This is a genomic window from Mobiluncus sp., from assembly GCF_034180645.1.
Classification (GTDB): domain Bacteria; phylum Actinomycetota; class Actinomycetes; order Actinomycetales; family Actinomycetaceae; genus Mobiluncus.
Genome location: NZ_JAXFNY010000021.1, coordinates 115,343 through 173,013 on the forward strand (window position 1 = coordinate 115,343; position 57,671 = coordinate 173,013).

Annotated in this window: 52 protein-coding genes, 3 tRNA genes and 1 pseudogene (2 of these 56 running past the window's edge); 24 read left to right on the plus strand and 32 right to left on the minus strand. The window is 56.1% G+C overall.

The features are described from left to right. Nucleotides 1-1,506, minus strand: partial view of an ABC transporter ATP-binding protein gene (locus SPI05_RS08530; RefSeq protein WP_321077690.1) — the 5' portion only. Its footprint begins 240 nt before the window's first position; the window shows 1,506 of its 1,746 coding nt (coding positions 1-1,506); the start codon lies at nt 1,504-1,506; its stop codon lies beyond the left edge, outside the window. Between the two features lie 198 nt (nt 1,507-1,704). Here SPI05_RS08530 and SPI05_RS08535 point away from each other — a divergent pair, with 198 nt between their 5' ends. The 3 genes from SPI05_RS08535 (at nt 1,705) to SPI05_RS08545 (ending at nt 3,873) form a co-directional block, all read left to right on the plus strand. Continuing rightward, on the plus strand, nt 1,705-2,112 hold the full coding sequence (locus SPI05_RS08535; protein WP_321077691.1) for an ACT domain-containing protein: 408 nt from the start codon (nt 1,705-1,707) through the stop codon (nt 2,110-2,112). Between the two features lie 34 nt (nt 2,113-2,146). Further along, nucleotides 2,147-3,478 carry a DUF4921 family protein gene (locus tag SPI05_RS08540; protein ID WP_321077692.1) on the plus strand — a complete coding sequence of 444 codons (1,332 nt, stop codon included), beginning with the start codon at nt 2,147-2,149 and terminating at the stop codon, nt 3,476-3,478. Between the two features lie 131 nt (nt 3,479-3,609). Then, a complete protein-coding gene (locus SPI05_RS08545; protein ID WP_321077693.1) occupies nt 3,610-3,873 on the plus strand; it encodes a DUF4235 domain-containing protein in 264 nt (87 codons plus the stop codon). A 24-nt stretch (nt 3,874-3,897) separates the two neighbouring features. On the opposite strand, the gene SPI05_RS08550 is transcribed toward SPI05_RS08545, so the two are convergent. The 3 genes from SPI05_RS08550 to SPI05_RS08560 form a co-directional block, all read right to left on the minus strand. Continuing rightward, nucleotides 3,898-4,935, minus strand: coding sequence for a hypothetical protein (locus SPI05_RS08550; protein ID WP_321077694.1), 1,038 nt, complete (start codon nt 4,933-4,935; stop codon nt 3,898-3,900). Between the two features lie 141 nt (nt 4,936-5,076). Next, a complete protein-coding gene (gene dcd, locus SPI05_RS08555) occupies nt 5,077-5,697 on the minus strand; it encodes a dCTP deaminase (RefSeq protein WP_295026222.1) in 621 nt (206 codons plus the stop codon). A gap of 18 nt (nt 5,698-5,715) precedes the next feature. Further along, nucleotides 5,716-6,297: an FKBP-type peptidyl-prolyl cis-trans isomerase gene (locus SPI05_RS08560; RefSeq protein WP_321077695.1), complete on the minus strand. Its 582-nt coding sequence runs from the start codon at nt 6,295-6,297 to the stop codon at nt 5,716-5,718. A 185-nt stretch (nt 6,298-6,482) separates the two neighbouring features. Here SPI05_RS08560 and deoD point away from each other — a divergent pair, with 185 nt between their 5' ends. After that, nucleotides 6,483-7,205, plus strand: a complete 723-nt coding sequence (gene deoD, locus SPI05_RS08565; protein WP_297345885.1) for a purine-nucleoside phosphorylase — start codon at nt 6,483-6,485, stop codon at nt 7,203-7,205. A 60-nt stretch (nt 7,206-7,265) separates the two neighbouring features. Here deoD and SPI05_RS08570 read toward each other — a convergent pair whose 3' ends face one another. The 6 genes from SPI05_RS08570 to SPI05_RS08595 all read right to left on the minus strand — a co-directional run bounded on the left by SPI05_RS08570 (nt 7,266) and on the right by SPI05_RS08595 (nt 14,247). Beyond that, on the minus strand, nt 7,266-8,552 hold the full coding sequence (locus tag SPI05_RS08570; protein WP_321077696.1) for a thymidine phosphorylase: 1,287 nt from the start codon (nt 8,550-8,552) through the stop codon (nt 7,266-7,268). A gap of 19 nt (nt 8,553-8,571) precedes the next feature. Next, nucleotides 8,572-8,976 carry a cytidine deaminase gene (locus tag SPI05_RS08575; protein WP_321077697.1) on the minus strand — a complete coding sequence of 135 codons (405 nt, stop codon included), beginning with the start codon at nt 8,974-8,976 and terminating at the stop codon, nt 8,572-8,574. A gap of 35 nt (nt 8,977-9,011) precedes the next feature. After that, nucleotides 9,012-10,310 (minus strand): ABC transporter permease, encoded by a 1,299-nt coding sequence (locus tag SPI05_RS08580; protein ID WP_321077698.1) that lies wholly within the window; start codon nt 10,308-10,310, stop codon nt 9,012-9,014. Continuing rightward, nucleotides 10,307-11,611: an ABC transporter permease gene (locus SPI05_RS08585; RefSeq protein WP_321077699.1), complete on the minus strand. Its 1,305-nt coding sequence runs from the start codon at nt 11,609-11,611 to the stop codon at nt 10,307-10,309. The genes SPI05_RS08580 and SPI05_RS08585 overlap by 4 nt, the downstream gene beginning before the upstream one ends. After that, a complete protein-coding gene (locus SPI05_RS08590) occupies nt 11,608-13,128 on the minus strand; it encodes an ABC transporter ATP-binding protein (protein ID WP_321077700.1) in 1,521 nt (506 codons plus the stop codon). The genes SPI05_RS08585 and SPI05_RS08590 overlap by 4 nt, the downstream gene beginning before the upstream one ends. An 84-nt stretch (nt 13,129-13,212) precedes the next feature. Then, nucleotides 13,213-14,247, minus strand: coding sequence for a BMP family lipoprotein (locus tag SPI05_RS08595; RefSeq protein ID WP_414601988.1), 1,035 nt, complete (start codon nt 14,245-14,247; stop codon nt 13,213-13,215). A 267-nt stretch (nt 14,248-14,514) separates the two neighbouring features. Here SPI05_RS08595 and SPI05_RS08600 point away from each other — a divergent pair, with 267 nt between their 5' ends. Continuing rightward, the gene (locus SPI05_RS08600; protein ID WP_321077702.1) at nt 14,515-16,233 is read left to right on the plus strand and encodes a phospho-sugar mutase; all 1,719 of its coding nucleotides are present in this window, start codon (nt 14,515-14,517) and stop codon (nt 16,231-16,233) included. A gap of 52 nt (nt 16,234-16,285) precedes the next feature. On the opposite strand, the gene deoC is transcribed toward SPI05_RS08600, so the two are convergent. Both deoC and SPI05_RS08610 read right to left on the minus strand, forming a co-directional pair. Continuing rightward, complete coding sequence (gene deoC / locus SPI05_RS08605; RefSeq protein WP_321077703.1) at nt 16,286-16,933, minus strand: deoxyribose-phosphate aldolase; 648 nt, start codon at nt 16,931-16,933, stop codon at nt 16,286-16,288. A 99-nt stretch (nt 16,934-17,032) separates the two neighbouring features. After that, on the minus strand, nt 17,033-17,944 hold the full coding sequence (locus tag SPI05_RS08610; RefSeq protein ID WP_321077752.1) for a Fic family protein: 912 nt from the start codon (nt 17,942-17,944) through the stop codon (nt 17,033-17,035). A 170-nt stretch (nt 17,945-18,114) separates the two neighbouring features. Here SPI05_RS08610 and SPI05_RS08615 point away from each other — a divergent pair, with 170 nt between their 5' ends. Together SPI05_RS08615 and SPI05_RS08620 are read left to right on the plus strand one after the other, a co-directional pair. Further along, complete coding sequence (locus tag SPI05_RS08615) at nt 18,115-18,543, plus strand: hypothetical protein (protein ID WP_321077704.1); 429 nt, start codon at nt 18,115-18,117, stop codon at nt 18,541-18,543. Nucleotides 18,544-18,663: 120 nt separating this feature from the next. Then, complete coding sequence (locus SPI05_RS08620; RefSeq protein WP_321077705.1) at nt 18,664-20,283, plus strand: ABC-F family ATP-binding cassette domain-containing protein; 1,620 nt, start codon at nt 18,664-18,666, stop codon at nt 20,281-20,283. Here the strand turns inward: SPI05_RS08620 and SPI05_RS08625 are convergent. Next, nucleotides 20,269-20,400 (minus strand): annotated as a pseudogene (locus tag SPI05_RS08625) (ClbS/DfsB family four-helix bundle protein); the annotation flags it as partial. The gene SPI05_RS08620 and the pseudogene SPI05_RS08625 sit on opposite strands and share 15 nt — an antisense overlap. A gap of 186 nt (nt 20,401-20,586) precedes the next feature. Here SPI05_RS08625 and SPI05_RS08630 point away from each other — a divergent pair. After that, on the plus strand, nt 20,587-21,807 hold the full coding sequence (locus SPI05_RS08630) for a hypothetical protein (RefSeq protein ID WP_321077706.1): 1,221 nt from the start codon (nt 20,587-20,589) through the stop codon (nt 21,805-21,807). 542 nt (nt 21,808-22,349) lie between these two features. Here SPI05_RS08630 and SPI05_RS08635 read toward each other — a convergent pair. The 5 genes from SPI05_RS08635 to SPI05_RS08655 form a co-directional block, all read right to left on the minus strand. Continuing rightward, nucleotides 22,350-22,423 (minus strand) — tRNA-Gly (locus tag SPI05_RS08635). A gap of 188 nt (nt 22,424-22,611) precedes the next feature. Continuing rightward, complete coding sequence (locus tag SPI05_RS08640) at nt 22,612-23,424, minus strand: alpha/beta hydrolase (protein ID WP_321077707.1); 813 nt, start codon at nt 23,422-23,424, stop codon at nt 22,612-22,614. Between the two features lie 58 nt (nt 23,425-23,482). Further along, a complete protein-coding gene (locus tag SPI05_RS08645; protein ID WP_321077708.1) occupies nt 23,483-24,136 on the minus strand; it encodes an HAD family phosphatase in 654 nt (217 codons plus the stop codon). Beyond that, entirely contained in the window at nt 24,133-24,774 is a 642-nt protein-coding gene (locus SPI05_RS08650; protein ID WP_321077709.1) for a deoxyribonuclease, read from the minus strand. The genes SPI05_RS08645 and SPI05_RS08650 overlap by 4 nt, the downstream gene beginning before the upstream one ends. An 18-nt stretch (nt 24,775-24,792) precedes the next feature. Next, nucleotides 24,793-25,587 carry a thiamine diphosphokinase gene (locus SPI05_RS08655; RefSeq protein WP_321077710.1) on the minus strand — a complete coding sequence of 265 codons (795 nt, stop codon included), beginning with the start codon at nt 25,585-25,587 and terminating at the stop codon, nt 24,793-24,795. A gap of 112 nt (nt 25,588-25,699) precedes the next feature. Between SPI05_RS08655 and SPI05_RS08660 the strand changes: the two genes are divergently transcribed. The 4 genes from SPI05_RS08660 to SPI05_RS08675 are packed head-to-tail and all read left to right on the plus strand — an operon-like array spanning nt 25,700 to nt 29,201. Then, nucleotides 25,700-26,611 (plus strand): ABC transporter ATP-binding protein, encoded by a 912-nt coding sequence (locus SPI05_RS08660; RefSeq protein ID WP_321077711.1) that lies wholly within the window; start codon nt 25,700-25,702, stop codon nt 26,609-26,611. Nucleotides 26,612-26,623: 12 nt separating this feature from the next. Beyond that, nucleotides 26,624-27,388 carry an ABC transporter permease gene (locus SPI05_RS08665; RefSeq protein WP_321077712.1) on the plus strand — a complete coding sequence of 255 codons (765 nt, stop codon included), beginning with the start codon at nt 26,624-26,626 and terminating at the stop codon, nt 27,386-27,388. After that, nucleotides 27,385-28,599, plus strand: a complete 1,215-nt coding sequence (locus SPI05_RS08670) for a sensor histidine kinase (protein WP_321077713.1) — start codon at nt 27,385-27,387, stop codon at nt 28,597-28,599. The genes SPI05_RS08665 and SPI05_RS08670 overlap by 4 nt, the downstream gene beginning before the upstream one ends. Further along, on the plus strand, nt 28,596-29,201 hold the full coding sequence (locus SPI05_RS08675; RefSeq protein ID WP_321077714.1) for a response regulator transcription factor: 606 nt from the start codon (nt 28,596-28,598) through the stop codon (nt 29,199-29,201). The genes SPI05_RS08670 and SPI05_RS08675 overlap by 4 nt, the downstream gene beginning before the upstream one ends. A gap of 25 nt (nt 29,202-29,226) precedes the next feature. On the opposite strand, the gene SPI05_RS08680 is transcribed toward SPI05_RS08675, so the two are convergent. The 6 genes from SPI05_RS08680 to SPI05_RS08705 form a co-directional block, all read right to left on the minus strand. Continuing rightward, nucleotides 29,227-30,204, minus strand: coding sequence for an SPFH domain-containing protein (locus SPI05_RS08680; RefSeq protein ID WP_321077715.1), 978 nt, complete (start codon nt 30,202-30,204; stop codon nt 29,227-29,229). A 53-nt stretch (nt 30,205-30,257) separates the two neighbouring features. Next, complete coding sequence (locus SPI05_RS08685) at nt 30,258-31,697, minus strand: MFS transporter (protein ID WP_321077716.1); 1,440 nt, start codon at nt 31,695-31,697, stop codon at nt 30,258-30,260. A 72-nt stretch (nt 31,698-31,769) separates the two neighbouring features. After that, nucleotides 31,770-32,831, minus strand: a complete 1,062-nt coding sequence (locus SPI05_RS08690; protein ID WP_321077717.1) for an esterase/lipase family protein — start codon at nt 32,829-32,831, stop codon at nt 31,770-31,772. Between the two features lie 225 nt (nt 32,832-33,056). Further along, complete coding sequence (locus SPI05_RS08695) at nt 33,057-33,869, minus strand: hypothetical protein (protein WP_321077718.1); 813 nt, start codon at nt 33,867-33,869, stop codon at nt 33,057-33,059. Between the two features lie 160 nt (nt 33,870-34,029). Continuing rightward, nucleotides 34,030-34,635, minus strand: coding sequence for a LytR C-terminal domain-containing protein (locus SPI05_RS08700; protein WP_321077719.1), 606 nt, complete (start codon nt 34,633-34,635; stop codon nt 34,030-34,032). After that, nucleotides 34,622-36,046 carry a uracil-xanthine permease family protein gene (locus SPI05_RS08705; protein WP_321077720.1) on the minus strand — a complete coding sequence of 475 codons (1,425 nt, stop codon included), beginning with the start codon at nt 36,044-36,046 and terminating at the stop codon, nt 34,622-34,624. Before SPI05_RS08705 ends, SPI05_RS08700 begins: the two co-directional genes overlap by 14 nt. A gap of 95 nt (nt 36,047-36,141) precedes the next feature. On the opposite strand from SPI05_RS08705, the gene SPI05_RS08710 reads away from it, so the two are divergent. After that, nucleotides 36,142-36,498, plus strand: coding sequence for a hypothetical protein (locus tag SPI05_RS08710; RefSeq protein WP_321077721.1), 357 nt, complete (start codon nt 36,142-36,144; stop codon nt 36,496-36,498). A gap of 61 nt (nt 36,499-36,559) precedes the next feature. Here SPI05_RS08710 and SPI05_RS08715 read toward each other — a convergent pair whose 3' ends face one another. Next, the gene (locus SPI05_RS08715; RefSeq protein ID WP_321077722.1) at nt 36,560-38,029 is read right to left on the minus strand and encodes a hypothetical protein; all 1,470 of its coding nucleotides are present in this window, start codon (nt 38,027-38,029) and stop codon (nt 36,560-36,562) included. 333 nt (nt 38,030-38,362) lie between these two features. Between SPI05_RS08715 and SPI05_RS08720 the strand changes: the two genes are divergently transcribed. Together SPI05_RS08720 and SPI05_RS08725 are read left to right on the plus strand one after the other, a co-directional pair. Further along, a tRNA-Leu gene (locus SPI05_RS08720) sits at nt 38,363-38,446 on the plus strand. A 126-nt stretch (nt 38,447-38,572) separates the two neighbouring features. Beyond that, nucleotides 38,573-39,403 carry a MetQ/NlpA family ABC transporter substrate-binding protein gene (locus SPI05_RS08725; protein ID WP_321077723.1) on the plus strand — a complete coding sequence of 277 codons (831 nt, stop codon included), beginning with the start codon at nt 38,573-38,575 and terminating at the stop codon, nt 39,401-39,403. A gap of 69 nt (nt 39,404-39,472) precedes the next feature. Here the strand turns inward: SPI05_RS08725 and upp are convergent, their stop codons facing one another. Beyond that, entirely contained in the window at nt 39,473-40,108 is a 636-nt protein-coding gene (gene upp, locus SPI05_RS08730) for a uracil phosphoribosyltransferase (protein ID WP_282922350.1), read from the minus strand. 67 nt (nt 40,109-40,175) lie between these two features. On the opposite strand from upp, the gene SPI05_RS08735 reads away from it, so the two are divergent. Next, nucleotides 40,176-40,718 (plus strand): nucleoside deaminase, encoded by a 543-nt coding sequence (locus SPI05_RS08735; RefSeq protein WP_295026299.1) that lies wholly within the window; start codon nt 40,176-40,178, stop codon nt 40,716-40,718. 18 nt (nt 40,719-40,736) lie between these two features. On the opposite strand, the gene SPI05_RS08740 is transcribed toward SPI05_RS08735, so the two are convergent. Both SPI05_RS08740 and SPI05_RS08745 read right to left on the minus strand, forming a co-directional pair. Then, nucleotides 40,737-42,212, minus strand: coding sequence for a four-carbon acid sugar kinase family protein (locus SPI05_RS08740; RefSeq protein ID WP_321077724.1), 1,476 nt, complete (start codon nt 42,210-42,212; stop codon nt 40,737-40,739). Nucleotides 42,213-42,229: 17 nt separating this feature from the next. Further along, nucleotides 42,230-42,314, minus strand: a tRNA-Ser gene (locus SPI05_RS08745). A gap of 304 nt (nt 42,315-42,618) precedes the next feature. On the opposite strand from SPI05_RS08745, the gene mtnN reads away from it, so the two are divergent. After that, nucleotides 42,619-43,383, plus strand: coding sequence for a 5'-methylthioadenosine/S-adenosylhomocysteine nucleosidase (gene mtnN, locus SPI05_RS08750; protein WP_321077725.1), 765 nt, complete (start codon nt 42,619-42,621; stop codon nt 43,381-43,383). Nucleotides 43,384-43,416: 33 nt separating this feature from the next. Here the strand turns inward: mtnN and SPI05_RS08755 are convergent, their stop codons facing one another. Next, nucleotides 43,417-43,884 (minus strand): S-ribosylhomocysteine lyase, encoded by a 468-nt coding sequence (locus SPI05_RS08755; RefSeq protein WP_321077753.1) that lies wholly within the window; start codon nt 43,882-43,884, stop codon nt 43,417-43,419. 367 nt (nt 43,885-44,251) lie between these two features. Between SPI05_RS08755 and nrdH the strand changes: the two genes are divergently transcribed. From nrdH to nrdE, 3 genes are all read left to right on the plus strand, one after another. Beyond that, on the plus strand, nt 44,252-44,500 hold the full coding sequence (gene nrdH / locus SPI05_RS08760) for a glutaredoxin-like protein NrdH (protein WP_298633642.1): 249 nt from the start codon (nt 44,252-44,254) through the stop codon (nt 44,498-44,500). A gap of 134 nt (nt 44,501-44,634) precedes the next feature. Beyond that, the gene (gene nrdI, locus SPI05_RS08765; protein ID WP_321077726.1) at nt 44,635-45,081 is read left to right on the plus strand and encodes a class Ib ribonucleoside-diphosphate reductase assembly flavoprotein NrdI; all 447 of its coding nucleotides are present in this window, start codon (nt 44,635-44,637) and stop codon (nt 45,079-45,081) included. Then, complete coding sequence (gene nrdE / locus SPI05_RS08770; protein ID WP_321077754.1) at nt 45,078-47,222, plus strand: class 1b ribonucleoside-diphosphate reductase subunit alpha; 2,145 nt, start codon at nt 45,078-45,080, stop codon at nt 47,220-47,222. The genes nrdI and nrdE overlap by 4 nt, the downstream gene beginning before the upstream one ends. Before the next feature lie 94 nt (nt 47,223-47,316). Here the strand turns inward: nrdE and SPI05_RS08775 are convergent, their stop codons facing one another. Beyond that, nucleotides 47,317-48,222: a hypothetical protein gene (locus SPI05_RS08775; protein WP_321077727.1), complete on the minus strand. Its 906-nt coding sequence runs from the start codon at nt 48,220-48,222 to the stop codon at nt 47,317-47,319. A 209-nt stretch (nt 48,223-48,431) separates the two neighbouring features. Here SPI05_RS08775 and nrdF point away from each other — a divergent pair, with 209 nt between their 5' ends. The 3 genes from nrdF to SPI05_RS08790 all read left to right on the plus strand — a co-directional run bounded on the left by nrdF (nt 48,432) and on the right by SPI05_RS08790 (nt 52,319). Beyond that, nucleotides 48,432-49,400, plus strand: a complete 969-nt coding sequence (gene nrdF, locus SPI05_RS08780) for a class 1b ribonucleoside-diphosphate reductase subunit beta (RefSeq protein WP_282922359.1) — start codon at nt 48,432-48,434, stop codon at nt 49,398-49,400. A gap of 189 nt (nt 49,401-49,589) precedes the next feature. Continuing rightward, nucleotides 49,590-50,339 (plus strand): multidrug transporter, encoded by a 750-nt coding sequence (locus SPI05_RS08785; protein ID WP_321077728.1) that lies wholly within the window; start codon nt 49,590-49,592, stop codon nt 50,337-50,339. A gap of 66 nt (nt 50,340-50,405) precedes the next feature. Beyond that, on the plus strand, nt 50,406-52,319 hold the full coding sequence (locus tag SPI05_RS08790) for a cell wall-binding repeat-containing protein (RefSeq protein ID WP_321077729.1): 1,914 nt from the start codon (nt 50,406-50,408) through the stop codon (nt 52,317-52,319). A gap of 32 nt (nt 52,320-52,351) precedes the next feature. Here the strand turns inward: SPI05_RS08790 and SPI05_RS08795 are convergent, their stop codons facing one another. Next, on the minus strand, nt 52,352-53,020 hold the full coding sequence (locus SPI05_RS08795) for an AAA family ATPase (protein WP_321077730.1): 669 nt from the start codon (nt 53,018-53,020) through the stop codon (nt 52,352-52,354). Between the two features lie 217 nt (nt 53,021-53,237). On the opposite strand from SPI05_RS08795, the gene SPI05_RS08800 reads away from it, so the two are divergent. Continuing rightward, complete coding sequence (locus SPI05_RS08800; RefSeq protein ID WP_321077731.1) at nt 53,238-54,041, plus strand: hemagglutinin; 804 nt, start codon at nt 53,238-53,240, stop codon at nt 54,039-54,041. Nucleotides 54,042-54,124: 83 nt separating this feature from the next. On the opposite strand, the gene hrpA is transcribed toward SPI05_RS08800, so the two are convergent. Then, nucleotides 54,125-57,671, minus strand: partial view of an ATP-dependent RNA helicase HrpA gene (gene hrpA / locus SPI05_RS08805; protein WP_321077732.1) — the 3' portion only. It continues 287 nt past the right edge of the window; only the last 3,547 of its 3,834 coding nucleotides appear in the window; the start codon falls outside the window, past its right edge; it ends in the stop codon at nt 54,125-54,127.

A 57,671-nucleotide genomic window follows, 5' to 3' on the forward strand; every position in this document is an offset into this window, starting at 1 on the left:
CGGATCATCGAGAAACACCAACGCAGAGCCCCGGAACAGGGCTCGTGCCACCGAAAGCCGCTGACGCTGCCCCCCGGAAAAATTCTTGCCCCCCGCACTGACCTCGGCGTCCAGGCCGCCGTCCAAGGCAGACACAAAGTCCCCGGCTTGTGCCCGACGCAACGCCACCCAGACCTTCTCACGTATTTCATCCGTGATTTGCGTTGTCTCCATCCCGGAAACGGTGGAGGCAATAGTGCCCGAGAACAGGTAACTGTTTTGGGGAACGTAAGCGATGTGGCGATGCCACTGGTCAAGGTCGAGGTCTCGCAAGTCCACTCCGTTGACCGTAATCTGTCCGGCGGTAGGATCCAAGGACCGCATCATCAAGCGCAAAAGGGAGGTTTTGCCGCTGCCGGTGGATCCGATGATGGCGGTGCTCTGGCCCGGTTTGATACGGAAGTTCAGGTCCTGCAGCAAAGGCCGGCTGGCTCCCGCAAAACCCACCGAAACTCCCTCGAAAGCCAAGGTAAACGGCTCTGCGGGGAAAGCCGCAGGAGTGTGGGGTGTGCTGATTTCGGGAAGGGTCGAGATGACTTCAGTCAGACGTTTGGCACACACCTCGGCACGAGGCACCATCACGAACATGAACGAAGCCATCATGACCGCTCCGAGCAGCTGCATCAGGTAGGTCAGGAAAGCGACAATATCCCCGATTTCCATTTGACCCGAAGAGTAGCGGCCCGCCCCGAACCAGATGACCCCAATCGAGGAGAGCATGACGATGAGCTGCACCGCGGGAATCATCAGCGCGAACAGGTTACCCAGGCGCAAAGCGACATCACGCAAATCCCGATTAGTGGTATCAAAACGTTCGTTCATGAACGTTTTGCGGCCAAAAGCACGCACGATACGCACCCCGGAAAGCGCCTCGCGGATACGCGCCGCCACCGCGTCGATACGTTCCTGCTGAACTTTGAACAAAGGCGACATGAAGTGCATCAAGATGCCCACCACCAGTAGCAGCACCGGCACCGCCACCAGGAACAGCAAGGACAGCGGGGCGTCTAGGGACACCGCCATGATGACCGCGCCCACGCCCATTATGGGGGCTTGAATCATGACGATGAAAGTCATCAGAATCACGCTTTGCACCTGGTTGATGTCGTTGGTGGCACGGGTAATCAGCGAGGCGGAACCGAAGCGGTGCATTTGGGACGAGCTGAAAGTCAATACCTGGTCATAGACCTTTTGGCGCACATCGCGACCAATCCACATGGCAATCCGACCGCTGAAATAGGCCGAGACGACCATGCCGAGGGTCTGTATGACGGTCGCTACCAGCATGATGCCGCCGAGTTTCCAAATCAGGGCGAGGCTTTGGCCGACGATTCCATCGTTGATGATGTCCGCGTTCAGAGTCGGCAGCCACAGGCTGGCTAAACATTGCACGACCTGGGCAATAATCACAATCACCAGGAAGGCCCAACGCCGCGGCATGTGCTCTCGCCACAGCTTTAACAGCATCAGGACCTCCGGGAATAGTTAAATATTTTAAAAACCAGTAGTCAGTTTGGCACAAATTCACGGGAGACGCACAACTTCGCTTTTTCGCTGAAACTGGCATACATTTCCCGAGGCTTCGGGCAAGAGCTCCCCAGGGCGGTTAGAATGAAAAGGTCACGTCACCGGGAAAGACCCCGAGAAGCGATTGAATAGGATTTTATGAGCGAGAACGCCACATACGAACAAATGCTGGCCCAGATTGACCCCAGAATCGGGGTGGAGTACGTGTTCGCCAGCGTCACCGAGCTGCCACCGGACGTGGAGCCGGTCGCGTTGATTCGCGAGCCGGAAGGCATCACTATCGGGGTGACTTTGGAAGAAGCCGCCCGCGCCGGTCTCAGCACTGACGATCCCTACACGATTATTACCCTGTCAGCACCGGGATCCTTGGACGTGGTGGGGTTAAACTCGGGGATTGCTCAAGTGTTGTCCTCCCGCTCCATCCCGGCAAACATTTTTTCAGGCATCTATCACACCCATATTTTTGTGCCGTCCAAGCTGGCGGCCGAGGCCAAAGTCGTACTCGAAGACGTGTCCGGCCAAGCCAAAGCCTGGCTCAATATGTAAGCCAGGCACCAACCCCAAAGGAACACTGTTCATAATGAAGGATAAAAACCCTCTCCTACTGAATCCTGACCCGATGGATCGGATGGCAGACGGCACCATCAAACAGCGCAATCCCTTGACCGGGACCCAAGTGTGGACCGTGACGAGCCGCGGGAAACGACCCCACTCCCACCGTCGCGTTCTGCTCGACCGGCCACGGCTGCTGCTTCCCTCCGAGTTCACCAACGCCTGCGCCTTTTGCGCGGACCGCTACTTCGACACCCCGCCGGAAAAATCCCGTTTGGTCAAAGGCTTGGACTCCAAGTTCCACATCATTGAAGGCCTACCCGCCTCCTCCATGCACGACATGGTGGCAGAGTTTCGGCGGATTCCCAACCTTTTTGAGATTGTTTCCTACGACTACTGGCACGAAAACCACAACCACTACCCCACCGAGGCCCAGAATCGGCGCATGGCTGACTACCTGGCTTCTGCCGCGGGGTATGACCACGTTTTGCACGTGGTGAAAATGCGCCTAGAGGCTTCCGGTGAGGACCACCTGGAAACTATCCCCGATGATGCTTTGCTGCAATACGCCAACGGTTTGTTTGCTGGAGGGCACGACGTTATCGTGGCACGGCGTCACTACGTGGACGGGGCGACCCGGACAGATCAAAACGCTTCAGCCGGGACCTTGAGCGTTGCGGAACACCGTGCCTACATCGGCTACACCATCGCCGCCCTGAAAGATTTATACAACTTGAATCCCGCCGTGAAATACGTCACCGCTTTCCAAAATTGGTTGAAGCCAGCCGGAGCGTCCTTTGACCACCTGCATAAACAACTGGTGGCAGTGGACGAATACGGGGTCCAGATTGAAGCCGAAGCGGCGCGCGTGGCAGAAAACCCAGCCATCTACCGGCAAATCCTGCACTATGTGGCCCACCGGCAAATGATGATTCTGGGCAACGACTACGCGGTAGGGTTCGCTGACTTCGGTCACCGCTATCAGACCATCGCGGTCTGGCCGTTGGGACCGGCGCTGCTGCCGTGGGAATACACTCGCGAACAGGTTGATGGTATTTCTGACGTGTTGCACGCGCTGCACTGTGCGGTCGGGCCCGCGGTGCCCACCAACGAAGAATGGTATCACCGACCTGTTGACCTCGATGTCCCCATGCGGTTCCGCATCCTGTTAAAGCAGCGCACCTCGACCCTGGCGGGCTTTGAAGGCTCCACCCGGATTTACCTCAACTCGGTCGACCCGTGGACGTTGCGTGACGAAATGGTGGAACTGCTTGAGAAAAAGCGCGATCAAGGTCTCATCGCGCCCTCGCTGCGGCTGGGCAACGATTATCGTCTGCCAAAAAATCCCTTGGGGGAATAGCCCGTTCCACCCCGCGCGACCGCATCGGCAAAACCCGCGGCGGTACTCTCGACCGAACCGAAGCTTGACCCGATAACATGGAGGGGACGCTGTTGTTTGGCGTAAACCTGACAAGGATTTAAGGAGAAAACGTGGACATCGGACAAAAAGTTGTGAATGTGGCGGCTGTGGCCGCGGCCGGTCTGGTCAGCGACAGCATCGTCAGGTTGGGATGGAGGATGGCCACCGGAGCCAATCCCCCCAAGGACGATGACATCGAGGTCGGATTGGCTCAAGCCATCGTTTTCGCGGTTCTTTCCGGGGTTTTGTTAGCCATTATCAGGCGTTTCACCGTGCGTACCGCCAGTCAGTGGTGGATTAATAAACACGGCGAGGCCGGCATCGAACGCGTCTAGGGGCGCCAAAGTTCGGGTTCGGACTCAGAGGGAAACGACAAAATCGTCCTGGTCAATGACGACCCCGTTAGTCGCTTCGGCCAGCTCCCTGGCTACAGCTTCGATGGCGTCAATGACTGTCAGCCGGTCCAGGCGCATCGCCCGTTTCAATTTACTTTCCTCAGTGATGGTGATTTCCGGGGCCATCCAGGAGATGGCGTAGCTCACGCAACCGTCTTCGGCATGTCCCAAGGCCGGAGGGATAGCGGTTTCTCCCTGCACCACTACGTGAACAGATGATTTCTGGGTCACGTCAGCAGCAATCGCGTAAGCGTCGACCATCATGGGCATGGACATAGCGGCCTCATCGTAGGCTTCCGCTTCCGCGTGTAGCCACGCCCGTTCGTCCGGGCTGACTCCGGATTGAATGCGGGAGCGCAATCCGTCGGGATCGTAGTTGGCGCGCTCCTCGGGGGTGGTCAGTCGAGGTGCTTTAGGCCCCGAGCGGCGCTGTGTCTGTTCAGTTTCATTTCCCATCAGCAGGGTTGCGATAGGCAAAGCTCGCTGCACCACCTGGAGGCAAGCCGCGGGTTCCAACCAAATTCCGGACAAAACCCGCAGATTCACCGCGGAATCCGGATCCGGGACAATGATGGGACCAGTCGAGAACCGCAAGGCGCCAGCCAAACGCCGCGCTATACGCCGTAGCCCTTGCAAAACTTCCAGTTCCAGCCCTTCCGGGCCGCCTTCGCGAAACGCATCCCACAAGGGGTCACTGCCCTGTAGCCACTGCGGCACCGGTTTCCCACGCAAGGCGGGAACCCCCGCCAAATACGCGAACTTCAGGCGGCTGGGCAGCCCCAAACCCACAATCGCCTCAGGCGTCAAATCCCAAGGACCGGTCAGATACGCCTCTTTTTTCAGCTCTAAAAGCCCTGGCCCCAGGCGCGAACACTCGGTCCAGATTTGGCCTGCCAGAATGTCGATTTCTTCGGGCTGTACGTCATCGGCTACCGCCAGCAAGTGAAAAGGCTCGGCGTCTGACAAATCCAAAGAATCGTGGCGATTGGCCGGTGACAACATGGTTTTCTTCCTTCCAAAGACTGGTCTGCGGGGTCGTTACCGGGCAGCGCTACCGGGGCGACACATCTGGGTCGCGGAGGGGGCAAGCACGGTGGTGTTTCGTGGCGTTTGTTCACCGCGCCCGCAACGGGGAAAAACGATTCACAGTTCCGTGTCGGGATGTGGTACAGCCACAATCCCGCGCCCTTCCGGGACCTCTACCTGGCTGAAATTCAGGTATGAACGTGAGGCGGTAGGGCCGCGCTGGCCCTGGTAGCGAGAGCCCTTCGCGCCGGAGCCGTAGGGAGCCTCGGCCGGGGAGGACATCTGGAAGAAACACAGCTGACCGATTTTCATCCCCGGGTACAGGGCAATCGGCATAGTCGCCGTGTTGGACAGCTCTAGGGTGATATGGCCGGTAAAGCCCGGATCGATGAACCCCGCGGTCGAGTGAGTCAGCAATCCCAGACGTCCCAGCGAGGATTTCCCTTCCAATCGCGCCGCGACATCCTCGGGCAAGGTCACGTGTTCAAAAGTGGAACCCAACACGAACTCTCCCGGGTGTAAGATAAGCGGTTTGTCACCAGTATCCACCAGGCGGGTCAGCTCAGTTTGCTCTTTCGACGGATCAATCAAGCCATATTTGTGGTTATCGAACAGGCGAAAGTACCGGTCCAGACGAATGTCCACCGAAGCAGGCTGGACGGCATCAGGATCCCAAGGATCCAGCACGACTTTGCCTTGGGCTACCAGAGCGCGTATATCACGGTCAGAAATCAGCATGACACCATGCTATCGCCTCTAAGAAGCGGGTTGGGCGTCAACGATTTCCACATAAAAAGCCAAAGGCGAGTTTGGCGGAATCACCGGCGGACGACCTTCCTGACCGTAAGCCATTTCGGAAGGGATACCGAGGATAACTTTCGCCCCGACCTTTTGCCCGGATAGCCCCTGAGTCCAGCCGGGAATGACCTGCTGCAAGCTGAAAGATGCGGCTTCCCCGCGGGCAAAGGAAGAATCGAAGATGTCCCCCTGGCCCCATACTTGACCCACGTAGTTAGCGGTGACGGTGTCGGTTTCACTGACCACAGCACCAGTCCCCTCTTGGACGACCCACGCCGTGTTCTGGTCCGGGGCGGGCATATCCTTGGGGAACCCTACCGCGGTGTCAGCCCCGGAACCGACCACCTGGGGACGGTCGCCCTCGACGACAGCAGCAGGGGTGGACTTGGGTTCTTCAGGAGTGGAGGTGGCAGAGTTGGACGCAGCCGGGCTCTGGCTGGCAGCCTGTTCTTTGGCCTGAGTGGAGCAGGCGCTCAAGCTCAGAGTCAACGCCGCGGCGCCAGTGAGGAGGAACAGTTTAGGAACAATTTTCAAAGTCATGGTTACACCCTAGCGGAAAAATCATTTGTCAACCCGCGTAAACCACCTCGGGCGAAGCCACCGGTGGCAGGGTATCTCTAAGTCTCACCCACTGATTAGTTCCCACTATTTCAAACCGCCCTAATGAAAAGGGCAAAGCCATTACAATGATTTGACCGCATATTGATACCCAACCAGGAGGTTATATGTCTACCCCTCATATTGCTGCCGAACCCGGGGATTTCGCTCCCGCCGTATTGATGCCCGGCGACCCGAAACGAGCCGAAAAAATCGCCCACACTCTGATGAGTGACGCCAAAATGGTCACCGACGTGCGTTCCATGCTGGGCTTTACCGGTACCTATCAAGGCAAACCGCTGTCGGTCATGGGGTCGGGCATGGGTCAGCCCTCCCTAACTATCTACGCCACAGAACTGTTCAAGTTCTTTGGTGTTGAGCGCATTATTCGGGTAGGTACCTGCGGTTCTATCTCTCCCCTGGCGGGAGTCGGGGACACGGTGGTGGCCATGGGCGCCCACACTGACTCTCACATCAACGTGGCACGTTTCCCCGAGATTACCTTTGCTCCGTGTGCCTCGTGGTCCTTGCTTTCGGCCGCCATGAAAGCGGTTGACGAACTGCCCGAGGCCGACCGCAACCGAGTTCACGTCGGGACCGTGTTTTCTGAGGATCATTTCTATTTCAAGGTTCCGGGTTTGCTGGAACGCTTGCGCGCCTATGGCACCCTCGCCCTAGAGATGGAAACCGCTGCTCTCTACGGAGTTGCTGCCGAATTCGGTCGTGAGGCTCTGACGGTGCTGACCGTATCGGATAGTTTGCTAGACCATTCCCAGGACATGACTCCGGAGCAACGCGAAACGAAGTTTGCCAACACGCTGGCTCTGGCCACCGCGGCCGCCCTGTGCTAAAGACCCGCCGCACTGACGTCCTTCTGAACTGGCGGAACTTCCTAAAACTAACGGAACGCCCTAGTCAATCCGGTCAATAATCAAAGGCCCTGCACCGGCAAAGGTGTCCGAGATTTCCCAACCGCCTTCCAGCGCCGCCAGCGCCCGCTCAAAGCGCTGCGGCTCGTCAGCGTGCAGGGTAAACAGGGTTTGACCTGCCTGTACCCGGTCGCCCGGCTTGGCGTGTAGGGTTATTCCTGCGCCCAAGGACACTGCCTCACCCGGACGGGCTCGTCCGGCACCGGTACGCCACGAAGCAACCCCGACTGCCAGAGCGTCCAGGCGGCTGAGCACACCGCTGCGCTCCGCCTTCACTTCGCAATGTTCCCGCGCCGAAGCTAGGGGCGCGTCGGGGTCTCCGCCTTGGGACCGAATCATTTCCCGCCAGGTGTCCATCGCGGCTCCCGAAGCCAAAGCCGCGCCCGGATCGGCATCGGGCTGACCCGCGGCCGTCAACATTTCCCTTGCCAAAGCGACCGTGAGTTCGACCACGTCGGCGGGACCTCCGCCTGCCAACACTTCCACCGCTTCGGTGACTTCCCCCGCATTGCCTACTTCCCGACCTAGTGGGGTCGACATATCGGTGAGCAGGGCCACCGTGTGAGTGCCGGCATCTTTACCCAAAGTCACCATGGTTTGCGCCAACTCGCGGGCTTGAGACAGCTCTTTCATGAACGCCCCGGAACCGACCTTGACATCCAATACCAGGGCGGCGGAGCCTTCCGCAATCTTCTTTGACATAATCGAGGAAGCAATCAGCGGGACACAATCAACTGTGCTGGTCACATCCCGCAGGGCATAGAGTTTCCGGTCCGCCGGAGCCAACCCCGCCCCGGCCGCACATACGACCGCCCCGCAGCCGGTTCCCAGAATCTCGGTAATCCGCTCATTGCTCAACTCAGCCTGCCAACCGGGGATGGCCTCCAGCTTGTCCAAGGTGCCGCCCGTGTGTCCCAAGCCACGCCCGGAAAGCTGCGGTACGGCCACCCCGAAACTCGCCACCAGCGGCGCGAGCGGCAAGGTGATTTTGTCCCCCACCCCGCCGGTGGAATGTTTATCCGCGGTGGGCCGCGGCAGGGAGCCAAAATCCAGGCGTTGCCCGGAGTCAATCATCGCCTGGGTCCAGTCGAAAATCTCGCGCTGATTCATGCCCTTGAGGAACACCGCCATCGCCAAGGCGGCCATCTGTTCACTGGTGACCCAGTCGCGGGTGTAGGCATCGATGACCCACTGAATCTGAGTGGTAGATAGCTCCTGACCATCGCGTTTGGTTCGAATCACATCGACAGTGTCAAAAGGTTCTAACATGATTATTCCTTTCCGAGGTTTAGCTCAAAAATTCCGGCCCGAATGATTCCGGGAGGATTTCCTGAAACGGCCGGCGTCCGGCGGGGGTTTCAACGACCAGTTCTGGGCTGGCATGTTCACGCAACAGCTGGCGACACCGCCCGCAAGGGACAGTGAGAACGGGAGTTTGCCCTTCAGGGTTGCCATAGCACAGAAAAGCCACTAACTTGCCCCCGCCACTGAGGGTGAGCTGGGAGATCAGGCCGCATTCCGCGCACAGACCCAATCCGTAGCTGGCGTTTTCGCTGTTGCATCCCGTGACGATGCGACCATCCTCGGTCAGCGCCGCCGCTCCCACCCGGTAGTGCGAGTAGGGGCAATAGGCATGGGTTTGGGCCTCCCGTGCGGCGACATGGAGACGTTCCCAGTCAGTTTCGCTCAACATTATTTCCTCTTTCCACAGTTTTGCCGGTGTGTGGGTTAGAGCGGATACGGTTTGCCTTCCATCGCTGGAGGACGTACCCGCCCTACGAATCCCGCGACCGCCAGAATTGTGACTATGTAAGGAATCATCAACAGGAAATCGGTCGGGATGGGTGAGTTCACGGACTGCATCACATAACCCAAAGCAGTGGCGAAACCGAACAGGAGCGAAGCCGCTACGGCGCCCTTCGGATTCCACTTGCCCAAAATCATCGCTGCCAGGGCGATAAAACCGTTGCCTGCGGCCATATCCTTTGAAAAAGCCAAACCCGCACCGACAGTGAAGTAGGCGCCGCCCAGACCAGCCAAAGCTCCACCCAGCAACACATTGCGCCAGCGGTACAGATTCACGTTGATACCCACGGTGTCCGCAGCCTTCGGATGCTCCCCGCACGCCCGTGAACGCAGCCCCCACCGGGAGCGGAACAGGGCGAAATTCAGCACAATTACTGCCAAGTACATGAGATAGACCAGCAGGGATTGTTTGAACAGGACCGGCCCGATAATGGGGATGTCCGACAGTACCGGAATAGCCAGGGATTTCAATGACATCGGACGGTTCAAAGTGTTTTCGTTGAACTTTAACCAGGTCGAATACAGGAACGAGGTCAAACCCACCACCAGCATATTCAACACGACACCGACGATAATGTGGTCCACCCGGTATTTGACGGTGAACAAGGCGAGGAGCACCGCCACCAAGGCCCCGGCGATAGAGGCGCCCACCAGCCCCAGGTAGGGCGAGGAAGTAGCCGAGGCGACAACTGCAGCCAGGAAAGCCCCTAACAAGAGCTGGCCTTCAATAGCGATGTTGATTACGCCGGTGTGTTCGCAAACCAAACCGGAGAGGGAACCAAAAACGAGGGGGATGGCCAGGGCGAGGGTCGACTGCAGCAGCGAGACTAGGGGCATTACAGAGCCTTCGCGTCCCGCTACGACAAACAGCAGCAGGGCCATGAGAAAGAACATCCCGCTCAGACCGGCAATCCACCCCGGAGCTTTCCCGTGACGCAGCGTCAGCCAAGTCGCCGCCACCGAGCCCGCCACACACGCAACGGTCAGAATCAGAATCGTTGGCTGTGCCGGAAGATCAACATTGCCAGTCGGGAACCATGTCGTCGCATTCTGGAAAGACACTACCGACACTCCGTGTGCACTCAGCCCCATCACGGCACACAGTACACTCATGACCCAGGCGGAAACAGACCAGCGCCAATCTCTACGCAGCCTGACTTTTTCCGTGTTTTCCTGACGGTCGGCGCGGCTTTTTTCTAACAGGTTTTCACTCAGGTTCATCGGTCTGCCTCCTTTCCTTCACAAGGTTCTTCTGACGGGGTGAGCGGCTCGCTTTCAGCCGTTTCGTGGGAACTTTCCCCAGTAACCAGGGCTGGTTCTGCGGCAACGGTCGTGTTTTCGACAGTGATTTTCTGAGGGTCGGGAAGTCGGAAAATCCATCGAATCAACGGCGGGGCTGCGATGAGCAAGACGATAACCGCTTGGGACACCGAGACGATGTCCACCGGGATGCCGGCCGCAGCTTGCATGGTGGAAGCCCCGGCAGCGAAGGCCCCAAAGAGAATCCCGGCGAGAACAGTTCCTAGCGGGGTGGAACCACCGAGCAGGGCGACTGTAATCGCATCAAAACCGAGAGAACCAGCAGTACCGGTAGACAGGAACTTTTCGGTGCCCAATGACGGGCAGGTTCCGGCTAGTCCCGCTAAAGCCCCGGCAATAATCATCGTGAGGGCGATGACCCGATTGACCGATATGCCAGCCGTTTGAGCCGCGTGCGGGTTCGCCCCGGCTGCCCGCAGTTCAAAACCAAAAGTGGAACGTTCCAGCAACCACCACACGAAAACTGCTGCGGCGAGGGCGACGATAAATCCGAGGTGCAGGTTGAAAGCCGAACCTAACAGCTCAGGATAGGACGCGCTGGCCGGGACGGTCATGGATTTTCCCGGATAGCCGTCCCCTACGAAGCTCTCGGCTTTTAAGGCATAAGACAGCAGGTAGAGGGCTATTGAATTCATCATGATGGTGACGATAACCTCGTTGGCTCCCAATCGGGCTTTCAAAATACCGGGAACCGCGCCCCACAGGGCCCCGCCGAGGACAGCGAAAACGACCGCCACCAACAGGTGCAAACCTGGGGGAAGATGAAAATTCAGCCCAACCCAGACCCCCATGAGGGCACCCAGCAGAAGCTGACCTTGGGCACCAATGTTAAAAAGTCCCGCCCGGAAAGCCAATGCCACGGACAGTCCCGCCAGAATCAGCGGAGCCGAACGGGTCAGTGAGTTGGTGATAGGCAGCACCATTCCTGCCAAGCTGGTCGCTTCGTAATCGAAAATGGCTCCCCGGAACAGGGACGTAAAGAACGATGCGAAGGCCGCCCCGAAACTCGTGAAGAAATCCGAGGGACGAGCCAGCAAGTAAGCGGCGCTGCTCTGGACGTTCGGGTCAAAAATAGCTACCAAAAGCGCAGATACCAGCAATGACAGCAGCACCGCGGAGGTAATCAGCACCGCGGAGGACGACATGATTTGTCTCAAAACCACGTTCAGGCCGGGACGCGAAGTATCCTTAGTCTCGTTCATTTGTCCGCCTCCTGTTCTTCCGCTGAAACTCCGGCCATCATCAGGCCCAAAACATTGCGTGGCGTGTCCGGAGGCACGACTCCGACAATCTTTCCCCGATACATCACCGCTATCCGATCGGCCAACCCCACCACTTCGTCAAGCTCGGTCGAGACCAGAATCACCGCGGTCCCCATGTCTCGCTGCTGGACGATTCGCTGGTGAACGAATTCAATGGATCCCACATCCAATCCGCGAGTGGGTTGGGAAGCCACCAAGAGTTTTAGCGGGCGAGATAGTTCCCTGGCCACGATGACTTTTTGCTGGTTACCCCCGGAAAGCGTCGAAATCGGGTCTTGCAACGAAGTCACTCGGACATCGAATTCTTCCTGGAGCTTGCTCGCGTTTTCCATCACGACTTTCGGATGCATATTGACCCCGGTAGCGAAGGGCGGGATGTCGTACAAATCAAGAATCATGTTTTCGGCAATAGAGAAGGACGCAATCATGCCGTCTGTGGAACGGTCCTCGGGAATGTAGCCCAACTGGTGACGCAAACGGTCTTTCACTTTCATCTTGGTGAGGTCTTTGCCGTCCAGCGTCATCTTGCCGCCCGCCAGAGGCTCCAGCCCTAGGATGGCGCGGCACAGTTCCGTTTGACCATTGCCTTGAACCCCCGCGATAGCCAGGATTTCCCCGCTGCGTACCGCCAAATCCACGTGGTCCAAATCGACATGTCCCGCATAGTTAACTACGCTGACCTGCGACATTTGAAAGACTGTCTCACCTAACTGGGGAGCATCTTTCTCTACGGAAAGGTTCACGGCACGCCCGACCATGGCCGCCGCTAATTCACTGTCTGTAGACTCCGGGCTGGCCTGGCCGATGACTTTACCGCGGCGAATTACGGTGATGCAATCAGCTACTGCCTTGACCTCACGCAGTTTATGCGTGATGAAAACAATTGCGGTTCCTGCGTCTCGCAGCTGGCGCATGATGGCGATGAGCTCATCGGTTTCCTGGGGTGTCAGCACCGCCGTGGGTTCATCCAAGATGAGGACTTTCGCATCTCGTGACAAGGCTTTGATGATTTCCACTCGTTGCTGAGCCCCGACCGGGAGATCCTCAATCAAGGCATCGGGATCGATGTCAAAACCAAACTGTGCGGAAAGTTCCTGGACTTTTTTCCGGGCTGCCTGCAAATCTAACCGACCCAAGACTTTCGTCGGTTCGTATCCCAAAGCCACCGATTCTGCCACGGTAAACACCGGTACCAGCATAAAGTGCTGGTGGACCATGCCAATACCGGCAGCCACAGCATCACCGGGACCTTTAAAGGAAACCTTTTCGTCATCGACAAAGATTTCTCCGGCATCGGGCTGATACAAACCGTACAGGACGTTCATCAGTGTGGATTTGCCCGCCCCGTTTTCCCCTAACAGAGCATGAATTTGCCCCGGTTCTACGACCAGGTCGATATGGTCGTTGGCCACTAATGGACCGAAAGTCTTAGTTATTCCGCGCAGTTCCAGCTTCATAGATTCCCTCTCGCGTGATTTCGATTCAAATATGGAATTGGGTCACGCACCGTGACCCAATTCCATATCCTCATTGGCTCAGAATCACGGGTTGTTCTTAGATTCAACCTTGATCTTGCCAGCAATAATGTCCTCCTTGAGGGACTTGACTTTGTCCTTTATCTCGGCGGTAACCTGAGCATCCAGATCATGGAAGGGCGCGATGTCGACACCCTGGTTCTCCAGGTCGCCCACGTAGGCTTCCGAGGTGAACTTTCCGTCCCGAGCCTCTTTGACCGTGTCAAACACTGCCTGGTCAATCTTTTTCACCACGGAGGTGAGAATCATGGACGAAGAATCCGGGTACATCTCAGCCCAGTCGGAGTCCACCCCGACGACCAGAACATTCTTGCCTTCCGCGGCGGATAGGGTGCCCTTGCCCACCGGACCGGCTACTGGCATCACAATGTCAGAACCTTGCGAAATCTGCTGTTCGGTCAGCTGCTTGCCCTTGGACTGATCCTCGAAGTTGCCAACGAAAGAGCCGTTCTGAGCGTCTTTATCCCAGCCGATCAGCTTCACAGTTTTACCGCTGTCCTCGTTGTATTTCGCAATGCCGTCAGCGAAACCATCCATGAAAATGTTTACGGAAGGAATCTGCATGCCGCCATAAGCGGAAACGGTACCGCTCTTTGACACCGCAGCGGAAACATATCCCGCGAGGTAGGCGGCTTCCGCGGTATTGAACACAATCGGCTTAGCATTCTTCAGCTCTACCACGTCATTATCTTCAGTGAAACGGGAGTCTACCAGGGCGAACTCCACATCAGGGTTAGCCTTGGCCGCATCACGAATCGCATCGTTGAGCATGAAACCTACACCGATGATGAGGTTGCATTTCTGGGCCAACAGGGTGTCCACGTTGGGTTTGAAGTCAGCCGGGGACTTGGATTCCGTCTGTTCGAGCGTCACCCCGAGTTCTTTCTCAGCACGCTGCAAACCAATCATGCCGGACTCGTTAAAGGACTTATCGTCAAAACCGCCTTGATCGGAAACCATGCAAGCCTTGAATTCTTTATCATTACTGGCGCCGCCAGCATTATCAGACCCCGAATCCGGGGCGGCAGCACACCCGGCCAAAGCCAACGCGCCGATGGCAGCCAGAGTCGCAGGACTGTATTTACGCACCATGAAACCTCCTAGTTTTGCTCATTTGGCTGAATAGGACGCCAAATTCATTGGATAGTACTCTACACACACTCGAATGTTTTCGGGCGCTTTTTACTGAAGTATTTCATTTTTCTGCCTAGTTTGGCGATATAGTGGGCAATTTTGACATTCGCCGGGTAAGGTCGGCTTCCAGCCCGTAACATGGGTGGAACACTCGTTTAGGAAAGTGAGTACCACATGTATCAAGACTGGTTGGAAAATGACCCCGATTCCCGCGACCGGGAAGCCCTGCAACTCCTGCTCGACACGGATACTCCCGCGGCGAAAACCGAGCTTGCCGCGGCTTTCGGGTCAGAAATCGCGTTCGGCACTGCCGGTCTGCGCGGGGAAATGGGTCCCGGACCAGCCCGGATGAACACGGCGGTGATTCGCCGTGCCACTTGGGGACTGGCCGCTGCCCTGCGAACAGCTGTCGGGGATGACTTCCTGGTGGTGATAGGTTTCGACGGTCGGCATCGTTCCGCCGACTTCGCCCGCACGACGGCGGGAGTGATTACAGCAGCTGGGGGAAAAGCCCTGCTGATGCCCCATGTTTGCCCCACCCCCCTGCTGGCCTACGCAATGGGGCAGTATCACGCTGATGCCGGGGTGATGGTGACTGCCTCGCACAATCCCGCGAAAGACAACGGTTATAAGGTGTACCTGGGAGGGCGGGTCGTCACCGGTTCCGGTTGCCGGGCGCAACTCGTGTCACCTTGGGACTCGAGGATTTTTGCCCAGATTCAGGCTGCCCCGCCGGCACGGGACGTGCCTTGCGCCGAGACGGGTTGGGATTTCATTGACGAAGATTTGTTTACCCGCTACATTCAGCGCACGGCGGGTCTGGTTAGCGCCGATTCCCCGCGGGATTTGCGGCTGGTGCTGACTTCGATGCACGGGGTCGGGGCTGAAGTTTGCGAAGCTGTGTTAGCTCAGGCCGGATTTAGCGAGGTGTTTCCTGTCGCCTCGCAGCGTGAGCCAGACCCGGACTTTCCGACCATTCCGTTCCCCAACCCGGAAGAAGCCGGGGCTCTCGATATGGCTATGGCGTTGGCTCGCGAAAAAAACGCGGATTTGATTGTTGCCAATGATCCGGACGCGGACCGTTGCGCGGCAGCGATTCCTGACCCGGACGCACCAGGGGGTTGGCGCCAGTTGAGTGGGGACGAAACGGGGGTTTTGCTGGGATACTACCAGTGTCGAGACCGCCAGGGTTCGTCAGCCACGGTGGCTCGTTCCCTCGTCTCGGGGGAACTGTTAGACCGGGTGGCCGCGGCCGCCGGGGTCACCCCGATGGTGTCCCTGACAGGTTTTAAGTGGATTGCCCGCACCCCGGGGCTGATTTTTGGCTACGAGGAAGCTATCGGCAATTGCTGCGATCCTGACAGCGTGCGCGACAAGGACGGTATCAGCGCCACGGTGAAACTGTGTGAAATCGCAGCCGTTTTGAAAGCGCAGGGCCAAACCATTGACGACAAGCTCAACGAAATCTATCTGACTCACGGGCTTTATGTCACGACACCGCTAACATTCCGGGTGGCGGATGTGAGCTTGATTAGTGCGGGAATGCGTCGCCTGCGGACTCGCGGTTTGACGGATTTCGGTGGGGAACCCATCGTGTTTAGCCACGACCTGTCCACCAATTCGATGCCTGATGAGTTGCACACCTCCGTACCGTCAGGGTGGGATCATCTGCAGGAGTTGCCGCCTACGGACGCGCTGTTCTTTGGGACGGCTTCTGGGTCACGCGTGGTGGTGCGCCCCTCCGGGACCGAACCGAAGCTAAAGTGCTACCTGCAAGTGGTGGTGCCCGAAGTCACCGCCCAGACCCTCGCGACGGCAAAAACCCAGGTCCGCCAACGTTTGGCGGCCATCAAAGCGGATTTGCGCGAAGTCCTAGGATTTGACGCTCCGTGAGCCGCGTTTTCGCGGGTCGGACAAGGGTAGTTCCACCGGTTTTAACGTTACCTTAGAGCGTTTCCAGGACTTTGCGGGTCCCCGACAGCCCCAGGCGCGAGGCTCCGGCCTCTACCATCGCGAGAGCTTCGGCTCCCGTGTGGATTCCTCCCGAGGCTTTAACTCCCATCGTGTCTCCCACGGTTTGGCGCATCAGCGCTACCGCATGGGTGGATGCCCCGCCAGCGGGGTGGAAGCCGGTGGAGGTTTTCACAAAGTCAGCTCCGGCTGCCTGAGCAGCCTGGCAGCATTTCACGATTTCCTCATCGGTCAGTGCCGCAGACTCGATAATGACTTTCAACAGTTTCGGGGCGGGCACTTCTTTCTTTACCGCCGCGATATCGGCTTGCACCCGGTCCCACAGCCCGTCCTTCACCCACGACAGGTTGACAACCATGTCAACTTCATCGACGCCTGCTGCCACGGCTTCACGAGCCTCGCCGGCCTTCGTAGCTGTTGTATGAGCGCCGGAGGGGAAACCGCAAACCACACACAGTTTGAGAGACTCAGGGACCTTGAGGGGCACCTGGCTGGGGGAAACGCACACGGAATAAGTTCCTAACTCAACACCTTCTGCCACCAGTGCTTCCACTTGGGCGCGGGTTGCCTCCGGCTTTAACAAAGTGTGATCAACCATCGCCGCTAACTGCGCTTTCTCCATTGAATCCTCCAAGTGCCTGAAACTGCTTTCAAGCGATTATACGCCAACACCGCCCCCAACACTCCTGCCGGGAGTTAGCAGATGCCGATTAGGGCGGGTTTAGGGTTGCATACCGAACTGGGACATAAGTTTGATAAAAGTGTCTTGCCCATCGAGGCAAGTCTCCCGTAGGTAGCCTTTTTCGTTTTCCCAATGCGAAAGGCCACGATAGTAAAACAGTTTCTTTGAGTCCTCGATAATGAAAGGGACAATTTCGTGACGTAGGCATTCTTTCAGGGCAATGAGACGACCCACCCGTCCGTTCCCATCCTGGAAAGGGTGTATCAGCTCAAACTGGTAGTGAAGCTCTACTATGTCATCGAATTCGACCCTGTTTAGGGACTCGTAACGTGACAGTAACTGTTTCATTTGGCTGGCGACATCTTGCGGTTTGGCAGTCTCGCGCCCGCCCACCATATTGGGGCGTCTTTTGTAGTCCCCAACGGCGAACCATTCCAAAGAGGATTCCGTGGTGCCCTGTTTTAGTATGCGATGCAGCTCCTTAATGATTTCTTCGTTCAAGGGTTGTTCTGCCCGGTCAATGACAAAGTCGATGCCGCGAAAATGGTTGGACGTCTCGATGATGTCGTCCACCGGGAGTCCTGAATCGGCACCAAGCGTGTTTGTCTCAAAAATGAATCGGGTCTGGTCCTCACTGAGTTGGCTACCTTCAATATGATTTGAGTTATAGGTCAGGCGGACTTGCAGCTCATGGTACAGCCCCCCGGACAGGCGGACGTTTTTCTCATCACGTAAGGTTTGCAGCAGCACATTGTCCGTGCGACTTTGGCACAAATCCTCCGAGGTGCACTCCAAGAACTCCGCGATTCTGACCAACACGTGTCGGGCAATCGGTTCACCGCGTCCAATTTTCGCTATCGTCCGGGAAGAAATGCCCAACTCGTGAGCCAGTCCAGTCTTGGTGAGACCTTTCGCGTTGAGCCTGCGCATCAGGCCGTCGTAAGAAATCATCAGCACGCACCCCCGCTACCTTTACTTATTATCGTCATTTCCCCCAATAAGTAAAGGTAAATTTAGCGCAAGTAAAGCTAACCCGCCGCGACCACACTTCTGCGACAGTCCCCGCGAACGCCCAAACCATCCTCTTGAGCTATAAAAAGTGATATGCGAAAATTAGGTTCGTGAGAGAGTTAGCAGATCAACACAGCCGAGTGTCGCGGTTCACAACGCTGGCAATTATTGTCGTTTTCGGCGTTGCCACGTCGGCTGTTCTCTTTAAGATCTTGGGAGAGCCGGTTATCCCTCGGTGGTGGGCAGCCTTTTCTTCCGTGGTACTGATAATGGTCAGCGCTCTGGCAGGGAAACAAACCGCGAACGTAAACCAACCATGGGTTTACGTAGTTGACGTGTTACTGGCGGTGCTTCTCGGAATCGCATTTTTGACATCTCAGGAAAATGAGCCTCTTTCCGGCTTTGCCGAGTTTGCGTGGAATATTTTGAGCCTGCTCGTAATCGCTTCCTGCGGTGCGTACTACCTCGATAAGCGCCACCCGAAAGCCCCAACCGATTCCTCAGCTTCCCCCGCCCCCGGGGCTCCCATCCCGAGATAAACAGCTGACCCCGATATTCACATGTTCTGTCTATTGTGGAGGTAAATTCCGATGACCAAGTAATCTCTGCTCAGCCCGGCTGAGACGGTTCCCGTTAATTCTTGCGTCCTGGAGATTACTATGCCTGTCATCAACCTCGTTAATATTTCTTTTTCCTATGCAACTGTCCCGGTGCTCAATGATGTCACTTTGCACGTCAGCGACGGTGAACGCGCCTGCCTGGTCGGACCCAACGGGTGCGGCAAGACTACGCTGCTGCGTATCGCTTCGGGCGATCTGCTGGCACAGCGGGGCAAAGTCGAGGTAACCGAAAGGGAGCGCTTCCGGGTTCCCAACGTCGAACAGTTTGATGGTAGCGTCAGCGACTACCTTGACGCCGCGCTGCGTCCACTTCGAGCCGTAGCCGACCAGTTCGCGGAGGTAACTTCGCGAATCGGCGAGGGCGGCGCGCTTGGCGAGTGGGAACAAGAATATGATCAGCTGCTGGCTCAGATGACGGGTTTTGATATTTGGTCGCTCGACGCCCGGGTAGCCGAGGTGCTGGCCGGGCTCGACTTGATGTCTTTCACAAGGTCGGGGCGGAACCGGGAGCTGTCCCGGTTGTCGCCCGGTCAGCGCGGCCGCCTGCAATTAGCGACGACCCTCATCTTGAAACCGGCAGTGTTGATTTTGGATGAACCTACCAACCACCTCGACGCTCAGGCACTCAGTTTTCTGACGCAAACGGTCAATAGCTGGGACGGTCCAATCCTGATGGCCAGCCATGATAGAGCCTTCATCGAGGACACCGCCACGGTTATTTACGATATGGACGTGGAGGTGTTCAATGCTTTGGCGAAGGCCGAAGGGTCGGGTGAAACCGCAGGTCTTTACCGTTGCGCGGGGGCTTACTCGGACTATCTGGCTGAAAAAGCCCGTGCCCGCACCAAGTACGTGGAACTGCACGCTGCTCAGCAAGCCGAAGCGCGTAAGGTGCGGAGACATCGGCAGGCGGCGGGAAAAATCTCTCGCGGAGGTGTGCGGCTCGCCAGCGCTCAAGGCAAAGCGAAGAAGTTTTTTGCCGACCGTGCCGCCGCGACCGCCACCCGTCAGATACGCAACGACGACCAGCGCTTAGACACCTTAGCAGCGCGAGAAGTGCGCAAACCCCGTAACTATGAATTGTCCTTCGCGTTTGCACAGCCTGCCAAGCGCGCCGGGGTGGCAGTATCTGCAAGGCAGGCAAGCGTGAAACAGCGTCTCGCACCACTCAGTTTTGATGTCGTTTATGGCGAACACCTGCTGGTCACCGGCGCTAACGGGTCGGGGAAATCCACGCTCTTGAACTGGATCAGTGCTGGACAGCCCCCTGCTGGCGCCTCGACAAGCGGAATCATCACGCGCGATAAATCGATTAGCCTGGTGCCCCAAGATCTGCCCAAAGAACATGACTGTGGATTCACCACCGAAGTCTGGAGAGGGGGAATCGGCGAAGCCGGGAAAGGAATTCTGCACCCGGCAATGTGGGCAACCCCTATCCCCGAACTATCTGCGGGTAACCAACGCCGCGCGCAAATCGCCCTAGCTTTGGCCTCAGCCCCTGCCATTCTCATCATCGATGAGCCGACCAATTTCCTCGACCTCGACAGTATGCAGGCCTTGGAAGATGCGCTGAGCGAGTGGAAAGGTACGCTGATTATCGCCAGTCACGATCGCTGGCTCATCGACCATTGGCGGGGCTCATTACTAACAACCAGATAGTTTCTTCCACTTCCTGATTTTGGTGCGAAACGTAGTGAACGGCGCGACTGTGTTGATATGTATCCACTTCCACACCGGCCACGCCGACGGGGTAGAGGACGCCCACGCCGGCTTCCCTGACTCGTAGGTTCTCACCGCAACCCCCTCTTGCAAGGCAGCCTAGCTCACTATCTATCTAAGTATTCTAACTCGAGCACCTGCCTGACCAGGAGTAACACGAGATTTAACCCGGTTTCGAGGAACACTATACACGCAGTTTGATAATGATTATCGTTTTCATTTATAGTAGCCCTTATGAAACTAATGAAGATTGTTGCAATTGCGTCAGTAATGACTGTGGCCCTGACTGGCTGCGGAACCCAATCCGGCGATTACGACCATAAAGGTCAAAAACACGACGACCACGGCGTGAGTTCCACAGGTACAGAAACCTCGAAAGCAATGCCCCGCGTTATCGTGGCAACTGAGAACGGGGTAAGTATCTTTGATGAGAACCTTGAGAAAGTTACGGATTTTGAACTCACCTCACGCCCGTCGTTGACAACGGCACATGACGGTCGTCACGTAGTGGCTAACCGTCAACACGATAACGAATCGTCCATCATCGATGCGGGTGCGTGGAAGCAGGAACACGGCGATCATTTCCATTTCTATACTGGAAAGCCAGCACTGCTGAAAGAGGTTGTTAAAGGTAATAAACCTGTTCACGTGGTGCCGAATCCGCAAGCGGGGGCGACCGGTATTTTCGCTGATGATGATGGCGCGGCTTCCCTGTTCACCACCGAGAATTTAGAGACAGGTCAGCTTGATGGTCTCACTCGTGTCAAAGCCAACTTGCCGCATCACGGCGTAGTGGTTCCCATGCCTGAAGGTCACTATCTCGTGAGCGCCACAGCACAGGAAGGCACCGCATTGCCCGACACTATTGAACTGCGCCACGGGGAGACTGAGGTGGAGAAAACCTTCACCTGTATGCGCATGCACGGCGAAGTTGCTCACGGCACCAACGCCGCCTTCGGCTGCGCTGACTCTGTACTTGTTATCAAGAACGGCAAAGGTGTCAACATTCCTACTCCTGACCTTGGCGAGGATCGCGTGGGTACTTTCGTAGCTAATGCGGACTTTTCGACATTGGTCGGTAAGGCTGGCGATAAGCTCGTCTTCGTTGGTGACAATACCACCAAGACTGTCGGAGTGGACGAGGGCGTGAATATCTCGAATCTCGCCATCACACCTGACGGTCATGTGATTACACTCGGAACCAACGGCAAGCTCTATGTTTTTGATGAGGACGGCACCCTTGAACACACCATGCAGGTGACCGGTGAATGGAAAAAGCCCAGTGGTCACAGCGGCATTGCCCCCGGAGTTGATGCTGGCAACTACGACGACGCTAACACCGTGTGGGTCTCTGACCCTCTCGCTGGAAAAGTGCACATGATTGACCTCTCTACTATGACCGAGACTGCCACTGCGGAAGTAGCGGGTCAGCCAACATCGCTGGCGGTCACGAATGTGAACTAGTCACTCGTTACTTGCTGCGCATGTTTTCCTAACGAACGGTGTGCCCCCTCTAGACAGTTGAGGGGGCACACTTTCACGTATGGTCCAGGAGGGAGAGATTTTCTAGGTACCCCCGAACCGAGACTATCTGGGTGTAGATACGCGAAGAAGACAATGCGACCGAGTTCATGCCCTCACGACGAACTTGCCGGGAATCCCGACAAGTTGCCTCCACATCCAGCTCGCCCTCGGCATAGATATGGCTTAAGCAAACAATTTGGGCTTAAGTGACATTTTGCGGGTCTATATTTTAGATATTCCCTAGTATTGCAGCAAAAGGTCGGGGTTGGTGAACTATTTGGCTTATTTCGCGAAGCGGGCGACGGAGGATTTTTAAGGCGTTCCGGCTAAAACGGCACACCAGTGCCGTTTTTTAACGCCTCCACCATTTTACTCAGCGGCGTATGCGACTGCGTCGCTGCCGCTGAGCGAACTTGTTCGATTCCCGTCGCGACCCCCAAGATTGACTAAAAAGCCGGGCTTTAGCCCGGCTTTTTAGTCAATGGAGCGGGCGACGGGAATCGAACCCGCCTTTACAGCTTGGGAAGCTGTCGTTCTACCGATGAACTACGCCCGCAAGGCGCAAAAACGCTCTCTCAGTATGTCACACATGCTGTTAGTGCAAAAATCGAGGGCGACGGGAGTCGTTTGATTTCTGAGGTGCTGCGCCGAAAACGGCACACCGTGCCGTTTCTTAATCGGCTTCGCACTGTTACGAGATGGCTCTTTTTCTGTTTGATGTTTTGCTGACGCAACCAGAGGAACCTATTGAAGGGAACCCACAAAGCCCTCGATGAGACTATTGATTTCCCCGGGTCGGTCGGTGTTCGAGTTGTGCCCGGCCCCCCTGATCCAATGCACCGGGCATCCAATCGCCCTCGACCACTTACGGTTGTAGGTCTTTACGTCGCCCGCGTGATCGCTCTTTCCGCAAATCAATAGGGTCGGGCAGTCGATTCGGTACGCGCGGTCCTTTTCCACGGCGCGAGCCAACATCCCATAGCCAAAGACCATCAGCCGCCGGTATTCCGCCTCTCCATAGGTTTCCAAGAAGCGATAGACCAGGTGGCGCCCATACTTGGTGGTGGCGGTCCCCCAGGCACCCCAAGGCTTTAACACACTCCAGGGGATGTAGCGGGTTATTGCGTCCATGCGCTTCAAGGCGGCCAGCTCCCAATCCGAATAGAACCGCTTTTGCAGGGGAGCACTGTCAATCGAGACGAAGCCCTCCGCCCGACCTGGAAACAAATCCATGAAGGCCTGCGAGATATATCCGCCCAAGGATTGACCCACCAAGACGGGCCGCTCGATACCCTCCACGTCAAGGATTTCGCCCAGCCAGCGAGCCATATCGTCAAGGTCGAATGCCAGTTCGAAGGGCCGCGAGCGGTAATGCGCGGGCGCATCCCACACAAACAGATTGTACCGACCGGTAAAATATTTAATCTGTCTCGCGAACAGCCGGTGATCAGCAGTCAAGCCCGGCAGCAACACCAGCCAGGGCTTGCCAGCCAACGGCGCATCGGTCACCCAATAGCGAATGACCCCAAGATTGGTCGTGAAACTGCCTGAACGCATCGGGTTCCTTTCTGCCCTATTAGTCAAAATGAGTTTTTAAGCCGGGACAAAAAACTCATTAATCGAGCATGAAGTCGGGAATACCAGTGGGGTATTCTTCCCAGTAAGCCTCGGTTTCCGCGCTCAGAACATCGGAATGAGCCCGGCTAGCTTCGTCAGCGATGCCAATCGTGTGGAATCCCGCTTCGTTCGCAACCCGCACCGCGTACACCGCATCCTCGAACACCCACGTGTCCCCCGGCGCAGACTCCATCAACTCGGCTGCGTGGTGGAACATCGCAGGCTGACGCTTATGCAGCCCCGTCTCGGTGGAAGCAAAATACCCCGCAAACATGTCCTCGATACCAAGCCGCGCAAATGCCGGGCGAATCAGCGCCTCGGATCCCGAACTCACGACCGCCATCGGCACGTCCGCTTCCACCAAAGCGTTCAAGAAATCCCTGGCTCCGGGCTTCAATTGCACTTCCTCAAGGTAGCCAAGGTAGACGGCGTCCTTAATACCGTGCGTAATCTCGGAAACCGTCTTTTTCAAGCCGAAATCCTCACGTATCAACTGGGCAGATTCGGGCAGGGTCATCTCAAAAAAACGCGCCCCTAAACACTCGTCGACATGCACGCCCAGCGTCTCGAGGTATCGACCGGCCGCATCGCGCCACAGCGGCATCGTGTCCAGCAGCGTCCCGTCGCAATCAAAAATCGCACCTTTAATCACGCCTTCAGGATACCTTCCCAGCCGCCAGCGCGCCTGGCATCCTTGCCGGCTTGGACAATCAAGCCGTGAAACCGCGCCAATTCCTCGGTTGTAAAACCTTGCTCATACACCCGCTCGTCCAGTGCGTTTCGAGCCGCGTCGTAGGTCTTAAACGACCCCAAACCGGCGGCCTCTAAAAGCCGGCGACCATAGGTGTCGTAAATAAAAACGGGACGCAGGTAAGCATATAAAAGGATGTCATCGGCGGTTTCCTGACCAATTCCTTTTACGTTCAATAGGCTTGCCCGCAGGGTTTGCGTGTCGATTGCGTCCGCGGTCGCATCGTTTTCTTTGTACCATTCGGTCAAGTTCTTTAGGTATCCAGCTTTGGCACGCATAAACCCGCTGGGTTTGATCAGTGATTCAAGGGTTTCTTGAGGGGACTTCAATAGGTTCCCGGGGTCAAGCAGGTCGTGAACCCGCAGGTTTTCGAGGGATTTTTCGACGCTGGTCCAGGTCGTGTTTTGGGTCAAGACCGCGCCCACCAGGATTTCGAACTTAGTCTCGGCAGGCCACCATTTTCCGGCATCCTGCACCGAGCGTTCCAACGTTTCGTAAATCTCCCGGAACGTGGGAACCTCTGACGTGACCTTACCCATCAAAACCGCCCGGGGAACCTATTGAAGGGAAATGTCGAGGTCACGTGAGGAAACCATCAAAAGGCGACCGGCGGTAAAGCTGACGGTGGCGGCCGAACCGATGATTTCGTTGGAAACCCCGCGGGTGGAGCCCTGCAGCAAGACAAAATCGCTGACGTCATAGCGAGTTCCGGTGATAGTCAGCCCGCAGACGTCACCGTCAAAAGGAATCAATCCGAAATATTGGTAGTCGTTGCGGGGCACCGTATGGGTTCCCGGACCCACCAGGGACACCATGTTGTAGCCGTCTATCCAGCGCAGCCGTGCGGGAGTGTGGGCGAATTTCGCCAAAATACCGAGGTTTCCCAAGGTATGATCCAAGCGTCCCCCCAAACCGCCAATGACATCTATGTGCCGGTAGCCGCGAGAATACGCCAAATCGACCGCCGCTTCAGAATCTGTGACTTCCTTGGCAACGGGCAGAATTATCACTTCCACACCATCGCCGGGAACCGCATCACTAGGGGGGGTGACGGGTACTGCCGCTAAGACTTCCGGGGAGCGGGTACGCCCGTCCGCGAACTCGGCCTGACCTGACGGACGGGGCGAAGAATCGAAGTCGCCGATGTAGACGTCGGGGACAATCCCCAAAACACGCGCCACGTCTTGCCCCGAATCGCCACAAATTACCAACTCGTAGACCGAAAAATCCCAGTCGTCAGCGCACAGCGCACGCAGTCCTTGCACCCCTCCGACCACCACCAGGCAGCGCGAATCAGCTGACACAGCGCCATTTTTCGCCGAATCGTCGTGGTTTTCGCACATCTTGGTCATGGAGTCATTCTAATCTGGCTCTCGCGAAGCCCGGAAAACATGACAGATGTCATCAAATTTTAGTGATTGCGCACACTACCGGCTCAAACGCCGGGGAGCAAGACTTAGATACATGAACACAACTACTACGGCTGCCCTGCAGCTCACTAATCTGCATAAGCACTTCGGGAAAGTTCACGCGGTGGACGGTATCGAACTTAATGTACCGACTGGTACAGTTATGGCTCTGCTGGGGCCGAACGGCGCGGGGAAAACCACCACCCTGGATATGGTTCTGGGGCTGAGTGTACCGACCTCCGGGGAAGTGCAGGTTTTGGGAGAAAGCCCGAAAACCGCGATTTCCCGTGGCCAGATTGCCGCAGTCCTGCAAACGGGTGGCCTACTCAAAGACATGTATGTCTCCGAAGTCGTCCGCTGGATTGCCGCAGCTTACGGCCGAGACGTTGATACCCCGGAAAACCGCGAGCGGGTGATACGCGCAGCAAACCTGGAACCAATTCGCAAACGTAAAATCGGGAAATGCTCCGGCGGGGAACAACAGCGGATTAAATTTGCACTGGCTCTGTTGCCTAACCCGGATCTATTGATACTCGACGAACCGACCGCGGGGATGGACGCCAACGCGCGCCACGACTTTTGGGAAGTGATGCACCGTCAGGCACAAAACGGCAAAACCATTGTCTTTGCCACCCACTACCTCCAAGAGGCCTCGGATTATGCCGACCGCATCGTGGTGATGAATCACGGAACAATCATCGCGGACGCCAGCCCGGCAGAAATTACTGCCCAGCGAACGCGCAACGTGTCTTTCCAGGTTGACCCCTCGCACCTCAACGCGCTTGCCGCTCAGATACAGGAACACTGGCCCCAAGAATCTGTGAAAATCAAAGACGACAAAATGTACCTTTCGGTACAGAAATCGGATGATTTCGCACGTTTCATTCTTTCTCAACCCGGTGTGAGCCACTTGGAAATCGTCCCTCCCTCTATGGAGGACACTTTCTTTACCCTGACCAGCAACTAAGGAAACCTCATCATGAACACGAAAATATTTGCTCTGGATTTAAAGCGAATTCTGCGCTCGCCCGAAGTACCCATGTTCGTCATCGGACTTCCGGTAGTGATTTACCTGATTTTTGGAGTCGCCGCGACCTATGCCAAGGAAATGGTCGCCGACACGACTGCCAATTGGGCCTGGGTCATTATGGTCAATATCGCCGCCTACGGAGCCATTATCTCCACCGCCAGTTTTGCCGCTGGCACCTCCGTGGAAAAGATCCAAGGCTGGGGACGGCAAATCGCGTTGACTCCCCTGAGTAACGGGAGGTACCTGGGCACAAAAATCGCCTTGGGAGCGCTGCTGGCAGCTTTGCCGGTAACGGTCATCTTCTTGCTGGGTGGCCTGACTCAAGCCAAGGCTGAGCCCTCTGCCTGGGTTATCTCTGTCTTGGTGATTCTGGGTGGGTCGCTCACTTTCACCCTCTACGGTCTGGCTTTCGGGCTGCTGCTGCATTCTGATACGGCCGTCTCTATCGCCTCGGGTCTGACCACCCTATTTGGTTTCGGCGCGAATCTGTTTATGCCCCTGGGCGGTTGGCTGCTGGATTTCGCGAAATTCATGCCGGGCTACGGTTACGGAATCCTCGCCAGATACGCCGCCACTAACGGAAATCAGATTACGATGGACGGAAAGCCGTACACCGAGAACCTAGGAATTGGCATCGTGAACTTTGTAGTGTGGATCTTGATTTTTGCTCTCCTGGCACTGTGGGGCTATCAACGTTCACGGAGGCACGCATGAACCCGAAATCTTTCCACGACCTCACGGCAGAAAGCCGCGATCTCGCCAGTTCGCCCTCCAAGCCCGACATGATCGTGGGCACCTTCATGAGCCTCGTATGGCTGGGGTTCCTGTACTTTCCAATTAGTCAGGCACTGACCTTACCCCTGGGATCGAGGGTTGCGTCTCTGATATTGACCGCCACATTCGCACTGGCTTACGTCACCGCCTTTATCCTCGCGTGGCGTAAACCAATCATGGGAGAACGTAACTTCCGCTACTTCGACGGTCGGCACCGCCTACGCAAAAGCGACGCCGTAGCCTTTGCAGTAATCGTGACGATTACGTTGCTGCAGATGGCGGTGTTGGGACCGCTGGCATCCCTGGCTTTCCTGCCGTTCATCGCCGCTGCCGCGCCTTTCACACTGCCACAAGCGGCTGGCTACATTGCCGGGGCCCTGACGGTTTTAGCCTCTTTCCTCATTCCCAGTTTTGTACCGAATGGTCAAGAATACTTTGGCTTCGCCATCACCACCTCAGCGGTGTTTATGTTCGTGGCGGGAACGACTTTCTTTATCGGTTCCAGTATCGAAAGCCAGCGCCAGGTCGGCACGCAAGCTATTTTGGAAGAACGCGAACGCGTGGCTCGTGACGTACACGATGTCCTGGGTCACACCCTTACGGTCATTGCCCTCAAGTCCGAACTAGCCGGAAAACTGCTGGAACGTGACCCCGGGCGTGCCCAGGCGGAACTGCGCGAGATTACCCACTTGGCGCGGGAATCAATCGAGGAGGTTAGGCAAACTGTGGCGGGGCTCAAAGTACAAAGTTTGTTCGAAGAAATCACCGCCGCGTCTCAGGCACTAGAGAGTGCCGGTATCGACTTGCAGCGGGAAGGCAACGCCTGGAAAGACCTCGACTCCATCCCCGCTGTGAACCAAGCAGTTTTCGCTTGGGTGATTAGGGAGGCAACCACCAATATCATCCGTCACGCGGCGGCTCGCCGAGCCACTATCAAGTTAGACCGGAGCAGCCTGACTATCACCGATAATGGGGTGGGGATTTCACCAGAGGCCGCCGGACACGGTCTGGAGGGTCTCAAGGCTCGCGTGGAGCAGGTCGGGGGAACCCTCAGTATTGTCGGGAAACGCGGGGTCGCGAGCACCGAGAGCGCCGCTAACGAACGGCAAAACGCCCTTGAGACCGGCACCGTAGTGGAGGTAAAGCTGTGATTAGCGTAGTACTGGCCGATGATCAAGCGCTGGTGCGCGGAGCAATTGCGGCACTGCTGGAACTCGAAGGCGATATTGAGGTTGTCGCCCAGGCCAGCAATGGTCTCGAACTCCTCGATGCTGTCCAAACCCACCACCCCCAGGTTGCGGTGGTAGACATCGAAATGCCCGACCTTGACGGAATCGCCGCCACCAAAGCCATCACCGAGACCACCGCCGACACTAAGACGCTGATTTTGACGACTTTTGGGCGTCCCGGCTACTTGAAACGCGCTCTGAGCGCCGGCGCCAAAGGCTTTATGGTCAAGGAAACTCCCGCCGAAGAACTCGCCGCCGCAATACGAACTATCGCCGCCGGAGGCACGGCTGTGGACCAAAAACTGGCCACCGAATCCCTTTTCGAGGGTGATAACCCGCTGACAGAACGCGAGATTGAAGTCCTGAAAAACGCCGAAAAAGGCTTGAAAGTCCAAGAAATCGCGGCCCGGGTGTATCTCTCACCCGGTACGGTACGCAACTACCTCTCAAGTGCGATCAGCAAAACCCACGCGGACACCTCGGCGGGCGCAGCTCGAGAAGCCCGTGAACTCGGATGGCTCTAGGTCTTATCAACCGGGGTAAAGCGCGTTACTGTTGCGCCGGGGTTGTGGGTAGGGTGTGCGAACGCGGCGGTACCGCGGCCGTCTGCTGTTGATCCGCGGCACGAGTGGCGGTGAACAGCGAGTTGCGCAGCTCCTCCATCGCGTTATTGACCCCACCGGGGTTGGACGGCAGCATTAGCGTCTGAGTGTTAGAGGCTTTCGCGACTTCCTGCAACGTATCGAAATACTGGGTCAACAGCAGCATCTCTTGGGCTTCTGAACCAATCCCGGCATCACGCAGCGCCTCATACTGGCTGACCAGCCCGTCCACGATAGCCTTGCGCTGAGCGGCGATACCTTCACCTTGCAGGCGCTTGTATTCCGCATCAGCCTCAGCCTGTTTCACAATCTTGATTTTTTCGGCTTCCGCTAGGGAAACCGCTGCCTCGCGTTCCCGCTGGGCGGCATTGATAGAGTTCATTGACGCGCGCACCGTCGGATCCGGGTTGATATCTGTCACCAGGGTGTTGATGATGGCGAAACCGTAAGCGTTCATGGCCGCGGCCAGAGTCGTTTCGACATCTTGGGCGATTTGGTCTTTCGAAGAGAACGCCTCATCCAAGTCCAGTTTGGCCAGGGAGGTACGCACCCGGTCGTAAACGTAGGACTGAATCTGACGTTCTGGATTGGCCAGGCGATAGTAGGAATCAACCACGTTTTGAACCTGGTACTGCACCGAGACCGGAATCGTGACGAACACGTTGTCCTTGGTCTTGGTTTCCACTACGGAATCCAGCTGCATGATACGCAGCGGAACCTTTTTCGCAATCTGATCCACGAACGGAATCTTTACCCGCAGACCGGGCAGAGCGACCTTGTGAAACTTACCGAAACGCTCAATCACGTAGTTGGTCTGTTGCTTCACCACGAAGAACATCCCGCCCGCGATGAGCAACACTAGGATAATGAGGGCGATAATTGACATCCCAAAAAGACCCCCGACAAAAGCCAAAAATGCTTCCATTTTCAAACCCTTTCAATCAACAAAAACCTAACCTTACAACCAACTTTAGCGCCTCACTTGCGTGATGGAAACTCGAAAATCCTGGTACCGACCCAGAATTGGACGAACATCATCACCACCATCAAACCAATCGTGGCAGCGAATGCCCAGGGTCCCAAAAAGAGGGTCGTGGCGTAGGTAATTCCGCCGTACGCCACCAGCGCGGCAGCCGCGAGGGTGTCAGCCACGTTCAGAGCTGCGGAGACTTCGCCGTGGCGTTGGGGCGGGGTCAGGGAGAGGGCGTGGACAGTGGCTAGCGGAAAGATGAGGCCTTGACCCGAACCAGCGATGGCCCATCCCACCAGCACAAACCAGGGGCTGAAACCGGGCACGACCGCCAGGAGTACCACCAGGGTGCCCGTAATCTGGATGATGGGACCGATGATAATCAACCAACGGCGGTGCGCTGGATTCACAATTCGGCCCTGAATCCACGAGCTGAAAGCCCAGGTCATTGACGAAACTGTCATGGACAGGCCGGCCATGGTGGGACCCCAACCGTGAATTTCTTTCAGTAGGAGAGGCAGGTAGAGATCTACGGTGACGAAAGTACCGTTCAACAGTCCGCGCATCGCCACGGTGGCGGGGACGCCGCGCACCGCCCGGAAAGTACCGGGAGGAAGGATAGGACGAGCCGCAAAGAACAGTGCCAAGGTCAGGACTAAGGCAGCAATAATGAGTACCAGAGAGACCGTTTCACGTTCCACCCCGGAGATGACTTGCAGGGCGCCAATCAAGATGCCGCTAAAGATGGAACCCCAAAGCAGGCGTGGCGAGGGACGGAACGGCACCGGGTCATGCAGCGGAGGAAATTGGCGAAATTTTGGCCACACTACCGGAAAAAACACCAGAAATAGGATTGGGCAAATTCCGAAAACGAAACGCCAATGCACATAGTCCACCAGGAATCCCGCCACCAGCGGGCCCACCAGGGAAGGCACCACCCAGGCGATAGCAAAGACCGCAAAAAAAGCCGGCTGCTTGTGCGGTAAGACGTAGGATCCCACCATCACATAGAGGGGCACAATCAGCAGACCGCCGCCCAGACCCTGAATCGCGCGTCCCACCACGACAAACCAAATGTTGGGGGCGAAACTCGCCACCAGCAGTCCCCCGGTGAAAGCCACTATGCCCGTGTAAATTACCGGTTTCGGGCCTTTAGTATCGACCCAAGCCCCGGCTAGGGCGGTGGTGATCAACTGGGTGGACATGGAGATTCCGGCCGCCAGCGCGAACAGATTTTTACCGTCCAGGCGGTCCACGATGAAAGGCATGGCTGTGTTTACCGCGATTGCTTCAAAAGCAACCAAGGTAATCATCCCAGTAGCGATGATTTTAAACCAGGCCGCTAGGTAACCGCTGAGATAGTTATTTCCCTTGTCCTCAGCTGACTTCTGGTTGCGTCCCGATGCTTCCACGCTGTCCACGGATTTATTCACTCCCTCATCACTCAAAAAGTCTCCCTGCCGGAACCCTAGGTTAAGGCTCCGACAGGGAGTTGGCAAAAAATATTCGGTCTCCCCAGATTACAAATCAGAAGCCTGCAAGTAAGGCTGATAGCGGTGGCATTGCACCGGAATCTGCCAGGACAAACGATCCTCTTGCAGTTCTTGCAGCACAAGCTGCAGCGCCACATCACTATAGGTCATGTTTTGGTGTCGATGCGCATCCGCCGGGCACACGTCTTGGAGTACCACGTTATTGACGTTGCTGCCTTCCAAGAATTCGCTGGTGTAGGGGGTGACGACCGTGTCTAACTTGGTGGTAATCACGGTGTAGTCGATGTTCGGGTAAACTTCAATACCATCGTTGAGCTGGTTAAAGAACTCCGAACCAACCAGCTGCTGCATTAAACCGGTCTGGTTGGAGCTGTGGAACACTTTGTCGTCAAGGGTCGGAATTTCCTGGCGCAGCCAGTTAACTAGGTTCAGCATTCCTCCCAAGGTCGTGCCGTGGTTGTTCGGGGTCAGGCCAATGAGCTGGTCGACTTTCTGATCCCCGCCGTACCACTTGATGTACGCCCGCGGCAGCGCTCCACCGCCTTGGGAATGGCCCACCAAGTCAACCTTTGTGGCGCCGGTAGCCGCCAAGACTCGATCCACAAAACCGGCCATAAACGCTGCGCTTTGCTTAATGTCGCCGCTGAAGGCTTTTGAATCGCTGATGACGGTTTCGCCCTTAGCGTTCTTTGAGGTCGCAGGGTTGTAGTTAAACGTAAATACGCAGTAACCTGCCTGTTTCAAGCGTGGAGACATGTAGGACCAGGCTCCGAAAGCATCATTGCTGGTACCCGGAATTAAGATGACCGGTTCCGTGCCCGGGGCCGGCCGGCAGTTGAAATCATTAGCGCCCAAAGGCGTCATCCCCGGATGCAAAGCGGCCTGGCTCAAACCCACCATTGCCGTGTGGTAATCAGGGCCATATCCATTGGCGGGGATTCCTCCCGGGGAACTTGGGGCTTCAATGCCACCAATATTGTCAATAGTGGGATCCGCAGGAGCCGGAAGAGCCAGAGCCGCATTGGCGCTCAGACCCAACCCTAGAAATGCTGCCCCAGCTGCCGCCGCGATACGAGTTAGCTTCTTCAACTCAGTCTCCTTCTTGGTTTGGATTGTCACAAGCTTCCAGGGGCTGTTTTTCGTGCTGAGGCTGTTGTCTGCCACGCCTACTCCATCAGTTCCTTGAATAAATCCTAAAAGGATTCTGAAAGAAAAACAACTGTTTGTCCCTGACAAACAGGGGATGTTTTTCCTAGTCAGGGCCGTTTCAAAAGCACGGCGGGGAGGTTTTACACCGCCTCGCGCCTCACGCACTCACTTTCCGCCGTCGTGGGTGGGTTTCCAGTGAGAACCGACCGTCCGGGTGTCCCCCGTGACAATGGTCAGGTCGTTGCGAATGTTAGAACCGGTTAGCATACCGCGGGCAACCGGGATGAGTTTATGCGCCACCGCGATCCGCACCAGGGGCACAATTAGCTCTGCCGCGTGAAGGGGGACTCGTCCGATATACGTTTTCTTGTCGAGATAGGCGCCCAAGCCACCGTCGTCCTCCTGCATCCACAGAGCCACCGGCACCGTCTTGCCAGTGGAAATATAGGGATGGAGAGGAGCAATGTGATTATCGTAATCCTCCAAAGGGATTTCTTCCCCAGGAGGCAAAATTGTAAAGGCTTTTCTCGGGAACAAATTGACCGGACCCACCCCGCCGACAGGGGGTAAACTCAAGGTCACGCGGTTTGCCAACCTAGATTTGGTGCGTTGCGCCCACAGGTGGCAAGGCACTACTAGATTGAGTTCTTGGGCATCCAAACCATTGAGTTCCACCACATATTTGCCGGCGGTAGCGTGATCCAAATAGCCCACGAAGTGGCCTTGCACCCACACGCAGACCGCCGCGTAATCATCAGGATTGTTGCGGTCACGCACCAAGTAAGCCCAGTCATCTATTTCCGCGCCATGAATATCGTCCACGTTGTGTCCGGCAAACAGCGCCGCAAAATCATCTTGTAGCTCGAGCGAATCCTCAACGGTGGCAAACGTAGAAGGCGCTTCCCACCCGGCAAAACTTTTAAGGTAGGGGCGAACCGGACCGCTGGTATCGGGTCTACCCTTAGAAAACAACCCCACGCCGTTCCCCTTTCACGAGTTTTACCTGCACTCTTTACATTCTCAGGCGACAAAACTATTTTCAAGCATAGCCAAAATCGTTGACCGATAAGTCCGGTTGGTCGCTTTCCAACGGTTTTTTTGAGAATTCAACAGGGAAATCGCCAGCCTCGTGGTGCACTCAGTCAACTTCCTGACAGTTTTTCGGTGCCGGCGGATAGGGTCCCAAATCACCGTCACTGAGGTTATCCATAGCGAGCGCACCCTGGAACTGTTCCCCCAACAGGACGTTAATCTCTGCACCACGATTCAAATCAATCCTGACGTCTGCTTCCGGCAGGGCACGCGCCAACGAAAATGCTTTCGCCACATTTTTCTTGCTGGTGTTAATGCGAGCCGCCCCGGCGTAGGAATCGGGCGAATTCCCTACCACTTTCACCTTGACGCCAAAGCCTTTCAGTCGCTGTGCCGTTTGCGTGGCCAGACCGTTTTGGGAAGAACCGTTGAATATGTTTACCGTCACTCCCTGTAAGGAAACCGGCTTTCCCTTCGGAGCGCATGGCGGCACTTTCGCCTTTGCCTCCTCGGACAAAACAAAAGAATTACCGAAAGGCAGAGAAACCAAACCCATAGCAAAAGGCAGGGAAACCACCAATACCGCAGCCATCGCTAGCACAATCCAGCCGAAAATCACGGTTTGGCGAGCCAGGGTGCGTCGTCTCCGTTTGGCGCATATCTCCTGGGAATCACCCTGGCCGAGCAGGTCCTTTGCTTCAATTCTGGGCATCTTTTTGGCCTTGCGTGGCTCGGAGTTCTTGATCCGCGTGACGCTTAGCGTAGGCTTCAGAATGCAATTCCGTTCCGGCCGGGGCGGAAGCCGGGGAGGCCTGCTCCAGTTTGGTGCCACGAACGTTAGAAATCGCCCGCATGACGTGGTACATGATGATGGCGCCGAAGGAACCCATCGCGATACCCTCGAACTTCACGTCGCCGATGACCAATGTGTAGTTCGCGATAGCCATCACCATCGCCACCGCGGCCGTATTCAGGTTCACCGGGTCAGCGAAATCCACCTGGTTCTGGACCCAGATACGCACTCCGAGCATCCCAATCATGCCGTACAGAATCGTCGCGGCTCCACCCAGAACCCCCGGCGGAATGGTGGCGATAATCTCACCGAACTTGGGCAGCAGGGACAGGGCCAGAGCCCCGATAGCGGCAATGATGTAAGCCACGGTGGAGTAAACCCGAGTCGCGGCCATCACGCCGATGTTTTCGGCATAGGTGGTTGTACCGGAACCGCCGCCGCTGCCGGCAATCATGGTGGACAAACCGTCCGCAATCAAAGCCCGACCCGTCAGGTCATCGAGATTCTGACCGGTCATGGCGGACACGGACTTTACGTGTCCCACGTTTTCAGCGATGAGAACCAACACTACCGGAAGGAACAAGCCCAACAGGGCGGGGCTAAACGCCGGAGCGTGGAAAGTCGGTAGGCCCACCCAGTCGGCTTTGCTGATAGCTTCAAAGTTCACTTCGTGGCGAATCACCGCGGTCGCATAGCCGATAAGCACCCCGATGAGAATCGATAAACGTCCGATGATGCCCTTGAACAGGACGGTAATCAGCAGGACGGACACGATGGTCACGGTGGCCGTCACGGGAGCCTGCTGGACGTTATTCCATGCCGAAGGAGCCAGGTTGAAACCAATCAGGGAAACGATAGCCCCCGTCACAATCGGTGGCATAATCCGGTCAATCCAGGCCGCACCCGCGAAGTGAACTAACACACCGACCAACAGCAGCAAGGCGCCGGCGGAAATCACCCCGCCTTGTGCCAGAGCCATCTTTTCTGAGTCGATGGGAGCTCCGCCCCCGGAAACGTAACCGGTGACCGCACCGATGGGCGCAATCAACGCAAAAGATGAACCCAAATACGAAGGCAAGCGTCCGGAAGTGATGAGAATAAACAGGATGGTGCCCACACCCGTAAAGAACAGGGTGGTTGCGGGAGAAAATCCGGTCAGCAACGGAACCAGGAAGGTCGCGCCGAACATAGCGACAATATGTTGGGCCCCGATACCGATGGTTCGCGGCCAAGTTAGACGCTCGTTGGGCTGTACTACCTCACCGGTAGTAATGTGCTTGCCGTCCCCATGCAATTTCCACTTGAAATTACCGGTTTTCGTTTCTGACATATTTCGTCCTTCCTTGCAGACTCCCGAATCTGTCCCTCCCATCCTAATACGGCCTCCGTTGCGCAAAAAAACGCCTGTTGCGCTAGGCTAAACACGTGAGCGATGCCTATGTTTCGGATTTTCCCGGCCTGGAAAAGGTCAATCCACAAGAGGTTTTTTCTCGCCCCGGGTACACTGACTCCACACAAAAAATCCCCGGCATCGTCATTACGTTGTTCGTGATTACTCTGGTCAGTTTCGTGGTGCCGATGTTTTTTTCGATAGCTGCCATCGTCGTGGCGGTGCTGGCGGGCGGGATGCTGCGGGCGAGCGCCCTCTCTTGCGAACGCCAACCCGGAGACGGGCTGCTGCGAGCCACTTTCGGCCTGTCTTTCCTGTCTATAGGCTGGGGCACAGTGTGGTTCCTGGCTTGGGTAATCACCAAAGTGACTGTGACAGTCGTCCCGTTTTAGCCTCTGTTAGCTACAGCGTCCCGTTTTCGATGCAGGGGAATCCCTAATCCAAGTCGACTAGTTATTCATCGATAGGCTCATCGGGAATCTCAGAGGAGAGCAGACGGCGCACCTGGAACTTTTGAATCCAGGTGGTCCACAAAATCCCGCAAGTCGTGGTGACGACAAAAGCAATAATAGCTAGCCAGGGCTGTCCCACCATTGAGCGCGCCACAATAATGGCAGACAGCAAACCAATGGGCATAAAAGACCCCAACCAAATGACCTTGTACCCGGTCGGATCATAGAAACGTCCCGAACCGATACGGCTGGCAAAAGCGTAGGTGAAGAGCAGCACAATCGCCATCAACACGGTAAAGGCAATCAAGGAAAGGAAGGCGTTCAAAGCGGATACAGCCGCCCCGCACACGCCGCCGAACAAGGAAATGACCCAGCGAATCCAGCGCGGAATCGCGACGATACGGGCCAGGACCTGACGGGCATGTTCGGGATCGCGAATGGACTCCATAATCAGGCTGATTTCGTAGCCGGTGTAATACGACGGGTGTTCGCGAGCAATGTAAGGAATTTCGTAGCGGGCATCCACCTCGGGGACTTCACCCACAGCCAAACCTACGGCTCGCATCTGCAGTCCGTCAGAATCTTCGATTTCTTTGGGGCTCAGAATTGTCGCCGCAGCCATATTTGACACGGGCTGACCCAACAGTTCCTTTAGGGATGGGCCCGCGTTCGGGTCTCCGGGAAGGGTGAGGCTCCCCCGTATACCTTCGGATTTGTTTTCCCCCCGGCTGACATCACGCTTTTTGCGCCGGGAGGCACGACCGACCACGGCAGACTGGTCGGACCCCAAAGTCGGCATGTTAAAGGGCACCCGTGTGCGGATGTCTTGCAAATCAGGATGCTGTTCCTCCGTGAGTTGTGCCACCTGGCGAGGATCCATGGGCTGGGGTTCGTACCGGGCAGCAGGCGCTCCCATCGGGGGATATCCGGCGGGCTGCTGGGGTGGGGTTCCCGGCTGACGGGGGACACTCGGCGGGTTTTGCGCAGGGTATCCTGAATAATCTGGATACCCTGCAGGATTGGAAACAGGCATCTGACCGCCGGCGAAAGGCGGCTGAGCTATGTTGGGATCCCCATAGCTGTAATCAGCATATGCATTCGGATTCGGGGACTGGCTGTTTGGGTTGTACGCCGGCATTCCCATTGGTGCAGCTGGTGGCATTCCCATCACGCCGTCCATGCCGCTATATTCCCCACGGAGAGGCACCGACCCGTTGTTGTATGGCGCGGCTGCGTTGAGAGGCACCGCACCTCCCGTCTCCCCATCTAAGGAAACCAAATTGCCGTTGCGGGGCGCACTACCGTAGTTTTGGGGAGGAACAGCTTCCGGGTTCAAAGGAACCGCTGCCTGATTAAGTGGAACCGCTCCAGAGGGGGTACCGCCCAAGGAAACCAGGTTCGGGTTGGCATTTGCAGGTTTAGGCGCAGGTCTGCCCCCTTGACCGTTGCCGGGCACATTCACGCCAGTCATAAACCTGTAATCCTCCTCGAACATACATATACCTGGACACCATTGTACAAGGTTGAAACAGGTGGGGGCGCATGATTCTGTAAAGAAGAATTAAACTTTCCCCGTATTTTCAAACAAGCTCCCGCTTAGGGCTGCGAGCTGGCTCCTCAGCGAGCCAACCTACCTAGATAAATCGCAAGTGAGTTCAACTTTTCCTCGCCAACTCCCCAAGAAATGATTGGCCCCCTGCGTCCTCCTCGCCGTGCCAACCACTCCCGACAAACCCTAAAATTTGCCGAACTGACATAGTTTAGGTATCTTTTTATGGCGTTGTTTTTGTGAACAACCGCACACGCGCGAGTGGCGGAATTGGTAGACGCGCACGGTTCAGGTCCGTGTCCCAGTGATGGGGTAGGGGTTCAACTCCCCTTTCGCGCACGTTTACGGGGTTTCCCGGTTTGGTACAGCACCCGGTTTCACCGTCTGTTCTGCCGGTTTTTTCTTTTTTTCTCGAATCTTTACTATCCTTTCATTGTTAACATGAACTCGAGGGAAAGGGACATCATGAACAAATTTTTGACTCGTGCCGCCGCAGTTTTGGGCGCTGGCGCTCTGGCTATCTCTTTGACTGCTTGCGGTGGAGGCGGCACCGGTGACGCAAATGTTGTGACCGTTGGCGCTTCTCCCACCCCGCACGCCAAGATTCTGCAGTACCTGCAGGATTCCGGTGCCGCTGAAAAGGCTGGCATCACCATTAAAGTTCAGGAATTTTCTGATTACATCCAGCCCAACGAGGCTTTGAAGTCTGGGGATATCGATGCCAACTATTACCAAACCGTACCCTATCTCGAGGAACAATCAGCCTCTCGCGGTTACAAATTCACTGCCGGCAAGGGTATTCACCTGGAGCCGATGGGCATTTATTCCAGTAAAATCAAGAGTCTCGATGAGCTCAAAGATGGTGCCAAGATTGCCATCATTAACGACCCGTCGAACCAGGCACGCCAACTCAAACTGCTAGAGAACAATGATTTGCTGCAGTTGAAGGGCATGAAAGACATCTCGGTCGTAAACGTTAAGGCTAATCCAGACGCTAATCCGCACGGTTTCCAGTTCACCGAAGTTGATGGAGCCACAGAGCCATCCCTGCTGCCTGACGTGGATATTGCCGTTATCAACGGCAACTATGCTCAAGGTGGGGGCTTGAATCCAGCTGATGCTTTGTCTTTGGAAGACCCGGAAGGTAACCCTGCCGTGAACGTCTTGGTGTGGCGCGCCGATGAAAAGGACAAGCTCGAAGCCATTAAGAAGCTCGATGAGTTGCTGCATTCTGACGTGACCAAGAAATACATTGAAGACACCTGGCCGGATCAGTCGGTCATCCCGGCGTTCTGATTCGAGAACTAAAACTATTGGCGGTCAAGGCAAAACCTTGACCGCCAATAGTTTTAATGAAATCGCTGTTCAGACCAGCCCGTAAAGACGATCTCCGGCATCACCCAAACCGGGCACAATGTAGGCATCCTCGTTCAGATGGTCATCCACCCCAGCCACAACAACCGTCACTTCCGCCCGGTCCCCCACAGCATCAGTCACGGCCTTAATCCCCTCAGGAGCAGCCAGAATACACGTACAGGTGACATCCCGAGCACCGCGTTCCAACACGTAGTTGATAGCCGCCACCAAGGTCCCGCCGGTTGCCAGCATCGGGTCAACGATAAAGCACTGACGCCCGGACAGGTCGCTGGGCAACCGGTTAGCGTAGGTTTCAATCGCGAGGGTTTGTTCGTCGCGTTTCATTCCCAAAAATCCGACTTCCGCGGTCGGCAACAAGCGAGTCATGCCTTCCAGCATCCCCAAACCGGCCCGCAAAATCGGAATCACGATAGGACGCGGGTCTGCCATAACCTGGCCTTGTGTCTTGGTGATAGGGGTTTCTACGTCAATCGTCTCTACCCGAACATTGCGGGTTGATTCATAGGCCAGCAAGGTCATCAACTCGTCCACGAGCTGGCGAAACATCGGCGACGGCGTGTTTTTGTCGCGCAACAGGGTCAATTTATGGTTAATCAGCGGATGATCCGCAACATATAAGTGCATGATTTTAACTTACCGCGAAAGCACCCCGCCTCGCGTGAAGTTCACTCGGGTCGGTTAGAGTTACTCTATGGTTTCCTCCGGTATTCCCTCTGTTCCCAATCTTTCCGGCGATTCCTCCGAGAATTCACCAGGCGGGGGCGCGGCTTTCGGTTTGTCCCCGGCAGAAGTGCGGGCGTTGGATACCGCTTTTCATCTAGCTCAGCAGGCGGGACAGGGCGGAGATGTCCCGGTCGGCGCCGTCGTGTTAACCCCGGAGGGGATAGTGGCGGGATTGGGGCTGAACCAGCGCGAGTGTCCGCCTTACGATCCCAGCGCTCATGCGGAAATTGTGGCGCTACGGGAAGCTGCGGGCCGGCTGGAACGTTGGAATCTCAAGGGGTGTACCTTGGTGGTGACGCTGGAGCCTTGCACGATGTGTGCCGGAGCCATCGTGAACGCGCGTATTTCGCGGCTTATTTTTGGCGCTTGGGATGCGAAAGCCGGTGCCTGCGGGTCGGTACGCGATGTGGTACGCGATAGCCGGCTTAACCATCAGGTGGAGGTCAAAGGCGGGGTAGATGAACCTCGGGTAAAAGCCCTGTTGAGAGAGTTCTTTGGGGAGCGCAGGTAGGCTACAGCACGACCCGGGTCAAACCGTGAGTTTCTCGACTACCTGTCGCAAGGAATCTTCGTCCCCCACATTGCCCGGAAAAATCACGTAAGGAATACCTGCCCCTGGACCGTCTGGGGCACTCCAAAGCGACACCAACCCCTCCAGCATGGGGCCGCGCACCCAGGCGCGATGCATCTCCAGGCCTTTCGCCGCCACATCGGAGGACGTAATGCCCCCTTTCGCGACCACAAACCGCGGTTTGACCGTGGCGACAACTCCCTGCACGACGCGCACCACCGCCTGCGAAACCAAGCGGGCAATGCGCAGCGAATCGGCCTGGTCCCGGCCTTTTACCAGGTTGCGGGAGGTGTAAACCACCACTGAACCACCCTCTAAGGCTCGACAGACTTCACTTACGACCTGCTGAATAAATGCGCCGGGCTGATTCTGGCTGATAACCGCTGCCACCTCGATTTTCACCTGTTTCAGGGGAATGCGTGACTCTAACCGAGCCAGTTGCCGGGTCGTCAGACCCACGTGGGAACCCACCACGATGAGACCGCCGGGAACGGAGATCCTGTCGGAATCGGAATCGGGAATCCGCGTCGGAGCAATATCCGGGGTCTGTAGCGGACGGGGAATGTCTTGCCCCAGGCGAGCCCGCACGAAAGCAGGACCGGTGCGATAGATAAATCGTTTCCCCCGCGCTTCGGCCTGAATGACCGCTAGAGCTAAGAGCCGCAGGTCATCCTCGGTGACAGCATCACAGATGAGCGGTTGGCGGTTTGAGGCGGACAATAGCTTATGCAGCGCCTCCTCCGCTTCCCGGTTACGCAGATCCTGTAAGTTGATCCGGATGACCGTTTCAGCACGGTATTGGCCCGCAGATTTTTCCTCGACCCACTGCGCCAAATCCGATTGTTCATACCCAAAGGTCGCGTCCTTAGCGAACTCGGATTGACCTACCGGAATGAAACCTTGACGCGGCGAGCCGGCATAGTGAACCCCACCAACGGTGATGCGTCCAGCCTCAGGGAACGCCGGCACGATAATGACCCCATCAACCGTTTGGCCGCGCTTTTCTAACTCGGCGCCAATCGTGTTGGGTTCCAACGGGAAATGCCCGCGCAGGGTGGAATCAGACCGTGAAATAAACGCAACTTCCCGCCCCCGTGTCGCGCCGGCGCGAGTCGCGGCGGCTACGATTTCCTGGTTAATCTGCCGAGCTGAATCCGGATCCAGAGAGCGGGTATTGGTCACCACGTAAACGGCTGGCGCGGCGGTACCGAGAGCCCAGAGAAAATCCGTCTCTTCCCAGTTCATCAGCACCGGTAAGTCGCAGACCGATTGGGTGCCGGTAGGGTCGTCGTCGAGTACCACAAAGAAGGAGCCGGGATAGTTCGCCCGGGCTTGGCGCACCTGAGCCGCAGTTATGGCGAGAGGCGCCGGCCAGTCTTTCGTCAGCTCCTCCACGTTCACCGGGACTGCCGGCGTCTCGCTAGGTTTAGCCATAAAGCCTCCCAAATTTGCGGTAGAGGTGGGATTTGAACCCACGGTGGGTTGCCCCACACAGCATTTCGAGTGCTGCACCTTCGGCCGCTCGGACACTCTACCTGGTCGCGCTTTTCAGCACGAGCCATGATTTTACCATGAAGCTAAGGGGGAAATCTTCTGGCGATTCCGCGTGTACGCAGCGAGGGCGTCGCCGCGGCCTTCTGCTGGGGTGTTTAATCTTTATTTTTGTTGCGAGCAATACAGTTATCGGCACTGTTGACCTTATTTTTACGCTTGAGTTATGCCACTGGGTTAAGCCCGGAAAAACCGAGACCAGCAGGACAGCCCCAATATGCTCTACAATTTTGTTTCGGGATTTCTTAGAAATGACCCATTCGCTACTCAGTCACACGAAAGGCTCGATATGTCAGTCGACCGCGACCTGAATCTTCCCCTGCCCCCGGCTCGCATTCCGGTTCTGGCCATCATTACCGCCGCAATGGAGGACGAAGCGGCACCCCTGTGGGACCTGGCTAAGGGCGGGGGGAATCTGGTGCGTTTGGGTGCGAAAGGCAGCTTGCAGCTGCTCCAGATTGAGGATGCCACGATTGCCCTGTTGACCACCGGGATCGGTCTGGTCAACGCTGCCAGTTCGCTGGCCACAGCCCTGACCTATGTTTCCCCTCGCTACATTTTCAGCTGCGGTTCGGCCGGTGGTTTAGATGCGGATTCACAAGTCCGAGACATAGTCGCGGCGTCGTCTTGCCTATTTTCCACCGCCGATGCTCGCGAATTTGGTTATGCCCTGGGTCAGATTCCGGGAATGCCCGAACGTTATTTGGCTGATGGAGACCTGTTGGGTCGTTTTCATGCCTTGCCCGAACAGCTATCTGGGTCACGCACCCGCAGCGGGGAGTTTCTCTCTGCTGACCAATTCGTGGGCACCGAAACTGCTTTGCAACTGCGGGAACGCTATCCCGAGGCGACCACGGTCGATATGGAGTCAGCGGCTTTGGCCCAGGTTGCTTACGGGGTCGAGGTCCCCTTCCTGGCAATCCGGGGTATCAGTGATTTGTGCGGGCCCGAAGCGGCTGCGGAAAACTACTCCCGAGCCGGGGACGTGGCTCGCCTGAGTTTCCTGGTGGCGCTGTGCCTGTTGGGGCTGCGCGAACCTGAGGAAGTCAAGTAGTCTCAGTTTTCCGACATAGACGGGGATTCCGCTTTAGTGGGAATAGATGCGACCCCACTCTTCTCTATGGTCCAGCATCTTTTGCGCCGCAGCTTGCGCTCCTGCCAAGCTGTGGCTCTGGCCCCAACCACATTGGACTTCATTCGCCGCAGGCACCACAGTCATGTTAACCACGTCAACAAGGGATGCTTCCAATATAGACATAAATTCCTCCGGCTGAAGGCCTAAAGTCATCGCATAAAAGCCTGTCTGGCATCCCATCGGCGAGAAATCGAGCAGTTTGTCCGTGTGGTCACGCATGTGTTCCGCCATGCTGTGCTCCAAAGAGTGCACCACCGGCATATCCAGATGCTCCACGTTGGGCTGGCAAAACCGCACATCGTACTTGATGAACTCATCCCCACCAGGCAAGGTTTCTTGGTGCGCCACCCGCACGAACGGAGCCTTTACTTTGGTGTGATCAAGCTGAAAAGATTCCACGTTAGTTTTCTCGATTTCCATAGTCAAAATTCTATAGCTTCCCCGAAATTCTGGCGACACGCCGAAGCTGTCATTTTTCTAAAAATTACTTTTTGCACAAACTGTGGATAACTACACCCATGTAACTTAGCCCTATTACGTGGGCTGACACAGCTATACACAACCTCGTCCACAGCCGAAATCGGACTTGTCCACAGGTGGCGGGGAGAAAAAACCGACCACTATATGTAGTGGTGGTAGACACACCTGCCCACAAGGTGTAGTGTTTTGAACTCGACAGGACTTTTCAGTGCTGGTAGAATAACAACGTTGTAGTTTTCGCTTCGCGGTCCACGAAATTACCGCGGGAAAACCACACACTGGGAGATATTGCGGAGGAAGCCTAGAGATGAGTATCACTCTTTACACGAAACCTAACTGTGTTCAGTGCAACGCAACGAAGCGCGCTCTGGACAAACAGGGTCTGGACTACGAAACCATCGACCTGACCGAGGACGTGAACGCTCTCGATCACATCAAGAGCCTGGGATTCCAACAGGCCCCCGTTGTTTTTGCCGGAGACGACTCCTGGTCCGGGTTCCGCCCCGATAAAATCAAGGCTCTAGCCGCCGCGGCACTCACCGCTGCCGCTATTTAATCGCGACATCCCGGTTCGCCCGCTGCGCGCCACCGGCTCGGAGTTGAGTGCGTGCCACACCGCCGCGCCCCGTCAGCGCGACCGACACACCTTGTGAATCCGCTAGAAAAACCACATTGAAGTAAGGCAAAACCGTGGGGTTATTGGTTTATTTTTCCTCCGCAACTGAAAACACCAAACGATTCGTGGAACGTGTCGGCGTTCCGGCGTTGCGTATCCCGCTGCGCCCCGGTTCTGAACCTTTGTTGGTCGACGAGGAATATGTGCTCATGGTGCCCTCATACGGCGGCGGGGACACCAGTAAGGCAGTCCCCAAACAGGTCATCAAATTTTTGAACATAGAACACAACCGCAACTTATGTCGCGGTGTAATATCCAGCGGAAATATCAATTTCGGCGAGGCCTATTGCATCGCCGGCAAAGTACTTTCTCGCAAACTCAAGGTTCCCTTCCTGTACAAATTTGAACTGTTGGGAACCCCGGAAGATGTAACTGCAGTCAGAAAAGGATTGGAAGAATTTTGGGCGAACCTACACTCTCAACAAGCGGAATCGGACTCCCCGGCGTCACCGGAGTCATGACCGACACTCAGGAAGACGAATTCCTCGACGCTGAACACGATTACCACTCTCTAAACGCGAAACTGAACCTCTACGGTGAGGACGGAAAAATCCAGTTTGACGCGGACCGGGAGGCTGCTCGCCAGTACTTCTTACAGCACGTAAACAAGAACACGGTGTTTTTCCACGATTTGAAAGAAAAGCTCGACTACCTGGTCGAGGAGGGCTACTACGAGGCGGAAACTCTCCAACAGTACAGCTTCGAGTTCATCAAGTCCCTGTACGAAAAGGCCTACAGTCACAAGTTCCGTTTCCCGACTTTCCTGGGGGCGTTCAAGTACTACACTTCCTACACGCTCAAGACGTTTGACGGCAAGCGTTACCTGGAACGTTTCGAGGATCGCGTGTGCATGGTGGCGTTGTACCTGGCACGCGGCGATGAACAGCTGGCCGTGGACATCATGGAAGAAATCATTTCGGGACGCTACCAGCCCGCCACCCCCACTTTCCTCAACGCCGGAAAGAAAGCTCGTGGAGAGATGGTTTCGTGCTTCCTGGTGCGCCTGGAGGACAATATGGAGTCCATCGCCCGGGGCATCAACTCCGCCCTGCAGCTGTCCAAGCGCGGGGGCGGCGTCGCTTTGCTGCTGACGAATCTGCGCGAGGCGGGCGCTCCGATTAAAAAGATTCAAAACCAGTCCTCCGGGGTGGTTCCGGTGATGAAGCTGCTGGAAGATTCTTTTTCGTACGCAAACCAGCTGGGGGCTCGCCAGGGCGCGGGAGCGGTCTACATCAGCGCGTTCCACCCTGACATCATGTCTTTCCTGGACACCAAGCGTGAGAACGCAGACGAAAAGATTCGCATCAAGACCCTGTCTCTGGGTGTGATGGTTCCCGACATTACTTTCGAGCTGGCGCGCAACAAGGAACCGATGTACCTGTTCAGTCCCTACGATGTCGAGCGGGTTTACGGGGTGCCTTTCAGCGATATTTCCGTCACGGAAAAGTACCGCGAGATGGTTGACAACCCTAACATCCGCAAGAAAAAGATTGACGCCCGCAAGTTTTTCCAAACCTTGGCGGAAATCCAATTCGAGTCTGGCTATCCCTACATCGTTTTCGAAGACACCGTGAACCGGGCAAACCCGATTGACGGACGCATCATCATGTCAAACCTGTGTTCCGAGATTCTCCAGGTATCCGAGCCCTCCGTATTGAATGAGGACCTGTCGTATGCGAAAGTCGGCAAAGATATTTCTTGCAACCTCGGTTCCATGAACATCGCCAAAACCTTGGAATCCCCCGATTTTGCGAAATCTATCAACGTGGCGATTCGCGCTTTGACGGCGGTGTCGGATTTGACGAACGTGGAGTGCGTGCCGACTATCCAGCGCGGCAACTCGATGTCTCACGCCATCGGTTTGGGAGCGATGAACCTGCACGGCTGTCTGGCGAAAAACCGGATTTTCTACGGTTCTGCCGAAGGCCTGGACTTTACGAATATGTACTTTTACGCCACGGCGTTCTATGCCCTCAAGGCGTCTCACGCTTTGGCAGTAGAGCGCGGCGTGACTTTTGAGGGTTTCGAACGTTCCCAGTACGCCAGTGGAGAATACTTTGAGAAGTATATTAACGGAGATTGGACCCCAAAGACCGCCAAGGTTCGCGAACTGTTCGAGAAATCCTCGATCCACCTGCCAACCCCGGAAGATTGGCGGGCCCTAGCCGCGGACATCAAGCGCGACGGCATGTACAACCAAAATTTGCAGGCCATTCCACCCACCGGATCGATTTCTTACATCAATAACTCGACCTCGTCGATTCACCCCATCGCCTCCAAGATTGAGATTCGCAAGGAAGGCAAGATTGGCCGCGTATACTATCCGGCGCCCTATATGACCAACGACAACCTTGACTACTACCAGGATGCTTACGAAATCGGGTATGAAAAGATTATCGACACCTATGCCGAGGCCACGAAACACGTAGATCAGGGGCTGAGCCTGACCTTGTTCTTCCCTGACACGATTACGACCCGTGACGTGAATAAAGCCCAGATTTACGCCTGGCGCAAAGGCATCAAATCGCTGTACTACATCCGTCTGCGCCAAGCTGCCCTGGAAGGCACCGAAGTGCAGGGCTGCGTCAGCTGTATGCTCTAAGTCTTTCTGACTGCTTATATACGGGAAATCCCCGGTTGAGGTGTGAACCGCGTCAACCGGGGATTTCCTTTCTAAGAACGATGAACCGGATGTCTTACTTGGGTTGCAGAGCCTCAGAAACCAGGTATTGCAGCAGCACCATCGGGGTGTGCGCCCGCGGGTCGACCTCCCCGCGAGAGTTCAAACAACCTGCTGAAAACAGAAAGTTATTAAACACCTCCACAGCTTCACCTACCGCCTCTGGGGTCGCGTCTTGTCCCATCTCGCGCATCAGGTCGACCGCCACCGTCCGCGGGTCGTCTGGTGCGGCCCAGTCGCAGCAGGCGAAAGTTTGTGCCAGTGCCCCGATGATGAGACGCAGGAAAAACTCATCTTCATCGCTATCACTCAAGGCGAAGGCCACCATCGGCAAGATGGGTTGCGGCGAACGCAGCTGGCGGATACCCATCAGCGAGAGCATGACTTGGGAACCAGCTAAGTTAATGAGCTTCGATTTCACCGCCATGAGGAAATAGGCTTGCAAGGAATTGGACAGGGAGATCACAAAGTCATCGGGAAGGTGATTCACTTCCATTGTGGAATCCGGATGGACGGCTTTAATCTGTACCAGATTGTCGTCGCCGTACTGGACAGAGCACGAGGAAACCGCGGAAGGAATATACTGCCCAGCTGCCAAATCGCTACCATCAGAGCAGTCCGCAAGGGGGGTGTGGCTCGGCAGCACAAAGTCCAATAAGTCCGGACCGGGATGCTGCATCAATTCCATGAAGTCCTGCATGTCCAAACCCGCGCAACCATCCCGCAGCTGGGACAAAATCCAAGCTAGCGGTCGGTTTAATGCCCGTTCTGCGACCTCCACCATCGCGGGAGTAATCGGCTGGTTAGACAGCTCAAGCAGATATAAACCCAGCTTGGATCCGGGTTGCAGATGTAGCAACTGGTCTCCCAGCTGCGAAACCGGCAGCTGGGTTGCCAAGCGAATCAAGTCCGAGTCGTCCACTGTTTCTAGCCTTCGAACACTTTTTAGTCTGTTTGCGCATCCTCATCGTTGAGTTAGTTCATTTCTGTTCCTACCCTATCCGCACCGCGGTTTTTTTGTATCCCAAATTGAAACCTGGGTCTCACGGGATAGACTGGGAACGACAGTTTCGCGCGATATTTCCTGCTTTGCGCAAACCCAAAAATACTATTGAATTCAAGGAGAAACTCGTGGTCATTGGGATTCCAAAAACCGTGCAAGCCATTAACTGGAATGACATCGAAGATGACAAAGATTTGGAGGTGTGGGATCGTCTGACCGGAAATTTCTGGCTTCCGGAAAAGATTCCGCTCTCTAACGATATTCCCTCGTGGAAAACCTTGAACGAAGACGAAAAAAACATGACGAACCGCGTGTTCACCGGTTTGACCCTGCTGGACACCATCCAGGGCACGGTGGGCGCGGTTTCGTTGATTCCGGATTCCCGCACTCCCCACGAAGAAGCGGTTTACACCAACATCGCATTCATGGAATCGGTGCACGCCAAGTCTTATTCCTCGGTGTTCTCGACCCTGCTGTCCACCGAGGAAATCAACGAGTCTTTCCGCTGGTCCGAGGAGAACGAATACCTCCAAAAGAAAGCTCATATTGTGCTGGACTATTACCACGGCAATGACCCGGAAAAGCGCAAGGTCGCCTCGACCATGCTGGAATCTTTCCTGTTCTACAGTGGTTTTTACGCTCCGATGTACTGGTCGGCTCACGCGAAACTGACTAACACCGCTGACCTTATCCGCCTCATCATCCGCGATGAGGCAGTTCACGGCTACTACATCGGCTACAAGTATCAACTGGCTATCCGCGAGTCCTCCGAGTCCCGGCGCCAAGAGATGAAGGATTACACGTTCTCCTTGCTGATGGACTTGTACGACAACGAAGAGCTGTACACCGAGACCCTCTACGATCCGCTGGGCTTGACCGAAGACGTCAAGAAGTTCCTCAAGTACAACGCGAATAAGGCTTTGATGAACCTGGGTTACGAAGCCCTTTTCACAGCTGACCAGGTTGACGTCAATCCCGCGATTTTGGCAGCTTTGTCGCCCGCAGCTGATGAAAACCACGACTTCTTCTCGGGTTCGGGTTCCTCCTACGCCATTGGCACTGCCGAGGAAACCGAGGACGCCGACTGGGAGTTCTAGGCTTGTTCAAGATTGAATCCAACCGTTAGTCCACGATACTTCCCGGTTGGGAGTATTCTTGTTAGCTGTAGGCCGTTTCCGTACTGTCGCGGGTACGGTGTGCATTTACTTTGTGAATGTTCTTCTGCGTCTAACGTTCAAATTTGCTAGAATGCAGTGGTTAATATCAACGTAATCGAGGTGTAATACTTGTCTCGCCACATTATCTTGTCCCAAGAGGCCGTGGAAGCCGGTCTGTGGTATGTGCTTTCTCTGCGGTATCAGGACGAAATCGACCGCGAGTTGAAGCAGTTTCCAGCCGACATGATTGATTACTGGGCGGCCAAGCTAAAGATTAACTCTCGAATGAAGACTGAGTTGGCTGAGGTTCTGGCCGAGGAATGTGAGGTCGTTAAGACCCAGCAGGCGGCCGACAAGGAACTCGGCGCGGAAAAGGAAAGCTACATTTTTCCGTCCATTGATGAGGTCTGGCCGCGTATCGTGCTGGCCAAGAAGCGCGCGCATGACCATCAGGAAACTACCATCCCCGCTGCAGTCTATGAGCGGCTGCGTACCCAAGACATCACCAGTCGAGGGGTGCGCTCTTCGCAGGGCATGGTGCGCTGGCCACCAACTTGCCAAACCATCACCAAGCGGTGCGGTGGCTCGTGGAACGAAGCACTGCGCAACATGGGACTGATGACCTCCAAACGAGGTCGTTCCCGAGGCTCATTAAAGTTCACCGATGAGATTTACCTGCGCGCCGGTGCCGAGTTTTTAATGCACTGCAACGAAATCGGTAAGGGTGACACCGTGGCTTACTACTGTCAGTGGGTAGCGCGGGAACGTCGAGCTGGACGCATCTGGCCCTCCGCCGCGGCGCAGCGTCAGTTGCGCGGCACCTGGAATCATGTCATGGAACTGGCAGACCAAATGGTGAAATCCAAGAGCTTTTCCTGAGTTTTTTCACGTCAGGCGATATCCTGAATGTCGCGAGTCTGATTTTCGATTCCACTGGGAGGAAAAGTGAACACACTTCACGGCGAACGACATCTTTTTCGTCATTTTGGGGGTACTTGCCTGGCGGTTTTCTCGCTGGCAGGTTTGGCTCTCGCCGGTTTCGGTCTGAGCCCGGCTTACGGGCAAGACTCGGATTCCACCCCCGCGGTCCAATCCGAGTTCACCTCTGCGGTCGTAGGGTTTAACCCCGGAATGATTATTTCCGATGAGGTTTTTTACAACCCCAACACTATGGACGCCAACGCTATTCAGCAGTTCTTGAACGCGAAAGGGCGAGCTTGCCAGCCAGGTGTAGACACGATTACCATCCCGGCTCCCCAAGACCAGCCAGATGCCCAGCCCACCACGCAAGAAATCACCATTCCTTGCCTCAAAGACTATGTTTTGGACACCCCGGATCGTCCGGCTGATGCCTATTGCCGTGGCGCCTATCAAGGAGCCGAAGGCGAGAGCGCCGCGCAAATCATCTGGAAAGTCAGCCAGGCTTGCCAGATTAACCCCCAGGTATTACTGGTGACTCTGCAAAAAGAACAGAGCCTGATTACCGCTTCGGATAAGACTTTGAAACTGTCGCGATACCAGAAGGCTATGGGATACGGCTGCCCGGATACGGCCCCGTGCGACACCCAGTACTACGGATTCTTTAATCAGGTTTATCAAGCGGCGCACCGTTTCCACTACTACCAAAAGCATCCGACACAATTCCGTCATCGTGCCGGGCGAGTCAATGACCTGCTGTATCACCCGTCTCGGAATCAGGATGGCTCCTACAAGTGCGGAACTACTCCAGTTTTCATTGAAAACCAAGCGACCGCGGGACTGTACAACTACACTCCTTACACCCCGAATGAGGCAGCCCTAGCCGCCGGAGGTGGCCTGGGAGACAAGTGCTCCAGCTACGGAAACCGCAACTTTTATCGCTTCTTTACGTCCTGGTTTGGTTCTGCCGGTTCGTCTAATGCGGTTCCCTCACTGCGAATTTCGGGCGCTAGCCGAATTGAGACCGCGGCGGGAATCTCGGCTCGGGCCTTTCCCGGTGGTTCGCAACGGGTTTATTTAGCTCGTTCAGATATGCCCATTGATGCTTTAGCGGGCGGGATTCTGCCTGATGGTCCGGTGTTGCTGGTTCCCATTAACGGCCCCATTCCCTCTGCAGTTACTCGAGAAATCAACCGGCTGAAAGCCACCACGGTGGTGGCTCTAGGTGGGCCGGGAGCAATTCCTGATGCGGTCCTGGCAAACGCGGCGCAAGGACGTCAAACTTCGCGGATCTTCGGTCCTGATCGATACGCCACAGCTATCGCAATCTCACACCATGCGTTCCCACAGGGCGCCAAGCGGATTTATATTGCCGATGGCGTGGGGGCTAACGGGGCCGGTTCTCCCGATGCGGTCGTTGGGGGAACTCTGAGCGATGGTCCGGTTTTGATAGTCAACCCGCGCAGTCCCGAGACGTGGAAGTACGTTGCTTCTGAAGTTTCTGACCTGCACGTTTCCGAAGTCGTTGGTTTGGGTGGGCCCGGTGTCCTCCCGCAACAAGCTCTAACCACGATTGCGGCTCAATCGGGAGCAAACGTCTCCCGTCTGGCTGGGGCGGACCGTTACGGTACCGCGGCAGCTATCTCAGCTCATGCCTATCCCGCGATAGCGCGGCTAGATGAGACCGGTGCGCCAACCGTGAGCGATTATGTCGCTTACATTGCTCGCGGCGACAACTTTGCGGATGCATTGGTGGCTGGAGCTTTGCGAGACGGTCCGGTGCTGCTGGTGCCTTCCCGTACCAACCAAGCCCCCGCTCCGGTGGCGAACTATCTGAGTGTCCTGCACCCCAACACGATTATTGCTCTCGGCGGTGAAGGAGCAGTCCATCCCGATACGGTTAAAGCAGTAGTAGTTAGTGCCGGATCTGGTTTGCTATAGAAGATTAGCTTGCGTCGGTTAACCTGGTTTACTTATGCAGGCAGGTTCCAAATGCGGTCTGCCCGCGCTTGAGAACTCTGGACCAGCAGCCGGTTCGGTTCGTCAACCCGCTGTACCCAAGCGAGCGCCTGTTCCGGGGTTCTGCCGTGATGCGTGTGGCGAGCAACTAGGCGAGCCTGTGTTACCTCCGGCGGCGCCTCCAGGTAAATCAGCAGGTCGATTGCCTCGCGAACCAGGGACCATGCCCCGTCTTGCAGTGCCAGGTAGTTGCCTTCCGTAAGTACCACGCCTTCTCGTTCGACCTTGTAACGTGCCGCGATAGCTTGACCAAGCTGACGGTCGTATCCGGGAGCGTACACCACCGTTTTGGCATCGTGAGCCCGATCCAAAGCCATCAGGTAGCCCACCACGTCGAAAGTGTCCGGACGTCCTTTATAGTCGCTGAGACCCTCGGCTTGGAGGACTTCGTTTGACTTGTGGAAACCATCCATCGGAATGATGCCGGCTAACAGTGACTGTGTACCCAAAACAGTTCCGTCCAGCAACTTCCCCAGCCTGGCTACCGCCTCAGATTTACCCACTCCGGGGGCGCCGGTAAAGCCAACCACGCGCAAGACGTGTCCGTTGTCAGCCAGTTCCTTTAGCTCCGTGGCCAAATCGCTCAGCAGTTCATCAAGGGTACCTGAGAATGTCTGGACCATATTTATCCTCGGTTCGCTTTGGTTGAAATGAGTTCGCTATCTCTCAGTCTAACAGCCCAAGCGTCCCTCCCGGGAGGTAGGTTACGATGGTGAGGTGTCCTCAAGAGTGCCCAAGCGTCCCTCCCGGGAAGCCTACCCGTCCGCGGGCGCTTCCATACGAGCGAAGCGACGCAAGGGTGGGTTTTTTCGTACCCTCCTGGTGATTTTGGGTATAGCCATGGTCGCACTCGGTTTGGGCGGAGCTTTGGCTGCGGCGGGGATTCATTTTTTTGCCAGTACGGAGCAACCGGCTTCTCCAACAGCAACCCGTCCCGTGGCTCCCGCCCTTGACCTGTCTGGATTCGACCCCGGAAATATCATTTCCGACGCGGTTTTCTACGATTACCAATCCATGAGCCAAGCGGATATAGAGAACTTTATTCGCGACAAGAACGCGGGGTGCGTGAGTCTTTCCACCCCCTGTTTGGCTGACTACACCGAGGACACTATTGACGTTCCCGCTTCGCCGCGCTGTGAAGGCTACCAAGGGGCACCGGGAGAATCCGCGGGAACGATCATCTATAAAACCGCCCAATCGTGCAAGATTAATCCTCAGGTCCTGCTGGTGTTGCTGCAGAAGGAACAGGGTCTGCTCACGGCCTCTGATTACAACTTGTCCCCGAGCCGCTATGAGGTCGCAACGGGGTTTGCTTGCCCTGACGGGGGTAATTGTGACCCGCAATACTTTGGTTTTGGAACCCAGGTTTACTATGCTGCGGCTCAGTTTCAGCGCTATCGGCAAAACCCCGCGCAGTTCCCTTTCCGCACCGGGATAGCCAACAATATCCCCTACTCCCCTCAGGACAGCTGCGGCTCAGCCCCGGTGGTTTTGGCTAACCAGGCTACCACGGCGCTTTACAACTACACGCCTTATCAGCCGGATTCTGCTTTGCTGAGCGGGACGCCCGGCGAATGCTCCAGTTACGGAAACGCGAATTTTTACGGGATTTTTAAGGCCTGGTTCGGGGATTCACGTCGATAAATATGCTTATCAATACAGCTAGTAAGCATTTCTAAGGTTTTTTATCGCGCCCTATTTGGTATGGGATAACCAAGTAGATTTCCTTATTTGAGCGCAGAGATTTGCTTATTTATCCGTTTGGCAGACACCTTTTCAATCGTGCCGAGTTGCTGGGCAAAGGTCTGTACCCGGTACTCCTCCAGCAGCCAACGTAACTCCTGTAAACGGTGATGGGTCTCGGCGTTAAAGGGGCGAGCCTCCGCCGCCTTCACCGCTGTCTCAAAGGCCGTCGCAACTTCCGCGAAACATGCAGCTAACTGGGCGTCACCAGCAGAGTTACGCCGGGCCTTGTCCAATCGTAGGGCATCTGCCCGCAGGTAACGGACCAGCTGAGCCAGCCATTTGGCAGGCGTCCTCGCCAAGAAGTCGCCGCCTACCAATTGGTTTACATGGTTTACAATATCTGCTTTTGTGGCGGCGAGGGCAGAGCCGGCGGCCCCTCGCAATTGCTGCTCGAGCTCTCCTTGCGCCTGCATCGCGGCAGCAACGGCTTGCAGGATTCTATAGATCTGGTCCTCGTAGCGGTCAATAGCCCATTCTTGCAGTTCAGCCAGGTCCGTATCGTCTGTGAGGGAATGTCCCTCCGCCAGGTATTCCGCCACCAAAGCCCGGCCAGCCGCGCTTTGAGCCGCATCTATCAGGGCTGAAGTGGAGGGATAGGGGGACGCGGCCAAAGCCGCCGCTTCCGCTCCTCGCCACCGGGTTGACACTCGTGTCTCCGTGAGGCGAAGGGCATGGCTGAGTTGCTGGGCAAAATCTCTGGGCCGCTCAACTTTAGCTTTTTCGGCTTCCTGTTGCGCCCAGACTTTGCCTTGTTCCTGGGTGGTTTTCACAATCAAGCGGTCACGCAGAGCCTGAAAGTCGTCTCCCAAACCCAGAACTTTCCCGCCACGTCCCACAATCGCGAAGTGATTTCGCTGGCCTTCCTCCAGAGCCGCATGCATGGCGGTTAAGTCCGTCTCGGTCAGGTCGACTTGGCGAACCGCGGCTACGCTCTGCGTAAAGATATCGTCAAAGTCGGGACGCTGTTGGGAAGGTTCGTTTACGTAACGCTCAAACCGGGGCAGGATCTCGTCAACGAAGTTCGCCGCGGGCACCACGTACTTCCGCACGGATTTCGGCAGGGCTTTGACGCAAGCCAGCAGGTAATCGCGCAGAGCTCCGGGAATCGGCCAATCGAAGCCCCGGGAATCGAGAGACTCTAATATTGCCTCATCGATAATGATGGTGACCCCTTCTGGAAGGTCAACCGTGTCAATCTCACGTTCCTTGATTTTCTTAGATTTTTTCCCTTTATTGTATGGTAAGTCACGATGATTCGCTGCTTCGGGGGTCGGTCCGCGCTTACCTGAAAATGTGTAGGCCAGCGGTAGCAGGTGCTCGCCCGCCGGCCAAAAATCGGGGAATTGGTCGGTATTGTCTCCGCTATCTGGCACCAATAAATCCCAGGGGTATTCCAACCAATCCGGGTGCTCGAGACGCTGATTTTTCCACCACGCCTCAAAAGCTGCTCCTGAGCTAACGGCGGGGTCAATGCGCGTTTCCAGCCATTTTTCCAAGGCATAGGGATCGACTTCGCCCGGAATTTGGCGCCGCCGCCGCGCTTCGGCAGCCATCTCTAGCCGACGCTGATTGTCTTCCATAAAGGGATAGACCGAACGCCATTCTCCGCGCACAATTCCGTGACGAATGAACAAATCCCGCGCCAGGCTCCGGGCCGGTATCCCTTCCACCACCGTATCCTGCAGGGAAGCCAGCGGGATGGAGCGATCCGCGCTGAGAACCATCCCGAACAAGCTGACCCGCTCGTGAACCATGGCACACCCGAAACGTGTGGACCAGTACGGATCGAAATATGTCCGCGTCAACAGGTAACGTCCCGCCTGTTCAATCCATTCAGGTTCGACCCGTGCCACTGTCCGGGCAAACAGTCGCGATGTTTCTACCAACTCAGCAGCCATAACCCAGTCGTAGTGTTTGCGGCTCAAACCCGAACCCGGCCACACCACGAATCGAGTCCCGTGCGCCCCGTGATATTCCCTTTTTGCCTCTGACCAGAACCCGATCTGGGTGAGCATACCGCTCAAGATAGCTTGGTGCAAGCTCTCAACGTCAACCTGGTCAAGGTCTACTACCTTGGTTTCCCTAGTTTTTATCCCAACATCACGACACATTCCGCGCAGTTCTGCCACCAGGTCGATCCACTCCCGTACCCGGAGGAAATGCAAGAACTCGCGGCTGCACAACCTGCGAAATGCGCTGGAGGACAGAGTTTCAATCCGGTCTTGCAGGTAACTCCACAGCTTCAGATAACTTAAGAAATCCGAACGCTCGTCTTCAAAACGGGCGTGGGCGAGGTCGGCCTCTGCCCGGCGTTCGCTAGGTCGTTCCCGCACGTCTTGCATCGCCAAGGCGGCCACGACCACGACCGCGGGGTCGATGACTCCGAGGCGGTCCGCTTCGACAAGGATACGGGCCAAGCGCGGGTCGAGAGGAAACCGAGAAAGTTTGCGTCCCAGGCGGGTCAGTCTCGCGGGCTTCTTGCGGGTATCTAACGCTCCCAGCTGGCTAAGTTCCGTCACCCCATCCGTAACGGAGCGGGGCGAGGGCGGATCCAGGAAAGGAAAATCCGCGACTTCGCCCAGACCCAGGGCTGCCATCTGCAAAATCACGGCAGACAGCGAAGTGCGTTGAATTTCAGGCTCGGTATAGGCGGGACGAGACAAAAAATCCGCCTCGGAATACAGGCGAATGCACACTCCCGGAGCCACCCGGCCACAGCGCCCTTTTCGCTGGTTGGCGGAGGCTTGCGAGATGGGTTCGATAGGCAGGCGCTGCACGCGAGTCTTGTTTGAATAGCGGGAAATTCGTGCCACTCCGGGGTCAATCACGTAAACGATACCCGGAACGGTCAAGGACGTTTCGGCGACATTCGTAGCGAGGACTACCCGCCGGTATAGATGCGGGGCAAACACGCGCTTTTGTTCCGCCTCGCTGAGCCGGGAAAACAGCGGCAAGACTTCCACCGCCCCCGGAACTGAGGTCCGCTGACCGGGAGCCACGTAACGGCGCCCCAGGTGTCCCTGCAGAGCCTGAGCCGTATCGCGAATATCGCGCTCCCCCGCCAGGAAAACCAAAATGTCTCCGGGACCTTCCCGGCACAGTTCATCCACCGCCCGCAAAATGCCGGTGACCTGGTCAATCTCGCTGGTTTCCGCCCTTGTGAGGTCCTCCTCGGTGTCTTCGGACGTGAGCACGCCCGAACTATCGTCATCCACGTCAACCAAGGGGCGATATCTGACCTCTACCGGATACGTTCGTCCCGCGACTTCAATAATGGGGGTATCTGGCCCAAAAGCCGTGGCGAAACGTTCGGAATCAATGGTGGCAGAAGTAATAATCACCAGCAGGTCGGGACGTTTCACTACCAGACGTTGCAAATAGCCCAAGATAAAGTCAATGTTCAAAGACCTTTCGTGAGCCTCATCAATAATCAGTGCATCGTATTGTTTCAGCAGTGGATCGTGGCTGATTTCGGCCAGCAAAATCCCATCGGTCATCAGTTTGATTTGCGTCTCAGGACCCAAAGTT

Coding starts and splice junctions, on each gene's coding strand:
- SPI05_RS08535 (WP_321077691.1), top strand. CDS start 1,705: ATGAGCGAGAACGCCACATACGAACAAATGCTGGCCCAGATTGACCCC.
- SPI05_RS08540 (WP_321077692.1), top strand. CDS start 2,147: ATGAAGGATAAAAACCCTCTCCTACTGAATCCTGACCCGATGGATCGG.
- SPI05_RS08550 (WP_321077694.1), bottom strand. CDS start 4,935: ATGTTGTCACCGGCCAATCGCCACGATTCTTTGGATTTGTCAGACGCC.
- dcd (WP_295026222.1), bottom strand. CDS start 5,697: ATGCTGATTTCTGACCGTGATATACGCGCTCTGGTAGCCCAAGGCAAA.
- SPI05_RS08560 (WP_321077695.1), bottom strand. CDS start 6,297: ATGACTTTGAAAATTGTTCCTAAACTGTTCCTCCTCACTGGCGCCGCG.
- deoD (WP_297345885.1), top strand. CDS start 6,483: ATGTCTACCCCTCATATTGCTGCCGAACCCGGGGATTTCGCTCCCGCC.
- SPI05_RS08570 (WP_321077696.1), bottom strand. CDS start 8,552: ATGTTAGAACCTTTTGACACTGTCGATGTGATTCGAACCAAACGCGAT.
- SPI05_RS08575 (WP_321077697.1), bottom strand. CDS start 8,976: ATGTTGAGCGAAACTGACTGGGAACGTCTCCATGTCGCCGCACGGGAG.
- SPI05_RS08580 (WP_321077698.1), bottom strand. CDS start 10,310: ATGAACCTGAGTGAAAACCTGTTAGAAAAAAGCCGCGCCGACCGTCAG.
- SPI05_RS08585 (WP_321077699.1), bottom strand. CDS start 11,611: ATGAACGAGACTAAGGATACTTCGCGTCCCGGCCTGAACGTGGTTTTG.
- SPI05_RS08590 (WP_321077700.1), bottom strand. CDS start 13,128: ATGAAGCTGGAACTGCGCGGAATAACTAAGACTTTCGGTCCATTAGTG.
- SPI05_RS08600 (WP_321077702.1), top strand. CDS start 14,515: ATGTATCAAGACTGGTTGGAAAATGACCCCGATTCCCGCGACCGGGAA.
- deoC (WP_321077703.1), bottom strand. CDS start 16,933: ATGGAGAAAGCGCAGTTAGCGGCGATGGTTGATCACACTTTGTTAAAG.
- SPI05_RS08610 (WP_321077752.1), bottom strand. CDS start 17,944: ATGATTTCTTACGACGGCCTGATGCGCAGGCTCAACGCGAAAGGTCTC.
- SPI05_RS08620 (WP_321077705.1), top strand. CDS start 18,664: ATGCCTGTCATCAACCTCGTTAATATTTCTTTTTCCTATGCAACTGTC.
- SPI05_RS08630 (WP_321077706.1), top strand. CDS start 20,587: ATGAAGATTGTTGCAATTGCGTCAGTAATGACTGTGGCCCTGACTGGC.
- SPI05_RS08640 (WP_321077707.1), bottom strand. CDS start 23,424: ATGCGTTCAGGCAGTTTCACGACCAATCTTGGGGTCATTCGCTATTGG.
- SPI05_RS08650 (WP_321077709.1), bottom strand. CDS start 24,774: ATGGGTAAGGTCACGTCAGAGGTTCCCACGTTCCGGGAGATTTACGAA.
- SPI05_RS08655 (WP_321077710.1), bottom strand. CDS start 25,587: ATGACCAAGATGTGCGAAAACCACGACGATTCGGCGAAAAATGGCGCT.
- SPI05_RS08660 (WP_321077711.1), top strand. CDS start 25,700: ATGAACACAACTACTACGGCTGCCCTGCAGCTCACTAATCTGCATAAG.
- SPI05_RS08665 (WP_321077712.1), top strand. CDS start 26,624: ATGAACACGAAAATATTTGCTCTGGATTTAAAGCGAATTCTGCGCTCG.
- SPI05_RS08670 (WP_321077713.1), top strand. CDS start 27,385: ATGAACCCGAAATCTTTCCACGACCTCACGGCAGAAAGCCGCGATCTC.
- SPI05_RS08680 (WP_321077715.1), bottom strand. CDS start 30,204: ATGGAAGCATTTTTGGCTTTTGTCGGGGGTCTTTTTGGGATGTCAATT.
- SPI05_RS08700 (WP_321077719.1), bottom strand. CDS start 34,635: ATGCCCAGAATTGAAGCAAAGGACCTGCTCGGCCAGGGTGATTCCCAG.
- SPI05_RS08705 (WP_321077720.1), bottom strand. CDS start 36,046: ATGTCAGAAACGAAAACCGGTAATTTCAAGTGGAAATTGCATGGGGAC.
- SPI05_RS08715 (WP_321077722.1), bottom strand. CDS start 38,029: ATGACTGGCGTGAATGTGCCCGGCAACGGTCAAGGGGGCAGACCTGCG.
- SPI05_RS08725 (WP_321077723.1), top strand. CDS start 38,573: ATGAACAAATTTTTGACTCGTGCCGCCGCAGTTTTGGGCGCTGGCGCT.
- upp (WP_282922350.1), bottom strand. CDS start 40,108: ATGCACTTATATGTTGCGGATCATCCGCTGATTAACCATAAATTGACC.
- SPI05_RS08735 (WP_295026299.1), top strand. CDS start 40,176: ATGGTTTCCTCCGGTATTCCCTCTGTTCCCAATCTTTCCGGCGATTCC.
- SPI05_RS08740 (WP_321077724.1), bottom strand. CDS start 42,212: ATGGCTAAACCTAGCGAGACGCCGGCAGTCCCGGTGAACGTGGAGGAG.
- mtnN (WP_321077725.1), top strand. CDS start 42,619: ATGTCAGTCGACCGCGACCTGAATCTTCCCCTGCCCCCGGCTCGCATT.
- SPI05_RS08755 (WP_321077753.1), bottom strand. CDS start 43,884: ATGGAAATCGAGAAAACTAACGTGGAATCTTTTCAGCTTGATCACACC.
- nrdH (WP_298633642.1), top strand. CDS start 44,252: ATGAGTATCACTCTTTACACGAAACCTAACTGTGTTCAGTGCAACGCA.
- nrdE (WP_321077754.1), top strand. CDS start 45,078: ATGACCGACACTCAGGAAGACGAATTCCTCGACGCTGAACACGATTAC.
- SPI05_RS08795 (WP_321077730.1), bottom strand. CDS start 53,020: ATGGTCCAGACATTCTCAGGTACCCTTGATGAACTGCTGAGCGATTTG.
- SPI05_RS08800 (WP_321077731.1), top strand. CDS start 53,238: ATGGTCGCACTCGGTTTGGGCGGAGCTTTGGCTGCGGCGGGGATTCAT.